Origin of the sequence: Aestuariivirga sp. (genome assembly GCF_046294715.1) — a bacterium.
GTDB lineage: Bacteria > Pseudomonadota > Alphaproteobacteria > Rhizobiales > Aestuariivirgaceae > Aestuariivirga.
In genome coordinates this window covers 1-50,369 of record NZ_JBKBKI010000031.1, presented here as the reverse complement: position 1 = coordinate 50,369, position 50,369 = coordinate 1, and the positions used below count along the sequence as shown (strand labels likewise).

At 66.3% G+C, this 50,369-nt stretch carries 52 protein-coding genes; 16 read left to right on the top strand and 36 right to left on the bottom strand.

Features of this window, described 5'->3' with window-relative positions:
- The 3 genes from ACK4HL_RS16840 to sseA all read left to right on the top strand — a co-directional run.
- Positions 1–850 (top strand): cysteine synthase A (locus ACK4HL_RS16840; RefSeq protein ID WP_409762650.1); only part of this gene is annotated, 850 nt, incomplete at its 5' end.
- Entirely contained in the window at positions 847–1,566 is a 720-nt protein-coding gene (locus ACK4HL_RS16835; protein ID WP_409762647.1) for an alanyl-tRNA editing protein, read from the top strand. The genes ACK4HL_RS16840 and ACK4HL_RS16835, both read left to right, overlap by 4 nt.
- Positions 1,563–2,408 (top strand): 3-mercaptopyruvate sulfurtransferase, encoded by an 846-nt coding sequence (sseA, locus tag ACK4HL_RS16830; RefSeq protein WP_409762644.1) that lies wholly within the window; start codon positions 1,563–1,565, stop codon positions 2,406–2,408. The genes ACK4HL_RS16835 and sseA overlap by 4 nt, the downstream gene beginning before the upstream one ends.
- 22 nt (positions 2,409–2,430) lie before the next feature.
- Here the strand turns inward: sseA and ggt are convergent, their stop codons facing one another.
- Positions 2,431–4,269 (bottom strand): gamma-glutamyltransferase, encoded by a 1,839-nt coding sequence (gene ggt / locus ACK4HL_RS16825; protein ID WP_409762641.1) that lies wholly within the window; start codon positions 4,267–4,269, stop codon positions 2,431–2,433.
- Between the two features lie 208 nt (positions 4,270–4,477).
- Between ggt and ACK4HL_RS16820 the strand changes: the two genes are divergently transcribed.
- Together ACK4HL_RS16820 and ACK4HL_RS16815 are read left to right on the top strand one after the other, a co-directional pair.
- Positions 4,478–4,735 carry a hypothetical protein gene (locus ACK4HL_RS16820; RefSeq protein ID WP_409762638.1) on the top strand — a complete coding sequence of 86 codons (258 nt, stop codon included), beginning with the start codon at positions 4,478–4,480 and terminating at the stop codon, positions 4,733–4,735.
- Between the two features lie 35 nt (positions 4,736–4,770).
- The gene (locus tag ACK4HL_RS16815) at positions 4,771–6,732 is read left to right on the top strand and encodes a BTAD domain-containing putative transcriptional regulator (protein WP_409762635.1); all 1,962 of its coding nucleotides are present in this window, start codon (positions 4,771–4,773) and stop codon (positions 6,730–6,732) included.
- A gap of 22 nt (positions 6,733–6,754) precedes the next feature.
- Here ACK4HL_RS16815 and ACK4HL_RS16810 read toward each other — a convergent pair whose 3' ends face one another.
- The 7 genes from ACK4HL_RS16810 to ACK4HL_RS16780 form a co-directional block, all read right to left on the bottom strand.
- Positions 6,755–7,765, bottom strand: a complete 1,011-nt coding sequence (locus ACK4HL_RS16810; protein ID WP_409762632.1) for an amino acid ABC transporter substrate-binding protein — start codon at positions 7,763–7,765, stop codon at positions 6,755–6,757.
- 28 nt (positions 7,766–7,793) lie between these two features.
- Positions 7,794–8,561 (bottom strand): amino acid ABC transporter ATP-binding protein, encoded by a 768-nt coding sequence (locus tag ACK4HL_RS16805; RefSeq protein WP_409762629.1) that lies wholly within the window; start codon positions 8,559–8,561, stop codon positions 7,794–7,796.
- Between the two features lie 3 nt (positions 8,562–8,564).
- Positions 8,565–10,130: an amino acid ABC transporter permease gene (locus ACK4HL_RS16800; protein WP_409762626.1), complete on the bottom strand. Its 1,566-nt coding sequence runs from the start codon at positions 10,128–10,130 to the stop codon at positions 8,565–8,567.
- Positions 10,131–10,134: 4 nt separating this feature from the next.
- Positions 10,135–11,316, bottom strand: coding sequence for an amino acid ABC transporter permease (locus ACK4HL_RS16795; protein WP_409762623.1), 1,182 nt, complete (start codon positions 11,314–11,316; stop codon positions 10,135–10,137).
- A 93-nt stretch (positions 11,317–11,409) separates the two neighbouring features.
- Entirely contained in the window at positions 11,410–12,453 is a 1,044-nt protein-coding gene (locus ACK4HL_RS16790) for an amino acid ABC transporter substrate-binding protein (RefSeq protein ID WP_409762620.1), read from the bottom strand.
- Positions 12,454–12,587: 134 nt separating this feature from the next.
- Positions 12,588–13,334: a cobalt-precorrin-6A reductase gene (locus tag ACK4HL_RS16785; protein WP_409762617.1), complete on the bottom strand. Its 747-nt coding sequence runs from the start codon at positions 13,332–13,334 to the stop codon at positions 12,588–12,590.
- Positions 13,324–14,394, bottom strand: a complete 1,071-nt coding sequence (locus ACK4HL_RS16780; protein WP_409762614.1) for a cobalt-precorrin-5B (C(1))-methyltransferase — start codon at positions 14,392–14,394, stop codon at positions 13,324–13,326. The genes ACK4HL_RS16785 and ACK4HL_RS16780 overlap by 11 nt, the downstream gene beginning before the upstream one ends.
- Before the next feature lie 34 nt (positions 14,395–14,428).
- Between ACK4HL_RS16780 and cobA the strand changes: the two genes are divergently transcribed.
- From cobA to cbiB, 4 genes are read left to right on the top strand one after another with little or no spacing between them, the layout of a single operon-like run.
- Positions 14,429–15,262 (top strand): uroporphyrinogen-III C-methyltransferase, encoded by an 834-nt coding sequence (cobA, locus tag ACK4HL_RS16775; RefSeq protein ID WP_409762611.1) that lies wholly within the window; start codon positions 14,429–14,431, stop codon positions 15,260–15,262.
- Positions 15,255–16,529, top strand: coding sequence for a cobyrinate a,c-diamide synthase (locus ACK4HL_RS16770; RefSeq protein ID WP_409762608.1), 1,275 nt, complete (start codon positions 15,255–15,257; stop codon positions 16,527–16,529). Before cobA ends, ACK4HL_RS16770 begins: the two co-directional genes overlap by 8 nt.
- Complete coding sequence (locus ACK4HL_RS16765; RefSeq protein WP_409762605.1) at positions 16,526–17,986, top strand: cobyric acid synthase; 1,461 nt, start codon at positions 16,526–16,528, stop codon at positions 17,984–17,986. The genes ACK4HL_RS16770 and ACK4HL_RS16765 overlap by 4 nt, the downstream gene beginning before the upstream one ends.
- Positions 17,986–18,942 carry an adenosylcobinamide-phosphate synthase CbiB gene (gene cbiB, locus ACK4HL_RS16760; RefSeq protein WP_409762602.1) on the top strand — a complete coding sequence of 319 codons (957 nt, stop codon included), beginning with the start codon at positions 17,986–17,988 and terminating at the stop codon, positions 18,940–18,942. Before ACK4HL_RS16765 ends, cbiB begins: the two co-directional genes overlap by 1 nt.
- On the opposite strand, the gene cobU is transcribed toward cbiB, so the two are convergent.
- On the bottom strand, positions 18,935–19,438 hold the full coding sequence (gene cobU, locus ACK4HL_RS16755) for a bifunctional adenosylcobinamide kinase/adenosylcobinamide-phosphate guanylyltransferase (RefSeq protein ID WP_409762598.1): 504 nt from the start codon (positions 19,436–19,438) through the stop codon (positions 18,935–18,937). The genes cbiB and cobU overlap by 8 nt on opposite strands.
- Positions 19,435–19,806 carry a DUF1636 family protein gene (locus ACK4HL_RS16750; protein WP_409762595.1) on the bottom strand — a complete coding sequence of 124 codons (372 nt, stop codon included), beginning with the start codon at positions 19,804–19,806 and terminating at the stop codon, positions 19,435–19,437. Before ACK4HL_RS16750 ends, cobU begins: the two co-directional genes overlap by 4 nt.
- An 88-nt stretch (positions 19,807–19,894) precedes the next feature.
- On the opposite strand from ACK4HL_RS16750, the gene ACK4HL_RS16745 reads away from it, so the two are divergent.
- Positions 19,895–20,662: an NAD kinase gene (locus tag ACK4HL_RS16745; protein WP_409762592.1), complete on the top strand. Its 768-nt coding sequence runs from the start codon at positions 19,895–19,897 to the stop codon at positions 20,660–20,662.
- A gap of 47 nt (positions 20,663–20,709) precedes the next feature.
- Here the strand turns inward: ACK4HL_RS16745 and ACK4HL_RS16740 are convergent, their stop codons facing one another.
- From ACK4HL_RS16740 to ACK4HL_RS16710, 7 genes are all read right to left on the bottom strand, one after another.
- Positions 20,710–21,567, bottom strand: a complete 858-nt coding sequence (locus tag ACK4HL_RS16740; protein ID WP_409762589.1) for a hypothetical protein — start codon at positions 21,565–21,567, stop codon at positions 20,710–20,712.
- A 324-nt stretch (positions 21,568–21,891) separates the two neighbouring features.
- Positions 21,892–23,055 (bottom strand): DUF2336 domain-containing protein, encoded by a 1,164-nt coding sequence (locus tag ACK4HL_RS16735; RefSeq protein ID WP_409762586.1) that lies wholly within the window; start codon positions 23,053–23,055, stop codon positions 21,892–21,894.
- 95 nt (positions 23,056–23,150) lie between these two features.
- Entirely contained in the window at positions 23,151–24,368 is a 1,218-nt protein-coding gene (locus ACK4HL_RS16730) for an MFS transporter (protein WP_409762583.1), read from the bottom strand.
- A 59-nt stretch (positions 24,369–24,427) separates the two neighbouring features.
- Positions 24,428–24,796, bottom strand: a complete 369-nt coding sequence (locus ACK4HL_RS16725) for a response regulator (protein WP_409762580.1) — start codon at positions 24,794–24,796, stop codon at positions 24,428–24,430.
- Between the two features lie 228 nt (positions 24,797–25,024).
- On the bottom strand, positions 25,025–25,615 hold the full coding sequence (locus ACK4HL_RS16720) for a flavin reductase family protein (protein WP_409762577.1): 591 nt from the start codon (positions 25,613–25,615) through the stop codon (positions 25,025–25,027).
- Complete coding sequence (locus ACK4HL_RS16715; RefSeq protein ID WP_409762574.1) at positions 25,615–26,319, bottom strand: HAD family hydrolase; 705 nt, start codon at positions 26,317–26,319, stop codon at positions 25,615–25,617. Before ACK4HL_RS16715 ends, ACK4HL_RS16720 begins: the two co-directional genes overlap by 1 nt.
- Entirely contained in the window at positions 26,316–26,906 is a 591-nt protein-coding gene (locus tag ACK4HL_RS16710) for a nitroreductase (RefSeq protein ID WP_409762571.1), read from the bottom strand. The genes ACK4HL_RS16715 and ACK4HL_RS16710 overlap by 4 nt, the downstream gene beginning before the upstream one ends.
- Before the next feature lie 231 nt (positions 26,907–27,137).
- Here ACK4HL_RS16710 and ACK4HL_RS16705 point away from each other — a divergent pair, with 231 nt between their 5' ends.
- A complete protein-coding gene (locus ACK4HL_RS16705) occupies positions 27,138–28,010 on the top strand; it encodes a hypothetical protein (protein WP_409762569.1) in 873 nt (290 codons plus the stop codon).
- Positions 28,011–28,063: 53 nt separating this feature from the next.
- On the opposite strand, the gene ACK4HL_RS16700 is transcribed toward ACK4HL_RS16705, so the two are convergent.
- From ACK4HL_RS16700 to thrS, 6 genes are all read right to left on the bottom strand, one after another.
- Positions 28,064–28,984: a pirin family protein gene (locus ACK4HL_RS16700; protein WP_409762566.1), complete on the bottom strand. Its 921-nt coding sequence runs from the start codon at positions 28,982–28,984 to the stop codon at positions 28,064–28,066.
- A complete protein-coding gene (locus ACK4HL_RS16695) occupies positions 28,981–29,994 on the bottom strand; it encodes an LLM class flavin-dependent oxidoreductase (RefSeq protein ID WP_409762563.1) in 1,014 nt (337 codons plus the stop codon). Before ACK4HL_RS16695 ends, ACK4HL_RS16700 begins: the two co-directional genes overlap by 4 nt.
- Before the next feature lie 87 nt (positions 29,995–30,081).
- Positions 30,082–31,581 (bottom strand): cryptochrome/photolyase family protein, encoded by a 1,500-nt coding sequence (locus ACK4HL_RS16690; protein WP_409762560.1) that lies wholly within the window; start codon positions 31,579–31,581, stop codon positions 30,082–30,084.
- Positions 31,578–31,733 carry a DUF2256 domain-containing protein gene (locus ACK4HL_RS16685; protein WP_409762557.1) on the bottom strand — a complete coding sequence of 52 codons (156 nt, stop codon included), beginning with the start codon at positions 31,731–31,733 and terminating at the stop codon, positions 31,578–31,580. The genes ACK4HL_RS16690 and ACK4HL_RS16685 overlap by 4 nt, the downstream gene beginning before the upstream one ends.
- 3 nt (positions 31,734–31,736) lie before the next feature.
- A complete protein-coding gene (locus ACK4HL_RS16680) occupies positions 31,737–32,465 on the bottom strand; it encodes an SDR family NAD(P)-dependent oxidoreductase (RefSeq protein WP_409762554.1) in 729 nt (242 codons plus the stop codon).
- A gap of 120 nt (positions 32,466–32,585) precedes the next feature.
- Positions 32,586–34,544 (bottom strand): threonine--tRNA ligase, encoded by a 1,959-nt coding sequence (thrS, locus tag ACK4HL_RS16675; RefSeq protein WP_409762551.1) that lies wholly within the window; start codon positions 34,542–34,544, stop codon positions 32,586–32,588.
- Positions 34,545–34,720: 176 nt separating this feature from the next.
- Here thrS and ACK4HL_RS16670 point away from each other — a divergent pair, with 176 nt between their 5' ends.
- Positions 34,721–36,010 carry an outer membrane protein gene (locus ACK4HL_RS16670; protein WP_409762548.1) on the top strand — a complete coding sequence of 430 codons (1,290 nt, stop codon included), beginning with the start codon at positions 34,721–34,723 and terminating at the stop codon, positions 36,008–36,010.
- Between the two features lie 109 nt (positions 36,011–36,119).
- Positions 36,120–36,821: an outer membrane protein gene (locus ACK4HL_RS16665; protein ID WP_409762545.1), complete on the top strand. Its 702-nt coding sequence runs from the start codon at positions 36,120–36,122 to the stop codon at positions 36,819–36,821.
- Here the strand turns inward: ACK4HL_RS16665 and yidD are convergent.
- Complete coding sequence (gene yidD / locus ACK4HL_RS16660; protein WP_409762542.1) at positions 36,811–37,080, bottom strand: membrane protein insertion efficiency factor YidD; 270 nt, start codon at positions 37,078–37,080, stop codon at positions 36,811–36,813. The two genes, ACK4HL_RS16665 and yidD, sit on opposite strands and share 11 nt — an antisense overlap.
- A gap of 29 nt (positions 37,081–37,109) precedes the next feature.
- Between yidD and betC the strand changes: the two genes are divergently transcribed.
- Together betC and ACK4HL_RS16650 are read left to right on the top strand one after the other, a co-directional pair.
- Positions 37,110–38,654, top strand: coding sequence for a choline-sulfatase (gene betC, locus ACK4HL_RS16655; protein WP_409762539.1), 1,545 nt, complete (start codon positions 37,110–37,112; stop codon positions 38,652–38,654).
- Positions 38,655–38,722: 68 nt separating this feature from the next.
- Positions 38,723–39,349, top strand: a complete 627-nt coding sequence (locus ACK4HL_RS16650) for a sulfotransferase family protein (protein WP_409762536.1) — start codon at positions 38,723–38,725, stop codon at positions 39,347–39,349.
- 182 nt (positions 39,350–39,531) lie between these two features.
- On the opposite strand, the gene ACK4HL_RS16645 is transcribed toward ACK4HL_RS16650, so the two are convergent.
- Genes ACK4HL_RS16645 through ACK4HL_RS16635 form a run of 3 tightly spaced genes read right to left on the bottom strand, consistent with a single transcriptional unit; the run spans position 39,532 to position 42,718 of the window.
- Complete coding sequence (locus tag ACK4HL_RS16645; protein ID WP_409762533.1) at positions 39,532–40,848, bottom strand: replication-associated recombination protein A; 1,317 nt, start codon at positions 40,846–40,848, stop codon at positions 39,532–39,534.
- Positions 40,848–42,251 (bottom strand): DegQ family serine endoprotease, encoded by a 1,404-nt coding sequence (locus tag ACK4HL_RS16640; protein ID WP_409762530.1) that lies wholly within the window; start codon positions 42,249–42,251, stop codon positions 40,848–40,850. Before ACK4HL_RS16640 ends, ACK4HL_RS16645 begins: the two co-directional genes overlap by 1 nt.
- A 29-nt stretch (positions 42,252–42,280) precedes the next feature.
- On the bottom strand, positions 42,281–42,718 hold the full coding sequence (locus ACK4HL_RS16635) for an Lrp/AsnC family transcriptional regulator (protein WP_409762527.1): 438 nt from the start codon (positions 42,716–42,718) through the stop codon (positions 42,281–42,283).
- Between the two features lie 135 nt (positions 42,719–42,853).
- Here ACK4HL_RS16635 and ACK4HL_RS16630 point away from each other — a divergent pair, with 135 nt between their 5' ends.
- Entirely contained in the window at positions 42,854–44,038 is a 1,185-nt protein-coding gene (locus tag ACK4HL_RS16630) for a hypothetical protein (protein ID WP_409762525.1), read from the top strand.
- On the opposite strand, the gene ACK4HL_RS16625 is transcribed toward ACK4HL_RS16630, so the two are convergent.
- The 9 genes from ACK4HL_RS16625 to rpmD all read right to left on the bottom strand — a co-directional run bounded on the left by ACK4HL_RS16625 (position 44,039) and on the right by rpmD (position 50,245).
- Positions 44,039–44,761: a helix-turn-helix transcriptional regulator gene (locus tag ACK4HL_RS16625; RefSeq protein ID WP_409762522.1), complete on the bottom strand. Its 723-nt coding sequence runs from the start codon at positions 44,759–44,761 to the stop codon at positions 44,039–44,041.
- A 172-nt stretch (positions 44,762–44,933) separates the two neighbouring features.
- Positions 44,934–45,359, bottom strand: a complete 426-nt coding sequence (rplQ, locus tag ACK4HL_RS16620; protein WP_409762519.1) for a 50S ribosomal protein L17 — start codon at positions 45,357–45,359, stop codon at positions 44,934–44,936.
- Positions 45,360–45,411: 52 nt separating this feature from the next.
- Complete coding sequence (locus ACK4HL_RS16615) at positions 45,412–46,434, bottom strand: DNA-directed RNA polymerase subunit alpha (protein WP_409762516.1); 1,023 nt, start codon at positions 46,432–46,434, stop codon at positions 45,412–45,414.
- Positions 46,435–46,542: 108 nt separating this feature from the next.
- On the bottom strand, positions 46,543–46,932 hold the full coding sequence (gene rpsK / locus ACK4HL_RS16610; protein WP_395660345.1) for a 30S ribosomal protein S11: 390 nt from the start codon (positions 46,930–46,932) through the stop codon (positions 46,543–46,545).
- Between the two features lie 13 nt (positions 46,933–46,945).
- On the bottom strand, positions 46,946–47,314 hold the full coding sequence (gene rpsM / locus ACK4HL_RS16605) for a 30S ribosomal protein S13 (protein ID WP_409762511.1): 369 nt from the start codon (positions 47,312–47,314) through the stop codon (positions 46,946–46,948).
- Between the two features lie 204 nt (positions 47,315–47,518).
- Positions 47,519–48,169 (bottom strand): adenylate kinase, encoded by a 651-nt coding sequence (locus ACK4HL_RS16600; protein WP_409762508.1) that lies wholly within the window; start codon positions 48,167–48,169, stop codon positions 47,519–47,521.
- Positions 48,166–49,497 (bottom strand): preprotein translocase subunit SecY, encoded by a 1,332-nt coding sequence (gene secY / locus ACK4HL_RS16595; RefSeq protein WP_409762505.1) that lies wholly within the window; start codon positions 49,495–49,497, stop codon positions 48,166–48,168. Before secY ends, ACK4HL_RS16600 begins: the two co-directional genes overlap by 4 nt.
- Before the next feature lie 61 nt (positions 49,498–49,558).
- On the bottom strand, positions 49,559–50,044 hold the full coding sequence (gene rplO / locus ACK4HL_RS16590) for a 50S ribosomal protein L15 (RefSeq protein WP_409762502.1): 486 nt from the start codon (positions 50,042–50,044) through the stop codon (positions 49,559–49,561).
- A 12-nt stretch (positions 50,045–50,056) separates the two neighbouring features.
- Positions 50,057–50,245 (bottom strand): 50S ribosomal protein L30, encoded by a 189-nt coding sequence (gene rpmD / locus ACK4HL_RS16585; protein ID WP_409762499.1) that lies wholly within the window; start codon positions 50,243–50,245, stop codon positions 50,057–50,059.
- Positions 50,246–50,369: the final 124 nt, after the last annotated feature.

Sequence of the window (50,369 nt, the reverse complement as noted above, 5' to 3'; positions counted from 1 at the left end):
CCCGCTCCCGCCCGGCGGCACCATTGTGGAAGGCACCGCCGGCAACACCGGCATTGGCCTTGCGGTCGTCGCCAACGCCATGGGCTTCCGCACGGTGATCGTCATCCCCAACACCCAGAGCCAGGAGAAGAAGGACGCGCTCCGCCAGCTCGGTGCGGAACTCGTCGAGGTGCCCGCCGCGCCCTACAAGAATCCCAACAATTACGTGCGCTATTCGGGCCGCCTTGCGAAAGCCATGGGCGCTGTCTGGGCCAACCAGTTCGACAACGTGGCGAACCGCCAGGCCCACATCGAGGGCACCGGGCCCGAGATCTGGACCCAGACGGACGGCAAGGTCGATGCCTTCGTTGCCGCCGTCGGCTCAGGCGGAACGCTCGCCGGCGTCTCCATGGCGCTGAAGGAGAGGAACCGGCACGTGAAGATCGCGCTGGCCGATCCGATGGGCGCGGCGCTCTACAACTACTACAAGCACGGCGAGCTCAAGGCCGAGGGCTCCTCCATCACGGAAGGCATCGGCCAGGGCCGTATCACCGCCAATCTCGAAGGCACCATCGTCGACGAGGCCTTCCAGATTCCGGATTCCGAGGCGATCCCCATCGCCTTCGATCTTCTGCAGCATGAAGGCCTCTGCATGGGTGGCTCGACGGGCGTCAACGTCGCGGGCGCCATCCGCATGGCGAAGGCGCTGGGCCCCGGCCACACCATCGTGACGGTGCTCTGCGACTACGGCACGCGCTATGCCTCGAAGCTCTTCAACCCCGCCTTCTTGCGCGAGAAAAACCTCCCCGTGCCGGAATGGCTGGAGAAGGTGCCGCAGGTGCCGGACGTGACCGAAGAGGTTCCCGCGTGAGCGCCACGCTGCTCTTTCGCGACGATGCCTATCTCCAGGAGTGCGAGGCGACCGTCACGGCGTTAAACGACAAGGGCGGCATCCTGCTGGACCGCACGGTGTTCTACGCCACTGCCGGCGGGCAGCCCGGCGACAGGGGCCGCATTCTATGGGACGGCGGCGAGGCGATGATCACCACCACCGTTTATGACGAAGCGAAGGACGTCGTGCATGTGCCCGCGGCAGGGCAGCCGCTGCCGCCTGCCGGCGCCCGCGTGAACGTCGAACTCGACTGGGCCAACCGCTACCGCAACATGCGGGCCCATACGCTGATGCACCTCCTCTGCGCCTCGGTGCCCTTCCCCGTCACCGGCGGCGCCATCGGGGAGGACGGCGGCCGCATCGACTTCGACATTCCCGAAGGCCAGATCCCGGAGAAGGCTGCGTTGACGGCAACGCTCAACCGCCTGGTCGCGGAGGATCATCCCGTTTCCTTCCGCTGGATCACGGACGAGGAGATGCAGCAGAACCAGCACCTGATCCGCACCATGTCGGTGAAGCCGCCCATGGGAACGGGCCGCGTGCGCCTGGTGATGATCGGCGAGGACGGCAAGATCGATCTCCAGCCCTGCGGCGGCACGCATCTGAAGTCCACCGCCGCCATCGGCCCCGTCGCGGTGGCGAAGATCGAGAACAAGGGCAAGATCAACCGTCGCATCAGGGTGGTGTTTCAATGACCGACGACATCGTCTCGACCGAGTGGCTGGAAGCCCATCTCGGCTCGCCCGACATTGCCATCCTCGACGCCTCGTGGCACATGCCCGCGACCGGCAGGGACGCGAAAAGGGAATTTCTGGAAGGCCACATCCCCGGCGCCCAGTTCTTCGACATCGACGAATTGTCGGACACGTCCTCCCCCCTCCCCCACATGCTGCCTTCGCCTGAGAAGTTCTCCTCGCGCATGCGCAAGATGGGCATCGGCGACGGCAAGCGCATCATCGCCTATGACTCCGCGGGTCTCTTCTCCGCCGCCCGCGCCTGGTGGATGTTCAAGGTCTTCGGCCACGAGGACGTGGCGGTGCTCGATGGTGGCCTGAAGAAATGGAGCGCCGAGGGCCGCCCGCTGGAGGATGGTCCCGCCCGCAAGCCGCAGGAGCGCCATTTCACCGCCCGCTTCCGCCCCTCCATGCTGCGCGACATGAAGGAAGTTGCGGCGGCGCTGAAATCGGGTTCCGCCCAGGTGGCCGATGCCCGCTCCGCGCCCCGCTTCCGGGGCGAGGAAGTCGAACCGCGCAGCGGCGTGCGCGCCGGCCACATGCCCGGCGCGAGAAACGTGCACTACGCGTCGCTGCTCAATCCGGATGGAACGCTGAAACCGGCCGAGGAAATCCGCGCCGCCTTCGAGGCTGCCGGCGTCGATCCCACAAGGCCCGTCATCACCTCTTGCGGCTCAGGCGTCACCGCGGCGATCCTGTCCCTCGCCCTTGCCCTGCTCGGAACGCGGGACCACGCCCTCTATGATGGCTCCTGGACTGAATGGGGAAGCACCGAGGGCGCCCCCGTCGCCACGGGCGATTGATCGCCTGCCGAAGACGATCCCGTCAGTAACCCGCGACACCGCCGGACGGGCGGCGGTCGTCACGCCCCCCGTAACGGAGTCCCGGAACGGTCGCGCGCTGCGCCATTGCATCGTTGCCCGAATCCGCCGGCGCCGCCGCAGCGTCCTTTTCGGGGCCGATCAGAATGGCCTCGGCGGCCCCCCACTCCGTCTGGACTGCAATCCGGTGTCCCATCGCTTCTAGCAGGGCCCTCGTGTCGGGGGAGAGGGCGAAGGGCTCGGTCGTGATCTGGTCGGGAAGCCACTGGTGATGGATACGGGGCGCATTAACGGCCTCCTGTATCGTCATGCCATGGTCGATGACATTGAGAAGCACCTGGACGACGATCGAAATGATGCGTGAGCCGCCGGGCGAGCCGAGCACCATGAACGGCTTGCCGCCGCGGAGGACGATGGTGGGGCTCATGGAACTCAGCGGGCGCTTGCCGGGCGCGATCGCATTTGGCTTTCCCTGCACGAGGCCGAAGAGATTCGGCGTGCCGGGTTTGATTGTGAAGTCATCCATTTCATCGTTGAGGAAGAATCCCGTGTCTCCGGCGATGACCTTGGCGCCGAAGAGCGCATTGACCGTATAGGTCACCGCAACGGCGTTGCCTTTCGCATCGACGACCGAGAAGTGGGTCGTCTCCGTTCCGCCGTGCGGGGGCGTACCCGGTTGGATGTCCGCCGAGCGCGCGGCCTTCCCCAGGTCGATCGCCGCGCGGATCTTGGCCGCGTAATCCTCGGAAAGAAGCTCGCCCAGCGGGTTCGTCACGAAGGCAGGGTCGCCCAGGCGGAAGTTCCGGTCGACGAAGGCATGACGCATGGCTTCCGCCATCACATGCACGGACTTGGCCGACTGCCAGCCGAATTCGGCCATGGGATAGCCTTCGAGAACATTCATGATCTGGCAGATCGCCGTTCCACCCGAACTGGGCGGCGGCGCTGATATGATGACATGGTCGCGGTAGCTGCAGCGGATCGGCGTTTCCTCGGTCACCGTGTAGGACGCGAAGTCCTCCTGCGAGAGTATTCCTCCATGTGCGGTGCTCTCCGCCACGATCCTGGCGGCGATCGGACCGCGATAGAAGGCGTCCGGCCCCGCCAATGCGATGGCAGCGAGACTCGCGGCAAGGTCCTTCTGGACGAGGCGGTCACCCGCTCCGAGCGGCTCGCCCTTCCTGAGGAAGATTGCGGCGGCGGTGTCATCCTCTGCAAGGGCCTCGCGCGAACGCGCCAGGATGTCGGCGTCGCCCTGGTCAAGGACGAAGCCCTCGGCCGCAAGCCGGATCGCGGGCGCCATCACCGCGTTCCGCGGCATGGTTCCATAGCGCGCCAGCAGTGTGTCGAGGCCGAGCACAGTGCCCGGCACGGCAACCGCCTTGTAGCCCTTGAGGCTCAGGCCCTCGACAACCTCTCCCTTGGCATCGAGATACATGGTCTCCGACGAGGCAAGGGGAGCGCGCTCCCGGAAATTGAGGAAGATGTCGCGCCCATCGGCGAGATGCACCGTGGCAAATCCTCCTCCACCGATGTTTCCGCAGCACGGGTTGACGACGGCGAGCGCATATCCCACCGCAACGGCGGCATCGACGGCGTTCCCGCCGCCGCGAAGGATCTCCGCGCCGATTTCCGAGGCGAGCCGTTGCGACGTTACCACCATGGCGTTCTGATAGGTCACGGGTGGCCGGCTGGCGGCCTCCGCAGGGTTCACGGGCCGGATATCTGCGTGCCACCACGCCAGCGCAAGCAGTGCGAGCGCCAGGCCCCGTAACCGGCCCGCGCCTTCCCTCCGGCCGTGAACAATTGGCAGGACCAGGCTGCAGCGCGGTTCACGTGCCATGGCGGCGCTCCTCGTGGGATGCGGATCAATGCGGCAGAGATCCATACCTGTAGCACCTCGGACGACGGACTCCAATGCAGCGCAGCGAGGCCATGCCCCGGTGGAGATCGCAATTCACGATCTTTTCCCGTTCGGACCCGGGTTCGTTGCACAGCAGAATTGCGCCCCGAGGCGAAACTGCCCCTGTCAACATCACTGGAGAACGTCCATGCGCACACTGCAATCTCTGTTCTTCGCCCTGCTCCTGCTTCGGGCCGAAACGGCAACTGCGGAGCCGGTGGAAACGCAGGTGAAAGACAGCCTGTCCCGACAGGGTACCCTCGCCTACAGCGCCCTACTGGCGTCCGCCGTCAAGACAGGCCGCCTTTATTCTCGGGAGGCCACGGCCAGCGGCGCGAAGCGCCACGTCGAGGAATTCGTCGCCCGCCAGTTCGTCCCGCCCCGCTCGACGAGTTCGGCCCAGTAATGCGGTTTTCCGCAAGGGGTGTATATTGCTGGTGAATGATCAGGCTCAAGGTGCTCGGTCGCTTTCATCTCCAGCGGCTTGATGGTAGCCCCATCGAGTTGAGAGGGATGCGCGACCGGGCCCTGCTGGTGTTCCTGGCCCTGCAAACGGGCATGCAGCATCGAGACCGCGTTGCAGGCCTCCTGTGGGAGGACAGGCCCGAGGCCCAGGCGCGCCAGAGTCTGAGGCAGAGCCTGGCCGCGCTGCGCCGCACCGGTGTGCCGGTCGTTTCTGACGGCAAGGAGATGCTTGCACTTGGCCCCGGAATGACCTGCGACGCGCTGGACTTTGCCCGCAGCGTGTCCGGGCCGGGGCTGGAGCAGATCCGAGAAGCGGTGTCGCTCTGCGATGGCGTCCTTCTGGCGGACTGGCATGGCAATCTTCCTGCTTTTGAAAGCTGGCTGCAGGTCGAGCGCGAACGGCTGGCAAAGCGCGCCGTCGCCGCGTGTCTGACCCTCATCGGCTGGAAAGCGCCGGCGCTGCCGGCAGCAGAGCGCCTGTCTCTGTCACGCAAGGCGCTCGACATGGATCCCTATCTCGAGACGGCCCACCGCTCAGAACTGATGGCGCTCAGTGAAATGGGTCTGAGGAGCGAAGCAATACATCTTCATCTGGCCTTCGCACGGCGCCTGAAGGACGATCTCGGCATCCTGCCGGACAGGGAGACCGATCAGCTCGTTGCAGGTTTGCGCAACAGCCGGGCACCGATTGGCGGCGAGATGCAGCGGGCAAAGCCCCCACCCAAGCGGAGCCGCCTCTGCGTCTTCAGCCTAAAAAGCCCCGCCAGCCAGAACGATCATGCCTATCTCTGTTCCGGGATCATGAACGAGGTGGCAGCGGCGCTGTCGCGTTTCCATTCCTTCGACGTCCTTCCCCCGTCATCGTCACGGGGGCTTTCGGAACATGCGGGAGATCTCCACAAGGCTGCTCGGGAGAGCCTGCAGGCAGACTTCCTGCTCGACGGCACGCTCTCGATCGAGAGCGGTCACGTGACCATAGCCCTGTACCTGCATAACACGGAAACCGGACTCCTGATCTGGAACTGGAAAACGGAGCAGAGCAACCCCGACTACAGGGTGATCAGCCAGGAAATCGCGCATGTGGTGGCGCAGCGCATCGACTCCCGCATCGAGCAGGAACGCGTGACGGCACTTCACGAATCCTCACCTGAAGAGCTTGAAGGCTATGATCTGTGGCTCAGGGCACAGCATCTCCTGCTGGAATGGAAAAGCGGTACCGAGGAGCAGGCGGCACAACTGCTCCACCGGGCGCTTGTCGCGTCACCGCGGCTGGCTCGCGCGCATTCCTCCCTCGCCCTTCTCTACAATGCACAGCTGCTGACGCTGCCGGGATACCCGAACGACTTGGAGGACCGCCGCAAAGCCCTGCACCATGCGAAGCTCGCGGTCGAATGCGATCCGCAGGATCCGCGCAGTCACATTGCGATGATGTGGGTCGCGATCTGGATGTGCGACCGCACCCGTGCGGAACGTCACATGCAGATCGCCCATGATCTCAACCCCCACTCGGCGGACGTGCTGATGCATGTGGCCCTCGCCAAGGCCAATCTCGCCGATCCCCGTGCCGGCTTGGAATTCGTTGCCGAGGCCATGGCACTCAATCCTCTCTTTCCGGACTGGTACAGCTATTTTTACGCCGTCGCCCTGGTTCTTGCAGGGGAATATGCGCAGGCTCTCGCTGTTGGCAGCTCCTGTGCGGATCAGTTTCTCGAACTCCCCGGCTGGCTCGCCATCGCTGCCGCCCTGATGAGAGACGATGACACCGCAAGTCAGATGGCTGGCCTTCTGCGGGAAGGCACACGGGAGAACTGGGTCGGCGAAGAGCCATGGACGCCGGAAGTGGCGGCCGAATGGTTCATATCAGTGAACCGCTGGCTCACCGGGCATGAGCGCGAACTGGTCGATTCAGGGCTGCGAAAGGCAGGTCTGCTTCCGTGACGGTGACCGGACGGCGCGCCGCTCACCTCACCGGCGGTGCGTAGAGCAGCCCGCCCGCGTTCCACAGCGCGTTGATGCCGCGCCCGATGGCGAGCGGCGTCTCCGGCCCGAGGTTCCGCTCGAAGATCTCGCCGTAGTTTCCCGTGGCTTTGATGGCGCGCAGCGCCCAGTCCGCGTCGAGGCCCATGTCCACCCCGAAGCTTCCCTCCACGCCCAGCAGGCGGCGGATATCGGGCTTGTTCGACTTGGCTTTCAGCTCATCGGCGTTGGCCGCCGTCACGCCCAGCTCCTCCGCGTTGATGAGGGCGAAGAGCGTCCAGCGCACGATGTTGAACCACTGCTCGTCGCCCTGGCGCACCACCGGGCCCAGGGGCTCCTTCGAGATCACGTCCTGGAGTACGATCGCGTCGTCGGGGTTGGCGAGCCTCAGGCGCACGGCGTAGAGCGTCGAGACGTCGGTGGTGAAGGTGTCGCACTTTCCCTCGTCGAAGGCCTTCAGCGCGTCGTCCAGCCTGTCGAACCGGGTGGGGGAGAAGGTCATCTCCTTCTCGCGGAAGAAGTCCTCGACATTGGCCTCGTTGGTGGTGCCGGTCTGGAAGCAGATGGCCGCGCCCGAAAGATTGAGGGCCGAGGTGACACCCAACAACCTCTTCACGATGAAGCCCTGCCCGTCATGGTATGAAATGCCGGGAAAGCGCAGCGGCAGTTTTGTTTCGCGCTCCATCGTCCAGGTGGTGTTGCGCGCGAGCACGTCGACCTCGGCCTTGCTCAGGCCCTCGAAGCGCCGCTGGGCATCGAGTGGAACGAAATTGACCTTGGCGGGATCGCCCAGCACGGCGGCCGCCAGCGCCCGGCAGAAATCGGCGTCGAAGCCCGCCCAGGCGCCGTCCGGGCTCTTGGCCGCGAAGCCCTGGAGATTGGGATTGACGCCGCAGTTGATCTGGCCCCGCGCCTTCACCTCGTCCAGCGTGGCGGCGTGGAGGCCGCCCGCCATGCCGAGCAACAGGGCCGCTGCCACGAGAATGCGCTTCATGCTGTGATTCCTCCGTCCTCTCCGGAGGCTAATGCAGAATCTGGCTCAGGAACAGCTTCGTGCGTTCGTTGCGCGGGTTGGAGAAGAACTGTTCCGGCGTGTTCTGTTCCACGATCTGCCCCTGGTCCATGAAGATCACGCGGTCCGCCACCTGGCGCGCGAAGCCCATCTCGTGCGTGACGACGAGCATGGTCATGCCCTCCTCGGCGAGGCTCACCATGGTGTCGAGCACCTCCTTCACCATCTCGGGATCGAGCGCCGAGGTCGGCTCGTCGAACAGCATGATCTTGGGCGACATGCACAGCGCCCGGGCAATCGCCACGCGCTGCTGCTGCCCTCCCGAGAGCTGGCCGGGATACTTAAGGGCCTGCTCGGGGATCTTGACGCGGGTGAGCAGCCGCATGGCGGTCTCCTCCGCTTCCGCCTTCGGCATCTTCCTCACCCAGATCGGCGCCAGCGTGCAGTTCTCGAGTACGGTGAGGTGCGGGAACAGGTTGAAGTGCTGGAACACCATGCCCACCTCGCGGCGCACCTCGTCGATCTTGCGCAAGTCGTCGGTGAGCTCCGTCCCGTCCACCACGATTCGCCCGGACTGATGCTCCTCGAGCCGGTTGATGCAGCGGATGAGGGTGGACTTGCCCGATCCCGAAGGCCCGCATATCACGATGCGCTCGCCGCGTTGCACCGTGAGGTCGATGTCGCGCAGCACGTGGAACTCGCCGAACCACTTGTTCATCCCGGCGATCTCGATCGCGGGCCTCTCGTCCTGGGCGATGGTCCGTTGCGGAGCGCTCATGTCTTACCTCTTGTGCCCGGTGGAGAGGCGGCGCTCGGTGTAGATCGCATAGCGCGACATGCCGAAGCAGAACGCCCAATAGACGATGGCGGCGACGAAGTAGCCGGTGTTGCCGGTCTGCTCGGATGCCCATTTGGCGTCCTGCGTGCCTGCCGTGATGATGCCGAGGAAATCGTAGATGCCGATGATCAGCACCAGCGTGGTGTCCTTGAACAGGCCGATGAAGGTGCTGACGATGTTGGGGATCGAGATCTTCAGCGCCTGCGGCAGCACGATCTTGGCGGTCATCTGCCACCAGGAAAGCCCGAGCGCCATGGCGCCCTCGTACTGCCCCTTGCCGATGGCCTGGAGGCCGCCCCGCACCACCTCCGCCATGTAGGCGGAGGAGAACAGCGAAATTCCGATCAATGCGCGCAGCAGCTTGTCGAAGCTCGCCCCCTCCGGCAGGAACAGCGGCAGCATCACGCTCGCCATGAACAGAACGGTGATGAGCGGCACGCCCCGCCACAGCTCGATGAAGATCACGGAGAACAGCCGCACGACCGGCATGCTGGAGCGCCGCCCCAGGGCGAGCAGGATGCCGAGCGGCAGCGAGGCCGCGATCCCGGTGACGGAGACGACGAGCGTGACGAGAAGCCCGCCCCAGCTCGACGTCTCGACCCGCTGCAGCCCGAAGTCCATGTCGAGGAGCAGGAAGACCGCGATCACCGCCGCGGCCGCCACGAGCCAGCCCTTGACGAGGCCCCACGCCCGCCGCCCATCCATGCCGAACAGGCTCGCGAGCGTGAAGCCCGCTGCCAGCAGGAAGGCTCCAGCCTGTATGAAGGGCGTTGCCCAGTGGCCGTTCACCGCGTTGCGGAAGGAAAGAAGTGCCCGCACCGGCATGTCCAGAACCTCGAGGCCGGTGAGCGCCACGAGCCCGGCCAGGGCCGCCGCCGCTTCCGCCAGGATCCACAGCAGCACCGGCAGGAGCCCGATGAGCGCCAGCAGCACGCCCGTCGTGTTGCCCTTGATTCCCTCCTCGAGCCCCGTGGAGAACAGCGGCAGCAGCACGCTCGCCGCGAGCATCAGCAGCATCACCGCCGCATAGGTTTCCAGGCCGAAGTCGAAATTGCCGCCGGTGAGCAGGATGAGCGCGATCACCGGGAAGGCGAGGATCAGGAACAGCGCGTTCCACAGCTTTCCGGGTGCCGAAGGCATCAGCATCGGCACCAGCGCCACGGCGCCGATGAGGAAGACCAGTGCTGGCCGCCAGCGTTCTTCGATCGGATAGAAGCCGAACACCCATTGCGGGAATTTCGCCCATACGAAGGGCCAGCAGGCGCCAGCCCCGGCGATGGCGCAGGCCTCGCGGTCCTGCCCCGTCCACACGGCATCGAGGACGGCCCAGTCGAGGATTGTCCACGCGATCAGCGCCAGCAGCGCCGCCATGAGCACTGTCGTTATCGTGCTGCCGATGCCGCCAAACAGGTTCTGGCGCAGCCAGCCGGTGGCGCCGGCGGTGCCCGCGGGCGGCGGCAACAGCGGCGCATCCTTGCTCCGCACCCAGGCGACGTCGCGCGCTGTCATCGCCTCACCTCTCCACCAGCCTTACGCGCGTGTTGAACCAGTTCATGAATCCCGAGGTGAGCAGGCTGATCGTCAGGTACACCGCCATCCACACCAGCACGATCTCGACGGCCTGCCCCGTCTGGTTCAGCGTCGTGCCGCCGGTGGCCACGAGGTCCGGGTATCCGATTGCCACGGCGAGCGAGGAGTTCTTGATGAGGTTCAGGTACTGGCTGGTCATCGGCGGAATGATCACGCGCATCGCCTGCGGGATGATGACGAGCCGCATGGTGGGCCCCGGCCGGAGGCCGAGGGCGCGGGAAGCCTCCGTCTGGCCATGGCTGATCGCCTGGATACCGGCGCGGACGGCCTCCGCGATGAAGGCCGCCGTATAGATCGACAGCGCCAGCAGCAGCGCGATGAATTCGGGAACCAGCGTCGCCCCGCCGCGGAAGCTGAAGGATCCCATCACCGGATAGTCGAAGGTGACCGGCCAGCCCGCCAGCGCGAAGAACACGGGTGGCAGCAGCAGCAGCAGCGCCAGAGCCGTGAGGCCAGAGGGAAACCGCTGCCCCGTCTCGGTCTGCCGCTTCTTCGCCCAGCCATGGATCAGGACGGAAGCGATCACCGCGACGAGCAGCCCCAGCGGGGCCATCCATGCCCCTTCGGCGAAGATCGGCGCCGGCAGCGTCAGCCCCTTGTTGGAGAGCGCGCCGATCTCCCCGAACTTGATGGCGTTCCGCGCCTCCGGCAAGGGCTTCAGCACCAGCTTGTACCAGATGAAGATCTGAAGCAGCAGCGGCACGTTGCGCACGAACTCGATGTAGAGCGCGGCGGCGCGGGAGGCCAGCCAGTTGCGCGACAGCCGCATCACGCCGATCAGGAACCCGATCACCGTGGCGAAGACGATGCCCAGCGCCGAGACGAGGATCGTGTTGAGGAAACCCACCAGCAGGGCGCGGCCGTAGTTCGAATCGCTCGTGAACGGGACGAGCGAGAACACCACGTCGAAACCGGCGCTGCGCGAGAGGAAATCCCAGCCGGAAGCGATATTGCGGGAAGCGAGGTTTTTCGCCGTGTTGGCGGCGATGTCATAGAGGAACACCGCGACGAGAATGAGCAGGAGGATCTGAATCGCGCGCGAGCGCACGCGCGGATCGTTCAGAATGGAGTCGTGACGGCGGCCGCCCGCCTCTCCCAGGCTCATCCCCTCGTTTCCCCTTGAAGGTGGCGCCGCCGGTTTTCCGGTTCGGGGCTCAAGAACCGGGAGCCCGGCAAGCGCCAGGCTCCCGCATCACGTTCAGCGGATCGGCATGCCGTACTGCAGGCCGCCCTGCGCCCACAGCGCGTTCTTGCCGCGCGCGATCTTCAGCGGCGTGTTGAGGCCAACGTTGCGCTCGAAGATCTCGCCGTAATTGCCCACGGCCTTGATGATGTTCTCGGCCCAGTTCTCATCGAGGCCGATGCCGGTGCCGAAGCCCGCCGCGGAACCGTCGCTGTTGGCCACGCCGAGCAGGCGCTGCACCTCGGGATTCTTGGAGGACTTCATCTCCTCCACGTTCTTGGAGTCGACGCCAAGTTCCTCGGCGTTGATGAGCGCGAAGTACGTCCACTTCACCACGTTGAACCAGGCGTCGTCGCCCTGCCGCACCACCGGGCCCAGCGGCTCCTTGGAGATGAGCTCCGGCAGCACCACGTGTTCCTCGGGGTTCGGCAGCTTCAGCCGCTCGGCATAAAGGCCGGACTGGTCGGTGGTATAGACGTCGCAGCGGCCATCCTTGTAGGCGGCCAGCACCTCCTCGTTCTTCTCGAAGGCGACCAGCTTGTATTCCATGTTGTTGGCCTTGAAGAAGTCGGCCAGGTTGAGCTCCGTCGTCGTGCCGGTCTGGGTGCAGACCGTGGCGCCCGCCAGCTGCAGGGCGGATTTCACGTCCGGGTATTTCTTGGAGTTGATGAGGAAGCCCTGTCCGTCATAATACATCACGCCGGCGAACTTGAGGCCGAGCGAGGTGTCGCGGCTCATCGTCCAGGTGGTGTTGCGCGAGAGAATGTCGATCTCGCCGGATTGCAGCGCTGTGAAGCGCTCCTTGGCGGAAAGCGGCGTGAACTTCACCTTGGACGGATCGTTGAAGATCGCCGCGGCCACGGCCCGGCAGAAATCCACGTCCAGGCCAGTCCAGTTGTTCTGCTCGTCCGGGTTCGAGAACCCGATCAGACCCTGGCTCACGCCGCATTGCACGAAGCCCTTCTGCCGCACGTCGTCGAGCGTGCCGGCATTGGCCGCGGCAGCGGCGGTCAGGCTGACGGCGGCGCCGATCAGCATGGAAATGAACTTGTTCTTCATGAAAAAACCCTCTTTCTCGACCGCGCTGCACTTCCGCATCCAGCCGTGCATCGCAATCCGTTGTTGCTCCCTGGAGGCGAAACATTCGCGAAGTTTGCCTCTTGGGGAAAAACAATCGGAAAACCTGCAGGAGGTCAAGGCAAAAGCAAGCGGCGGACGGCCCCTGCCACCGCCTCGGCGGAGACGAGCGTCGCCGCTTGCGGTTTCCCCGGCCTTGCGATCATGATCACCGGAATGCCGAGCGCGGCCGCCGCCTCGATTTTTGGCGCCATCTCCCCGCCGCCCGAATTCTTGCTCACCAGGTGGCTGATGGCGTGTCCCCTCATCAGCGCCATTTCCGCCTCCCGCGAGAAGGGCGGCCGCTCGAGCAGCAGTGTCCAGCCGGAGGGTATCGCCTCCTCCCGGGGCATTTCGATCATGCGCACCACGCCCGAGATGTCGCTCCGCGCCAGGAACGGCGCGATGTCCTTCCGCCCGATCGTGACGAGCGCGCGCGCTCCTGCCGGCAAGACCGTCACCGCCTCCTCCGCCGAGCGGACGCTTCTCCAGGGCGCATCCCCGGCCGGCTCCCACGCCGGCCGCTCCAGCCTTAGCAGCGGCAGCCCCAGCCTGCGGCAGGCCTCGTGCGCATGAGCCGAGATTTGCGTCGCGAAAGGATGCGTCGCGTCGATCACCAGCGCGATCCCCTCGCCCGAGAGGTAAGTGAGAAGTCCTTCCACTCCGCCGAACCCGCCACGCCGCACGCTGCCCTCCGGCAGCCTGGGCGCCGTGGTCACGCCGGCGAGCGAACTGGTGACGTCGAAGCCCTCGGCGATCAGCCGCGCCGCGAGATCCCGCGCCTCCCGCGTGCCGCCGAGGATGAGGATGCGGCTAGCGCTCATGCGCGATGATCTCGCCCCGGCGCGACACGATCATCACCTCCGCCGCGACCGGCGCCTCCTTCAGCACGCCACGCACGGTTCGCAGCGCCGCCGCCGCAACGCGTCGGGAAAGGGCGTCGCCCTCCGCCATGTCCAGAACCTCCTGGGCGGTGTTGGCGGCAAGCACCCTGTCGCGCGGCAGTTCCGGTGCGAGGCCCGCAAGAAAATCGAGGTCCACCTGCGAGCGGCCGGAATGAAGGTCGAGCGCGCCCTGCGCCAGCTTGGCGATCTTGCCGAAACCGCCGCCGATCGTCACGCGCGCCACCGGGTGCGTGCGAAGATACTTGAGTAGGCCGCCGGCGAAATCGCCCATGTCGAGCATCGCTTCGAGCGGCAGCCCGTAATGCGCCCGCACTGCGTCTTCCGAGGTGGACCCCGTGCAGCCCGCCACGTGCGTGAGGCCCATCGCCCGCGCCACGTCCACCCCGCGGTGGATCGAGGCGATCCAGGCGGCGCAGGAGAAGGGGTGCACGATGCCAGTCGTGCCGAGGATCGACAGCCCGCCCACGATTCCGAGGCGCGGGTTCCACGTCCTCTCGGCCAGCGCCTCGCCGCCGGGAATGGAGATCTCGATCTCCGCCGCCGTGCCCCCCAGTTCCGCGATGGCCATTTCCATCATGCGCCGCGGCACCGGGTTGATGGCGGGTTCGCCGGGCGGAACGGGAAGCCCCGCCCTGGTCACCATCCCAACGCCCGGTCCTGCCCGGAAGCGGATCCCATCGCCCCCTTCCCTGACGGTGGCGATCACCATGCAGCCATGGGTCACGTCCGGGTCGTCGCCCGCGTCCTTGATGATCCCGGCGCGCGCCCAGCCATCGCCCTTCTCCTCCAGCGCCAGCGGAAACGCAGGCTGCTCCCCCTTGGGCAGCGTGATCGTCACCGGGTCAGGGAACTCCCCCGTCCGCAATGCCGCAAATGCCGCCTTCACTGCCGCCGTTGCGCATGCGCCCGTCGTCCAGCCGCGCCTTAACTCGCCTTCGGGCTTCTCTACTCGCATCGGCCCAATGTATAAGGCGGCCATGGGACTTGGACCAACGAAAAGGATCGGTGACTGGGTGAGCGCTCCCGAGCAGCAGACCGGTTTTGCACGGCTCGATGGCGAGAGCTTTCCGGCCTTCGAGGCGGGCTGGGTGTGGCTGGTCGGCGCCGGGCCGGGTGCGCCGGGCCTCATGTCGCTCCTCTGCTACCATGCGCTGCAATCCTGCGATGTCGTCGTCTATGATGCGCTGGTGAACCCCGACATTCTCCGCTGGGTGAAGGTCGGGGCCGAACTCGAATATGCCGGCAAGCGCGGCGGCAAACCGTCCCCCACCCAGAAGGACATCACCCTCCGCCTCATCGATCTCGCCCGCTCCGGCAAGCGCGTGCTGAGGCTCAAGGGGGGCGACCCCTTCATGTTCGGCCGCGGCGGCGAGGAATGCCAGCACCTGGCCGGGGCCGGCATCCCCTTCCGCATCGTGCCGGGGATCACCGCCGGAATCGGCGGCCTGGCCTATGCCGGCATGCCAGCCACCCACCGCGACACCAACCATTCGGTGATCTTCCTCACCGGGCATGACGCCACCGGCAACATGCCGGCCAACGTGAACTGGCCGGCCGTGGCCACCGCCTCCCCGGTCATCGTCATGTACATGGCGGTGAAGCACCTGGGCGAGATCGCGGCGGCGCTGGTGGCGGGCGGCCGTGCGGGCGATGACCCGGTCACCATCATCTCCAACGCCTCCATGCCGCACCAGGAGGTCGCCGCCACGACGCTGGGCGAAGCGGGGGATTTCGTGGCCCGGAACGAGCCGCCCACCCCCGCCATCGTGGTGGTGGGCCGCGCCGCCGACTGGCGCTCGCTTCTCGACTGGTACAAGGGGCCCCTCCGGGAGAACCCGGTTGGCTAAGGCTCTGGTCGTTGCTGCCCCGTCCTCGGGCAGCGGCAAGACGCTGGTGACGCTCGGCCTTCTCCGCGCGCTGCGTGACAGAGGCGTGCGCGTCGCCTCCGCCAAGGTGGGTCCGGACTACATCGATCCCCGCTTCCACGAGGCCGCGACCGGGCGGCCCTGCTACAATCTCGATCCCTGGGCGATGGGCGAGGCCCTGGTCCGCAGCCTCCTTGCAGAGCTCGCGCGCGGCGCGGATCTGGTGCTGGTCGAGGGCGTCATGGGCCTGTTCGACGGGCCGCGCGGGGCCAGGGGCTCCACCGCCGACCTCGCCGCCATGCTCGGCCTTCCCGTCCTCCTTGTGGTCGACTGCCGTCACCAGGCGCAGTCGGTCGCCGCCCTCGTCCACGGCTTTTCCAGCTTCAGGCCGGAGCTTCGCGTCGCGGGGGTCATGCTGAACCGGATCGCCAGCGACCGCCACGAGGCGCTGCTCCGCGAAGCGCTCGGCAGCCAGGTTATCGCCGCTCTCCGCAATGACGGAACGCTCGCCTGGCCCTCGCGCCACCTGGGCCTCATCCAGGCGCAGGAGAGTCCGGAGCTCGGGAGTTTCATCGCCGCGGCGGCCTCACGCGTGGCCGATCCCGTACTGCTCGCCCGGATTTCCGAACTGGCTCTTCCGGTGGCCGATGCCGCAGCGCCGAGGGGGCTCCCGCCCCTCGGCCAGTCGATCGCGGTGGCGCGGGATGATGCCTTCTCCTTCGCCTATCCGCACCTTCTCGACGCTTGGCGGAGGCATGGCGCCGCCCTCTCCTTCTTCTCCCCCCTGGCTGACGAACCGCCGGACGCGTCCGCGGATGCCGTCTTCCTTCCCGGCGGCTACCCCGAGCTCCATGCCGGCAAACTCGCCGCCGCATCCCGCTTTCTCGCCGGGCTCCGCGCCCATCCGGGCCTCGTCTATGGCGAGTGCGGCGGCTACATGGTGCTGGGTGACAGCCTCACCGATGCGGAAGGCGCCACCCATGCCATGGCTGGTCTCCTCCCCCTCGCCACCAGCTTCGCGGGGCGCAAGCTGCATCTCGGCTACCGCCGCCTGCAGCCTCTCGCTGGCGCCCCCTGGGCCAGGCCGCTCTCCGCCCACGAGTTCCACTATTCCACCCTCGTCTCGGAAGGCGCGGCGGACCGTCTCTTCACCGCGCGGGACGCGGCCGGGGAGCAACTCACCGCCATGGGCCTCCGCCGCGGCAAGGTCATGGGCTCCTACGCCCACGTGATCGCCGAGGCGCCATGACCCGCGCCATCATGTTCATGGGCACGGGCTCCGACGTGGGAAAGTCGCTGATCGTGGCGGGGCTCGCCCGGGCCTATGCCAATCGTGGCCTCCGGGTGCAGCCCTTCAAGCCGCAGAACATGTCGAACAACGCCGCCGTGACGGTGGACGGGGGCGAGATCGGACGGGCACAGGCGCTCCAGGCCAGAGCGGCGCGGGTGCAGCCTTCGGTCCACATGAACCCGGTCCTGCTCAAGCCGGAGACCACGACCGGGGCCCAGGTCATCGTCCAGGGCAAGCGGCAGGGCAGCATGTCGGCGCGCATGTTCTTCGACAACCGCATGCAATGGATGACAACGATTCTGACAAGTTTTGACAACATTTCGCGTGTTGCGGACGTCGTTCTCGTCGAAGGCGCGGGAAGCCCGGGAGAGATCAACCTGCGCCCGGGGGACCTCGCCAACATGGGTTTTGCCGCCGCTGCGGACCTGCCGGCGGTCCTGATCGGCGATATCCACCGCGGCGGTGTGATCGCTTCCATCGCGGGCACCTTCGACATCTTGCCCGAGGAAGATCGTGCGCGGCTAAAGGCCTTCATTATCAATAAGTTCCATGGCGATCCGGAGCTGTTCTCGGAGGGCCGGATGTTCCTGGAGAAGCGCACCGGCACGCCCTGCCTCGGCATCGTGCCCTATTTCGCCGAAGCCCGCGCGCTGCCCGCCGAAGATGCGGTAGCCCTCGAGGAAACCCTCGCAACCCCTTACGAGGGAACGAGAATTTCCGTTCTCCGGCTGCCTCGCATCGCCAATTTCGACGACCTCGATCCCCTGCGCCTCGAGCCCGGCGTGAGGCTGACCTTCGTCCACCCGGGCGAGCCGATCCCCGCCGACTCGCGCCTCGTCATCATCCCCGGGTCGAAGTCGACGATTGCAGACCTCGATGCACTGCGCCGGGAGGGCTGGGACATCGATCTCAAGGCCCATGTCCGGCGCGGCGGGCTGGTGCTCGGCCTGTGCGGGGGATACCAGATGCTGGGTCGCCGCATCGCCGACCCGCAAGGTCTTGAAGGTCCGCCCGGCGGTACCGAGGGCCTGGGCCTGCTCGACGTCGAGACCACCCTGCTCCCGGACAAGACGCTGACCCGCACCTCCGGCACCCATCTGGCCAGCGGCGCGGCCGTCGAAGGCTACGAGATCCACCTCGGGAGGACGGAGGGGCCGGACTGCGCCCGCCCCTTCGCCCTGCTTGGCGGCCACCCGGATGGCGCGGTGAGCAGCACCGGCCAGGTGATGGGCAGCTATCTCCACGGTTGCTTCGGTTCCGACGAATTCCGCGCCAAGTTCTTGAAAGAATTGGGCGTCAAGGCGAGCAGCCTGCGCTTCGAGGACACCGTCGAGCGCACGCTGGACGCCCTTGCCGAGCACTTGGAAGCCCATCTCGACCTCGACCGCCTGCTCGCCCTCGCCCGGGAACTGTGATGGACTGGCCCGTCCTCGTCTTCGGCCGCGCCGCCGTTGCCCTGCTGGTGGAGCGCTTCGTCGGCTACCCGGACCGGGTGTTCCAGTCGATCGGTCACCCCGTGGTATGGGCGGGAAAGCTGATTACCATTCTGGATCAACGTTTTAATGCGTCCGGTGCAAGCGCCGTGGAAGGACGGGTCCGGGGCACCCTGGCCCTCGCCCTGCTCGTCGCCGCCGCCTTCCTGCCGAGCTATTTCATCGCGAGACTGCTGGCGGACTGGCCCCTCGGATGGCTTGTCGAAGCCCTGCTGGCCACCACGCTCATCGCCCATAAATCCCTTAAGGATCATGTACTTGCCGTTTATAACGGGCTCGGCCGCTCCCTCCCCGAGGCCCGCCGTGCGGTGAGCATGATCGTGGGGCGGGACCCGTCCGAACTCGACGAGTCCGGCATCGCCAAGGCCGCACTCGAAAGCCTGGCCGAGAACGCCTCCGACGGCATCGTCGCCCCGGCCCTGTGGTACGCCCTGCTCGGCCTTCCCGGCATCGCCGTCTACAAGGCGATCAACACGGCGGATTCGATGATCGGGCATAAAAACGAGCGTTATCAGTGGTTTGGATGGGCCGCCGCGAAGCTCGACGACCTCGTGAACCTGCCCGCCTCGCGCCTCACCGGCTATCTCATCGCCGCGACCGAACCCTCGCGCTTTCGCGAAATCGTTACCACGATGCGCCGCGACGCGCCGAAGCATCAATCCCCGAATGCCGGCTGGCCGGAGGCTGCCATGGCTGCCGCCTTGGGCCTCCGCTTCGGCGGCCCCCGGAGCTACCAGGGCGAGCGCGTGGACCTTCCATACATGGGCGATGGACGCGATGTCATGACACGCAAGGACATCGCGGAAGCGTTGCAGAAGTTGTCAAAAACGTTGTGGTTGTTGTTGTTCTTGTTGTCGTCGTTGTCGCTCGTCACTTGAGCCTGAGCGGCAGCCCGGCAGCGACGAAGAAGACCTCGCCCGCAACCTCCGCGAGCTTCTGGTTCGCGAAGCCCTGCTCGTCCCGGAAGCGGCGGGCCATGGCATTCTCCGGCACGATCGAGAGGCCGACCTCGTTCGAGACCAGGACTACCCGCGCCGGAGTTTCGGCGAGGGCGGCGCAGAGCCCTGCGACCTCCTCCCGGACCTCCCGGCCGTGATGCATCAGGTTTCCGAGCCAGACCGTGACACAGTCGAGGAGCACGAAGCCGGTAGCCGAGCGCAGGACGGCGGCCGGATCAAGCGGGGCCTCGACCGTCTCCCAGCCGGCGCCGGCGCGCTGCGCCCGGTGCAGGGCGATGCGCTGGCGCATCTCGTCGTCGAAGGCTTCGGCGGTGGCGATGTAGGTCCTGGGACCCGGAATGCCCGAGGCCAGCCCCTCGGCGAAGCGGCTCTTGCCGGAGCGGGCGCCGCCGAGCACGAGGGTGAGCCGGCTCACGGCTTCACCGGAGGGATGCGGGCGATGAAATGGCCGCGCATCCGGTCCGGCCAGTGGCGGAAGGAGACCTCGCCCGTCTCACTCTCGCCATGGAGGAAGAACCAATCGAGGATTGCCTCGGCCTGGGCCCGGGTGGGCTCATGGTCGCCGGTGAAATAAGTGAAGCGCTCATCGTCGCGCAGCACCACGCTGCAGTGCCGCTTGCAGTTCCACAGGCAGGCCTGGGTGGCGAGCGGAAGCGCCAGGCGGCGGTCCGCGATGGCCTCGCGCATGTGGGCGATCAGCGTCTCGCCGCCGGTGCGTCCATCCGGCCCGGCCTTCTCGCCGGCGGAAAAGCGGCAGGTGCTGCACATCACGATCTCGCGCATGGATCTCCGGGAACTTTCCTGAGGTGTTGCCAAAAGGCCTGCCTTCAATGTAGGCAATCACGAGGCCTGTCAACGCGATGAAACCGGCATGAAATTCAGCTCGATCGCCTTCCTCGCGTCGGACTCGCCCGAAGCCCGCGAGGCCGCCGAGCGGCTGGCGGGCCTCTACGGCAACGCCGACCCGGAGCAGGCCGACTGCGTGGTGGCGCTCGGCGGCGACGGGCTGATGCTGCAGGCGCTGCACCGCTTCGTCTCGACCGGCATCCCGATCTACGGGATGAACCGCGGCACGGTAGGCTTCCTCATGAACGATTATGCGGCGGACGGCCTGACGGAGAGGCTGCGCGCCGCCGAACTCACCACCATCCACCCCTTGAGCATGACGGCGGTGGACGAGACGGGGAAGACCCACCGCGCCATCGCCTTCAACGAGGTCTCGCTGCTGCGCCAGCGCCACCAGGCGGCGAAGCTGATGATCGCCATCGACGGCAAGCCGCGCCTCGACGAGCTGATCTGCGACGGCATTCTGGTGGCGACCCCGGCCGGAAGCACGGCCTACAATCTCTCGGCCCATGGGCCGATCCTGCCGATCAACTCCGAACTCCTGGCGCTGACCCCGATCAGCGCCTTCAGGCCGCGCGGCTGGCGCGGCGCCATCCTGCCGCACCAGGCGAAGGTGACGATCACCATCCTCGAAGGGGACAAGCGCCCGGTGGCCGCCGTGGCCGACCACGTGGAAGTGCGCCACGTGCGCGAGGTGGAGGTGGCGCAGGACCAGGGGAAGGCGGCGAAGATCCTCTTCGACCCCGGGCACAGCCTGGCCGAGCGGGTGCTTCGGGAGCAATTCCGGTTCTGAGGCCGCTCGGGGAAGTCGATTGGGGAGATCAGAATCCCTGCAGCCGGCTAGGGTGCAGGTGTCACCGACCATTCGACAAGCTCTGCAGGCTTGTCCGACTCATTCGAGAGAACGACCTGCTGTGGCCTTGTCCATTCAATCCAATTGAACGGACCCAGCTTGAACACGCTCTTCGGGCTCAGGGACGGCTCCGACTGGACGGGTATGGTGCCCCATCTCAGTTCGCCACTGGTGAGCATCCGCAATGTCGGATAACGATCTGTGGCCACGCTCCTGCCTCCCGGCGGTATGGTGACGATGCGCGTCGTCGCAGTCATCATTCCTGTGGTCCGCAGTTCCTTCTCCACTTGGCGAAATGCATACGGATCGACCCTCAGAGCCCGAGACTCGCCTTCCGCGAGGCGGTGCGCGTGGGTGATATCGAACATCCCCGGGGTCCAGGGCCCACCAACATTCAGCTGCACTCTGGAATAGAGCTCGCTGCCCCGGTTTTCCTGCCAATAGGGAGCACCTGATGTGAAATTGCATGCAAGGGCATCACCCGGACGGGTGCTGCTTTCCTTCGCGGTGAAGGTCCTTTGCCCGCCGGCGTCAAACAGCACGCACTCCATCTCGAGTGCCTCTCCCGACAAAGACTCAGCGACCGTGGATCCGGTCAAATCAACTTCCAAGCTCATCCATGTGCCCGGGACCTTCGGCTCTTCCACTTCGACTTTCTTGCCGACAGGCAAGGACAGCCATGCTGCCCACATTTCGCTTCCGGCGGGCATCCCCGCAGTCGGAATCGTTGCGGACCGACTGATCGACGTGACGATGCCAGGCGATTTCGCCGCCTCCGCCATAGCGAATACCGGGAAAGACACCGCACTCGCAATCGCAATGGTACCAAGGAAAGTGTGTGACATGCTCGTGAACCCTCCACGTCCCCCATAGGCGGTTCCACACCTGATGATGGCCCCCTTCTCCCGTCATCGTGCAGATGAATCGTCAGCGATGTGTGTCATTGGCCGAGCGGCGCGCCGGCCGCCGAAGTGGCTCAGGATACAAGAAAGAGACCCTCGCGAGGATGACCAACAGCCCGAATTTCTTGACTGTTCGTCCTGTTCGACCGGACTGGCTATGGAGCGGACCAGGCGCAATCCGATGACGCCCGAAGCCGCGTCGGCGCGCTCACCTTCCCGCCCTTTGCGGGATGGCGGGGTGCGGGTGATTGCGATGCCGCAGTGGACTTAAGCGGCGCGGGTCAGGTCGGCCTTCAGGCGCCTTGCGATGAGGCGGGCCTTTTCGGCGGCGAAGCGGCCGACATAGTCGAGGTGGCGCGGGCGTTCGCGCTCCGGCATGGTCTCGTAGCGCGTCATCAGCGCCTCGATGACGCGGCGGCCAAACTCGTCGGCGGTGAGCGGCACGGGCTCCTCCAGCTCGTCGCGGGCGACATCGCAGGCGGCCTGCAACACCCAGAAACAGCTCTGCGGCAGGCCTGCCTTGGCATGGAGGCTCCGGAAACCGCCGAGGGCACGGCCGGACATCAGCGCACGCGCACGGCGCAGCGAGGTTCCCGCGAGATGCGCGAGCGCATGCGCCACCACCTCCATCTCGCCCAGGCAGGCGGCGCGCAGGATGATGGACGGCGTCAGCATGGCCTTCTCGACGAGGAAGGGGATGACGGCTGCAAGCTCGTCCTCGCCCGCATCGACGAGGATGCGCAGCACCGCATTGTCCTCGGCATCGGCGATGAGCTCGGAAGCGTCGTTGGCGGGAAGCCAGCCGCGTTCGGCCATGAGCTGGTGCATGCGGTTCGCGGCGCGCTTGGCCTGGGTGAGGCGGATGTCGAGCGGCAGGTCCGCCCGCGACAGCAGGCACTCGATCATCGAGGGCGCGTGGCCGAAGCGCTCGTAAAGCCTCCCGTACTGCTCCGTTCCGAACTGGACGGCGGGGTTGTCGAACAGGAGGACGTTGACGCTGAGCGGCAGCGCCTCGACGCAATAGGCGACCGCTTCGGGCGAAATGTCGGGGCGTAGCGCCACCGCGGCCTGGCGGGCCTCGTCGCCCACGCGCATCACGGCGAGCATGTGCCAGTGGCTCAGGGCGGGCGTCAGCGAGAGGAAGGGAAGTGCGATCTCGTCATCGTCGGAGATGATGGAGAACATGACGTCGGGATCGGTATCGGGGAGCCCGGCGAGCCCGGCGGCGAGCGTTCGCCGCACCTCCGCATCCTCATCGACGGCGAGCTTCAGGACGATGGGCCAGAGCTGACCCTTTTCCCTGGGCGGCGTATCGGCACGGCCGAGGAATGCCGCAAGCTGGCCGGCGAGAACGCAACGCTGCTCGGCATCGCCCTCGGCGATGACGGCAAGGAATACGCTGGTATCGAGGCCCGGAGCCGAATCCTTCAAGTGCTCTTGCTGCATCTAAGATCAATTCCCTTCCTGCAGGCTGGCACCCAAGCTTTAAGATTTGGTTCACCGTGTTTGCAGGGAGCGGGCGGGGCTCACTCCTGGAGGGCCGGCGGCCCTGCCGGGGTGCTGACGGGGCTCACCGTCATCACCTCCTTGCCCTGGGCCTTGAGGTGCTCCGGCCGCTGGCGCATGCGCAGAAAGGCGAAGAGCGCCAGCGCCAGGTGGACCACGATCATGTAGATGAGGAAACCGTCGCCGCCGATGCGCCGCATGATGTCGCCGACCAGAATGGGGCCCACCAGCGAGCCCACGCCATAGAGCAGGATGAGCTTCGCCGAGGCGCCGAGCACCTGGTCCTTCTCGAGGTGGTCGTTGGCGTGGGCCACCACGAGCGAATAGATCGGCAGCGAGATGACGCCGAAGGCGGTGACGAGCGAGATCAGCACGAAGCGCGAGATGTAGTTGCCGCCAGCCAGCGTGAGCGCGGCGATCACCGCCGCGACGACGCTCAGAAGCAGGATGATGGTGCGGCGATCGAAGCGGTCCGAGATCCAGCCGATCGGGTATTGCGAGAGAATGACGCCCAGGGGCGGCAGCGCCATCATGATCGACACCGAGACGAGCGGCAGCCCCTTGGCGAGGCCGAAGACCACGCCCAACGCGAAGAAGGCGCTCTGGCCGAGCCCGCAGGCCAGGACGCCGAACACCGCGAGCGGCGAGGCCCGCCAGATCTGCTCCACCGAGACGGGCTGCGCGCCTTCGACGCTCGGGGCTTCCGAGGGCAGCAGGATGAGCGGCACGAGCGACAGCGAGAGCAGGCACGAGACGAGGATGAAGCGCACGAAGCCCGATTCGTCCGAGACGTTGAGCAGCAGCTGGCCGAGCCCCAGCATGCCGTAGGTGACGATCATGTAGAGCGACAGCATCTGGCCGCGGTTGCGGTTGGACGAGGTGGTGTTGAGCCAGCTCTCGCACACGATGAACATGCCGGAGACGCAGAGCCCCGTGACGACGCGGAGCAGGAACCAGAACACCGGCTCGTGCCAGAGCGGGAACAGCAGCACCGCCGTCGAGACGGTGGAGGCGAGGCCGGCGAAGGTGCGCACATGCCCGACGTTGCGCACGAGGCGCGGCGTGATGAAGGTGGAGACCAGGAGGCCCGCCGAATAGCCCGCCATGACGAAACCGGTGACGTCGGTGCCGAACTCCGCCTGGTTGGCGGCGAGGCTGACGAGCGAGCCGCTGAGGCCGTGACCGAGGCACAGCAGGCCGACGCTGAGAAGGAGGATCCAGAGGGACGGCTTGATCATGCGGGTTCGCGGGACGGCCTCCTCCGGTGGAACCGCGGCGTGACGCTCGCTGCCCCGGTCTAGACGGGGATTCCTGCCTGCCTCAGCTTGAAATGCAAGAGGTCACGGTCGAACGGCATCATCAGGACGTCGGCGGCGCCATCGAGGATCGACTGGCCGAACATTTCCGTGTCGGGGATGTCGGCATAGAGGAACACCACGGGCGGCTTTCCGGGGGAGCTGTGGCGCAGGCGCCTGACGAGTTCGCGCGGCAGGACGCCGCCCGCCCGCGTCGAGACCATCACCACGTCCGGGGAATTGTCGTTGCAGAAACGCAGAGCATCGTCGGTGCCGCTGGTGAGGGTGGTCTCGAGGCCGAGGCCGGACAGCATCTGGGCGAGATGCTGCCGGCCCTTGCCATCTTCATCAACGAGCAGACACTTCGTCATGTCTACAAACCTCTCCCGCTTCATCGGCCAGCCGTCCTTCAGCCTTGCGTGTTTCGACTCCTGCGCGTGGCTGGTTAATGAGCCGTTAACGAGGTTGTCCACAGCTTATCCACATGGTGTAAACAGTTGTTCCACCGGGAAAAAGCGACTTGTGAACACATTTTTGCACAATGGCGGAATTGCGGCGGGGCAGGCACCCTGCGGCGGCTCTGCGTGCGACTCACCCGCTCAATCCGGGCGGCGCATGCGCCACACCTCGCTGACCGTGGCGTACTCGCTGTAGCCGAGCCGCGCAATGGGTTTCATGGCGGCTGTGTCAACGCGTCCGTCGTGGATGAACCGGTCGTCGATGTGGATGCCGAGAACGCGGCCGATGACGAGGAAGTCATCCGCATTGCCATCATCGTCCGGCAGCGGCACGATCAGGTGCAGGCGGCACTCGAGGCAGGCGGGGCTTTCGGCCACGCGCGGCGGGGCGATGAGGCGGCACGGCGCCTTGGTGAGCTTGGCGAGCTCGAACTCGTCGGCCTCGACATGGGCCGAGGTGGCGTTCATCTGCTCGCGCAGCTCCCAGGTGGCGAGGTTCACGGCGAAGGCGCCGGTCTCCTCGATGTTGCGCATCGAATCCTTGCGCGGGCCGCTGCCGAAGGCCACGTAATGCGGGGCCTGCGCGAAGGCGTTGAAATAACTGTAGGGCGCCAGGTTCACCCGGCCCTGGGCAGAGACCGACGAGATCCAGCCGATGGGCCGCGGTGCGACGATGGCCTTGAACGGATCGTACTGGAAGCCGTGGTCGTTCTTGCGCGCGTCGTAGAACATCAGAGGTTCCTGAGGAGTGCCGGCAGATCGGCGATGCTGTCGATCGTGTGATCAGCCAGGTGGGCGATGTCGTCATGGGCGGCGTTGCCGGAGAGCACGGCTATGGCGAGCCCTGCCCCGCCGTTCCGCGCCTCTTCCATGTCGTGGTGGTTGTCGCCCACCATCGCGATCTCGCGCGCCGGAAGCCCGGTGAGCTCGGCGAACTTCCGCACCATGTTGCCGGAGGGCTTCGGCACCGGCACGGTGTCCGCGGCGATGATATCCTCGAAATGCTCGATCACGCCGACATGCGCCATGTGGGCGCGCGCCGAGACGTGGCTGTCGTTGGTGGCGACCCCGAGCTTCAGCCCCATGGCGCGGAGCTCGGAGAGAATGGGCTCGAGCGGCATCAGGGGCGCGAGCTTCTCGCGCACCAGGTGGGTGTAGCCGTTGTCGAGGAGATGGGCCTTCTCCGCGGCGGAAGCCTCCTCGAGGCCCGGCCACCAGAGTTCGACGAGCTGGCGCGTGGTGCCGCCCGCCAGGATCGAGCCGGCCCGGAACTTCTTCGCGGCGCGGTCATAGCCGGCCTTCGCCATCAGCTCCTCCGCGCCGTCGAGATCGGTTGCGAACAGGTCCATCAGCACCTGGCGGTAGATCGGCACCCAGGTCGCGTTGACGTCGATCAGCGTGCCGTCCTTGTCGAAGAGTACGCCCCTGATCGTCATGTGGCGGACCAGCGGGTGAGGAGCGCCGCGGGATCAGGCCGCGGCCTTTCCTCGTAGGGTGCGGTGGGCGTGCCAAGATAGATGATCCCCGCCACCTTCTCGGCGGGCTTCAGGCCCATCGCGGCGGCGATCCCGGCGTCATAGACCACCCAGTCGGTGTTCCACTGGCAGCCGATGCCGAGCGCGGTGGCGGCGTAGAGGATGTTCATGCAGACGGCCCCCGCGGAGAGCTGCTGCTCCCACACCGGGATCTTGGGATGCTCGGCGGCGGTGGAGACGACCGCCAGCACCATCGGCGCGCGCAGGAAAAGGCCGTGGACGAAGCCGAGCGTCGCCTCGCCGTGCTCCGGGTGGAGGCTCTGCCAGCGGGCCTTCATCGTCTCGCCGAAGGCGGCGCGCGCTTCACCCTCCCACACGATGAAGCGCCAGGGCGCGAGCTTGCCATGGTCCGGCACGCGGACGGCGATCTCGAGGATCTGGGCCAGCTGTCCCGTCGTGGGGCCGGGCGCCGTCATCGCCTTGGCGGAGGCGGATTTGCGGGTCTTCAGGAGGGAGAGCACGGAGGAGGTGTCGTTGAACTGGGGCATGGTGGCCCGCAATCTGGCGGCGGCACGGCCAAAAGGCAATGGCGAGAATTGGCGCGTTCCCGTTAACCACCCGTTAAGCCTGCGCTTGCGCCGGAGGCCTTCCGCATGGTTCTCTTCCCGGGCCGGCCGCGAGGCTGGGGGTTTGAGTAGAGGGGAACTTCGGCTTTGCACGATTACAGCACCCGTGCATTGCAGCACCGCCACCACAGTTCCGGCATGGCCGGGAGTGTCGTGGCGGTGATTTTTTTCGCACTCGCAGGCGCCCTTCCCGCGGCTGCGGCGCCTTCCGGCGAACTCCACGTGTCGAGCGCGCCCGAGGCCGACGTCGGCATCGACGTGCCGCGCCCCAGCCACCGCCTGGCGATCGAGGTGGTCGAGCCCGGCCGCGAGGGGCTCGAACTCACCGCCCGGTTGACTGAGGATGGCGGCACGATCGAACGCAACCTGTCCTGGACGATCCGTAGCGCCGAGGGCGAAACCGTATTCTCCGGCGAAGCCGGCATGGCCGACGCCTCGGTGCCGCCCGGCGACTATGCGGTGCAGCTCCGCTATGGCGCGGCACGGCTCTCGAGCACGGTGAGCCTTCTTCCCGCGAACCGCGTGAAGGTCAGCTTCGTCCTCAACGCGGGAGCCCTCCGCATTCTGCCGCGGGTGAGCGACATGGGGCTTCCGCCCTCGGGTGCGCGCGTGCGCGTCTTTTCACTCGGCGGCCGCGAGGATGGCCGGCTGGTGGCGGTGAGCGCCACGCCGGGCGAGATCATCCGCGTGCCGGAGGGACAGTACCGGGTCGAGAGCCGCTTCGCCGCCGGCAACGCCCGCGCGGTGACCGACGTCCGCGTGACGGCGGGCCGCATGAGCGCCGTCGACATCGACCACAAGGCAGGCATCGCCCGGCTCGCCTTCGTCGGCTCGCCCGCGGCGCAGGTGAGCTGGCAGGTGAAGGACTCGCGCGGCGCCCCTGTGGCGCGGCTCACCGGCCTCAACGCAGATCTCGTGCTGGTGCCCGGCACCTACACGGCGAGCGCCGAAGTGGATAAGGAAACGCTCACGGCCACCTTCGAGATCGGTGCGGGCGACGAACGCGACATCCTGCTCGGCAACTGAAGCCTGTCTGCAACGGATCGGGAGACGCAGGTTTCGGGCTTTTCAGCCCCGGCTCACCTCTCCGGCAGCGGGATGAAATCCGTCTCGTCTCCCCGCACGATCGCGAAGCGGGCGTGCTTCCAGTCGTCCTTGGCGGCCTCGATCCTGTCCTTCGAGGAGGAGACGAAGTTCCACCAGATGTGGCGCGGCCCGTCCATCGGCTCGCCGCCGAGCAGCATGACGCGGGCATTGCTCCGCGCCCGCAGCGTGATGGCATCGCCTGGGCGGAAGACGAGGAGGCGCCCCGCCTCGAAACCCTGGCCCGCCACCTCGATCTCGCCCTCGGCCACGTAGACGCCGCGCTCCTCGTGCTCGACGGGAAGCGGCAGCGCCGTTCCGGCAGCCATCTGCACGTCGGCATAGAAGAGATCGGAATGGGTCTTCACAGGCGAGGCGGCGCCATAGAGCGAACCCGCTACGACGCGAGCCGAGATGCCGCGGTCCTCGAGAAGGGGAAGCCGCTCCATGGCCACGTGCTCGAAGGCGGGGGTGGTCTCCTCATGATCCTTCGGCAGCGCCACCCAGCTCTGGATGCCGAACACCTTCCTTTCGCGGGCGAGATCCGGCGCGGCGGTGCGCTCGGAATGGACGATGCCCCTGCCGGCCGTCATCCAGTTCAGCTCTCCCGGCGCGATGGGCTGCTCGGAGCCCAGGCTGTCGCGATGAAAGATCGAGCCGTCGAAGAGCCAGGTGACGGTGGAAAGCCCGATGTGAGGGTGCGGCCGCACGTCGATTCCCTGCCCCGCCTTCATCAGGACGGGCCCGAACTGATCGAAGAAGATGAAGGGGCCGATCATCTGCTTCCGCGCGGCGGGAAGCGCGCGGCGTACCTCGAAGCCGCCGAGGTCGCGCGCGCGGGGCACGATCACCATCTCGATGGCGTCCGCCGCGGCGGCATCGCCGGGCATGGGATCGGGAACATGGGGCAGGCTCATTGTGTTGCCTCCTTCACGCGGGGTGCGACCTTGGTGCCGAGAAGCTCGATGGCGCGCATCAGTTCCCCGTGCGGCATGGCGCCGATGGCCATCTGCACGAGAATGCGGTCGAACTTGAAGATGCGGTGGAGTTCGATGATGCGGTCCGCGACAAGGTCCGGATCGCCGACGAGGAGATGGCCGTTCGGCCCACAGGCCGCCTCGAACTCGCGCCGGCCCGAAGGCGGCCAGCCGCGCTCGGCGCCGATGCGGTTCATCACGGCGTTGTGGGGTTCGTGGAAGATGTCCTTGGCGGCCTCGGTGGTATCGGCCACGAAACCGTGCATGTTCAGGCTCAGCCGCGCTTCCTCCGGATTGCGTCCGGCCCTGGACCATGACTGGCGATAAAGGTCGAAATAGGGTGCGAAGCGCTTCGGGTCGCCGCCGATGATGGCGAGCGCCATGGGAAGCCCCAGCGAGGCCGCGCGCACCACCGACTGCGGCGTGCCGCCGACCGCGATCCACACGGGAAGTTTCTGCTGCTCGGGACGCGGATAGAGCGTGACGCGGTCGAGCGGCGGGCGGAGCTCGCCCTGCCAGCTCACCGTCTCGCCGTCGCGGAGCTTGAGGAGGAGGTCGAGCTTCTCGGCGAACAGCGCGTCGTAGTCCGCAAGGTCGTAGCCGAAGAGCGGGAAGCTCTCGATGAAGGAGCCGCGCCCCGCCATGATCTCCGCACGGCCGCCGGAGAGGCCGTCCAGCGTCGCATATTGCTGGAAGACGCGGACCGGATCGTCCGAGCTCAACACCGTGACGGCGCTGGTGAGGCGGATGCTCCTGGTGCGTGCCGCACCGGCCGCGAGCGCCACGGCGGGAGCCGACACGGCATAATCCGGCCGGTGATGCTCGCCCAGGCCGAACACGTCGAGGCCCACCTGGTCGGCGAGCTCCATTTCGGCCACGAGTTCCTTCAGGCGCTGCGGGTGAGAGCCGCCGGGCGCCACGTCCGCGAATGTGTAGATGCCGATGTCCATGGCGGCATATATGTATCCGATTGAATTACAATTCAAGGACCGTGTCGCGGAGAGAACCCGCCAAGCCGGAAGTGACGCCGGTACAGGTCAGAGCGCGTTGAGGAATGCCTCTGCCTGCCGCGTGACCTCCGCCTTGCGCGCCCCATCCATCTTCGTGAGCGTGCGGTAGGGCATCGCCATGCGCGGGTTGGCCTTCAGCTTCGTTTCGTTGCGAATGAGAAAATCCCAGTAGAGGTAGTTGAAGGGGCAGGCCTTCGCGCCGAGCTTCACGTCCGGCCGGAAGCGGCAGGAGGCGCAATAGTCGGACATGCGGTCGATATAGGCGCCGGAAGCCGCATAGGGCTTCGATGCCATCACGCCACCATCGGCGAACAGGGCCATGCCGTGGGTGTTGGGAAGTTCCACCCATTCGAAGGCATCGGCATAGACGAGGAGATACCATTCCTCCACCTCGCGCGGATCCAGCCCCGCGAGCAGCGCGAAATTGCCGGTCACCATGAGGCGCTGGATATGGTGGGCATAGGCGTGGCGCCTGGTTTCTCCGATCACCTGCGCGAGGCAGTTCATTTCCGTTTCCCCGGTCCAGTAGAACTCCGGCAGCTTGCGGCGCGCGCCGAGCGCGTTCGTCTCCGCATAGGCCGGCATCTTCAGCCAGTAGAGGCCGCGCACGTATTCGCGCCACCCGAGGACCTGGCGGATGAAGCCTTCCGCGGCGTTGAGCGGCGCGTGGCCGCTCCTCCAGGCTTCCTCGGCGCGGGCGCACACTTCGCGCGCCGTGAGGAGGCCGATGTTGAGATAGGGCGAGATGACGGAATGCCAGAGGAAGCCGCTGCCCTGCTTCATCGCATCCTGATAGTCGCCGAAGCGCGGCAGGCAGGCGGTGATGAAGTGATCGAGCGCCTCCAGCGCATCCTCGCGCGTGACCGCCCAGCCGAAGGGCTCGAGATCGCCGAAATGATCGGAAAAGCGGGCCTCGACCATCGCCATCACTTCGCGGGTGATCGCATCGGGGGCGAAGCGGCGGCGCGGCGGCGGAACGACATCCCCGGGAAGGGCCTTGCGGTTGTCGTGGTCGAAATTCCACTGCCCACCCGCGGGCTCTTCGCCCTCCATGAGGAGGCCCGAGGCGCGGCGCATGTCGCGGTAGAACCATTCCATGCGGAGCTGGCGGCGGCCCCCCGCCCAGGCGGCGAAGGAGGCGGGCGAGGCGAAGAAGCGGCCATCGTCCAGGATCTCGGCACCCCAGCCCTTCATCATCTCCATGACGCGCCATTCGCCCGGTTCGGTGGCCACGATGCGCGTGGGCGCGTGGCGGGCGATGGCCCGCCGCACTTCCGAGGTGAAGGACCCCGTGTTCGCGGGATCGTCGAAGCGCACGTAGTCCACGGCGAGCCCCTCGCGGCGGAGCTCTTCCGCGAAGTGGCGCATGGCGGAGAGGACGAGGACGAGCTTTTGCTTGTGGTGCTTCACATAGGCGGCTTCTTCCGCCACCTCCATCATCAGCACGGTGTCACCCGCCGCGCAGCCCCGCAGGCTGGAGAGGCCGCGCGTGAGCTGGTCGCCCAGCACGATGCGGAGCGTGGTCATCTCGGCTTCCGCTTCAGCGCGGCGCGGCAGCGGTCCGAGCACACCTTCACGTTCTCCCAGTCGCGCTCCCACGTCTTGCGCCAGGCGAAGGTCCTGCCGCAGGCGGCGCATGTCTTCGAAGCAAGCTCGCCCTTCCGGCGCATGCGCGCCATGGCTCAGCCCTTGCTGCGCAACATGGAGCGCCCGCCATCGACGCCGACCACCTGCCCGGTGATCCACGAGGCATCGGACGAGAGCAGAAACTGGGCGGCGGCGGCCACGTCATCCGCCTCGCCCAGCCGCTGCAGCGGGTGGAGCCCGGCAATGGCGGTGGCCATCTGCTCGTTCGAGGTAAGCGCGGCGGCGAGCGGCGTCTTCGTCAGCGAGGGCGCCACGCAATTGACGCGCACCTTGGGCGCGAGCTCGGCGGCGAGCGACAGCATGAGGCCTTCGACCGCACCCTTCGCCATGCCGATCGAGGCGTGGGAAGCGAAACCTTGCGCGACGGCGACGGTGGAGAAGAGGACGACGCTGGACGTGCCTTGATTGGACTTGAGCGCCGGGAGAGCCGCCTGCACCGAGCGGAGCGCACCGAGCGCGTTCAGCCGGAAGTCGCGCTCGACCTCCTCGTCGGTGACGCGCGCGACGGGCCGCAAGGTGATGGAGCCGACGCAATAGGCCAGGCCCGCCACGGCGGGGCCTGCCGCCTTCACGGCCTGTTCGAGAGCAGCGCGGTCCATGACGTCGGCCACCGCGCCGGAGCCGCCGGTTTCCGCGGCAAGGGCCTCGAGCTTCGCTGCGTCGCGGGCGATGGCATGGACGGTGTGGCCTGCCGCTGCAAGCCTGCGGGACAGCGCCGAACCGATGCCGCCCGTTGCGCCGATGACGATCATGATGCTGGACATGCGCGTTGTACGGCGGCGGGTGAAGGATGGTTCAGCGGACGTGGGACACGCGGAGAGACCTCCTCAGCCCGCCCCCTCCCCCTCTGGGGGAGAGGATAAAAGCGAGGGGGTGGCGGCTGGCTACTCCCGTTGCAAATCCGGCGGCGTCGCCTCGTCCTTGAGCGCGCCGATCGCTGCGTCGAGGCTCATGGGCGTCTGGTTCTGCGAGCCGAGACGGCGGATGTTCACCGCCCGCTCATCCATCTCGCGCTTGCCCACCACGAGGATCACCGGCACCTTCTGCACGGAGTGTTCGCGGACCTTGTAGTTGATCTTCTCGTTGCGGAGATCGGCTTCGGCGCGAAGGCCGGCCTTGCGCAGCATGTCGCGCACCTCGAGGGCGTAGGAGTCGCTCTCGGAGGTGATCGTCGCCACCACCACCTGCGTGGGCGCGAGCCAGAGCGGGAAGTGGCCGGCGAAATGCTCGATCAGAATGCCGAGGAAGCGCTCCATCGAACCGCAGATGGCGCGGTGGATCATCACCGGCACCTTCTTCTCGCCGTCCGCACCGATGTAGAAGGCGCCGAAGCGTTCAGGCAGGTTGAAGTCGACCTGCGTCGTGCCGCACTGCCAGTCGCGCCCGATCGCGTCACGCAGCACGTATTCGAACTTGGGGCCGTAGAAGGCGCCCTCGCCCGGGTTCACCGCCGTCTTGATCTTGCCGCCGGAGTCCGCGGCGATCTGCTCCAGCACCTTCGACATGATGCTCTCGGCGCGGTCCCAAGCCTCGTCCGAGCCGACGCGCTTCTCGGGGCGCGTCGAGAGCTTCACCACGATCTGCTCGAAGCCGAAGTCCTTGTAGGTGGAAAGAATCAGATCGTTGATCTTGAGGCACTCCTCCGCCATCTGGTCTTCGGTACAGAAGACGTGCGCGTCGTCCTGGGTGAAGCCGCGCACGCGCATGAGGCCATGCAGCGCGCCTGACGGCTCGTAGCGGTGGACGTTGCCGAACTCGGCCAGCCTGAGCGGCAGCTCACGGTAGGAGCGCAGCCCGTGCTTGAAGATCTGCACGTGGCCGGGGCAGTTCATCGGCTTGATGGCGAAGACCTGGTCATCATCCGTCGTCTCGCCCGCCGAGGTGGCGGCGAACATCGCCTCCTTGTACCAGCCCCAGTGGCCCGAGGTTTCCCACAGCGACTTGTCGAGAAGCTGCGGCGCGTTCACCTCGTCATAGCCGAGCTTCGAGAGGCGGCGGCGCATGTAGGCGATGAGCTGCTGGAACATCGTCCAGCCCTTGGCGTGCCAGAACACGACGCCCGGCCCCTCCTCCTGGAAATGGAAGAGATCCATCTCGCGGCCGAGCTTGCGGTGGTCGCGCTTCTCGGCTTCCTCCAGCGCGTGGAGGTAGGCCTTGAGATCGGCCTCGCTGGCCCAGGCGGTGCCGTAGATGCGCGTCAGCATCGGGTTCTTCGAGTCGCCCCGCCAATAGGCGCCCGCCACCTTCATGAGCTTGAAGGCGTTGCCGATCTTGCCGGTCGAGGTCATGTGGGGGCCGCGGCACAGGTCGGACCAGCCGCCCTGGTCGTAGAACTTGATCTCCTGGCCTTCGGGAATGGCGTCGACCAGCTCGACCTTGAACAGCTCGCCCTTCTGACGGAAGAAGGCCTTGGCCTCCTCGCGCGTCTTCGTGGTCTTGGTGAAGGGCTTGTCGCGCTGGATGATCTCCCGCATCTTCTTCTCGATCGCGGCGAAATCCTCGGTGGTGAAAGGCTCGTTGCGGAAGAAGTCGTAATAGAAGCCGTTCTCGATCACGGGGCCGATCGTCACCTGCGTGCCGGGGAAGAGCTCCTGCACGGCCTCGGCCAGCACATGCGCGCAATCGTGGCGGATGAGCTCGAGCGATTCCGGATCATCCCGCGTCAGAATGCGGAGTGTGGCATCGGCGGTGATGGGGTCGGCGAGGTCCACCATCCGGCCGTTCACGACGGCGGCGACGGCCTTCTTCTCGAGAGACTTGGAGATTGATGCCGCCACGTCGCGGGCGGAAACCCCTGGATTGGCCTGGCGCTTGGCGCCATCGGGGAAGGTCAAGGTGATCATGTGTGCCTCCTGCTCACTCCCGCCAACGCGTGCGGGTAAGCGAAATCAATAGTTTAGATTAGCAGGCGGGCTTTAAAGACTGGCTCGCCGCCGGTCAAGTGCAAGGTCAGCTTCCCGCAATGCCGGCATGCGACAGGAAGAGGGGCGGCCGATCCCCGCTTGCGAACGAATTCATGATGAACAGGGCCAAACTTCTCGCTTTCCTCGTCATCCTGGCCTGCCCAACGCCTGCCCGCGCGGAGGAGATCGTCATTCCCGTGCCGCGCGACTGGTCCGGTTTCCACGTCGGCTTGAATGCGGGCTACGCGCTGGGGGAGCATGCACAGGAGAGCAGTGCCGGCAATTCCGACGGGCACCGGCTCGACGGCGGGCTGGCCGGGCTCCAGCTCGGCCATGACTGGTATGCAGGCGACATTCTGATCGGCGCGGAGGCCGACTTCCAGTTCGCCGACATCGCCGGGGAATTCGCCACGGAGGAAGGCGGCTGGAGCTGCATGCCCGGGAACGAAGGAATCGGCTGCGCCAGCCAGGTGGACTGGTTCGGAACGGCGCGGCTCAGGGCCGGCTACCCCGCCGGCAGCGTCCTTGCCTATCTTACCGGCGGCCTCGCCTACGGCAGTCTTGCCAGCGAGTTCAAGGATGAGGGTCCGGACTGGCAGGTCGAAGACGTCGTGCTGGGCTGGTCGGCGGGTGCGGGCCTCGAGATCGCCCACTCGGCCACCATGTCGACCAGGATCGAATATCTCTACACGGACCTCGGCGCCACCCTGCGCAAGGGAGACTATGATTTCGGCGCCTCCGCGGGCTTCAGCAGCCTGCGGGTGGGGCTGAACTATGCCTTCGGCGCCGCGGCGGCGGGGCGTCTGATCGCCGAGGATGCAGCGGCGGCAGAGCCGCGCGGCTGGGGCGGGTTCCGCGCCGGGATCACGGGCGGCTATGCCCGCGGCGACCAGGTCATGAGCGACGAATTCGGCGGCTCATCCGGGGAGCAGCGCCTCGCCGGGGCGGCGACCGGCGTGCTGGCCGGCTACGACTTGCAGTTCGGCCCGCTGGTGATCGGCGCGGCGGCGGATTTCCAGTTCGCCAATCTCGAAGGACTCTTCAACAGCGGGGAAAAGTGGAGCTGCCTCGACTCTGGCTGCCGGACGACGGTCGACTGGTTTGCCACCGCGCGGCTTCGCGCCGGCCTCGCCTCGGACAGGCTGCTCGCCTATGTGACGGGCGGCGGTGCCACGGCGGCCATCGCGAGCGACATCATCGAGCTCGGCGCGGATTGGCGGATCAGGGACCGGCAGCTCGGCTGGGCCGCCGGCGCCGGCATCGAATATGCACTGAGCGAAAGAGTGTCTGCCGAGGCGCAGTATCTCTGGATCGACCTCGGCACCACGCCTGCGTCCGGCATCGACGATTCCGAAGTCTCGGCCGAATTCGGCCTCACCCGGCTGGGCCTCAACTATGCATTCTGATGCGAATGGAACGGGTCGGTAACCACCGGCTAACCCTTTCATAAGAGGGAGTTAACTCGAAAGTTGCAGAATTCACCAGGATTTGCATCAAACTATCGAGGTCTCTCCCATGAAAGCCGCTCTCATCCCCCTCGCCCTTCTGGCCTTCGCGGCCGCGCCGTCATCTTCCTCGCTTGCGGCCGACCTCGAGCCGCCTCCGGAACTGAGGCCGTCCACCTATGACCTGAACGTGGGCGTCTTCGCTGCTGGGAGCGCGCTCGACAGCAACTATGTGAACGTCTGCCCCTGCAGCCACGAGCACGATCTCCACGGCACCGGCTTTGGCATCGGCGCGCGCGCCGGCATCGACTATGTGGCGGACGGCTGGGTGGTGGGCCTCGTCGGCGACTGGACCTTCGGCGGCGACATCGCCGAGAACGATCATGACGGCGACGACGCCTCGCTGAACATGAACCATCTCGCCACGCTGCGCGCCCGCGCGGGCGTGAGCAATGGAGGCGCGCTGCTCTATGTCACGGGCGGCTTCGCCGCGGCCCAGATGGAACTCGGCCTCGACGTGCCGGTAAGCGCCCATGCCATCGAATCCGACGAGGATGCCCAGTGGACCTATGGCTGGACCGTCGGCGCGGGCATCGACTATTTCGTCACCGAGAGCGTCTCGCTCGGCCTCGAATATCTCTACCTGCGCCTCGATGATGTCGAATACGGCATGGTGGAGGGGGCAGCGGCCGCGTATGATGGGGAGGTTAGCCTCGAACTCGACGGCATGCACACGTTGCGCCTGGGCCTGAACTACGCGTTCAGCCTTTAGCCTCCTCCGCTTTCTTCTCCTTCATGCGCCAGACCGGGCCGGCATAGACCTCGGGAACGGGGTCGAAGCCGGACTGGCCCCAGGGATGGCAGCGGCAGACGCGCGCGAAGCCGAGCGCCACGCCGCGCGCCGCCCCATGCCGGCGGATCGCCTCCGCCGCATAGTCCGAGCAGGTCGGGAGGTAACGGCAGCGGCGGCCGATGAAGGCCGAGAGCGTCAGCTGATAGGTGCGGATCAAGGCGAGAAGGACGGTTTTCATGGCGCGCGCGACAGCATATAGGACGCCCCATGAAGAATGCACAGCCCGATATCCTCTTCGTCATGGCCGACCAGCTGGCGGCCCAGTTCCTCCCGTTCCACGGCCATCCGCTGGTGCAGGCGCCCAACCTCTCGCGGCTGGCGCGGGAAGGTGTCGTATTCGAAAACTGCTATACGACGAGCCCGCTCTGCGCGCCCGCCCGCGCTACCGTGATGAACGGCCTCCTGCCCTCGCGCACCGGCGTCTACGACAATGCGGCGGAGTTTCCCTCCTCGATTCCGACCTGGGCGCACTACCTGCGGCTCGCCGGCTACAAGACGTGCCTTTCCGGCAAGATGCATTTCGTCGGGCCAGACCAGCTGCACGGCCTCGAGGAGCGGCTGACGACAGACATCTATCCCGCCGATTTCGGCTGGACGCCAGACTGGCGTCTCCGCCAGGAGCGCATCGACTGGTGGTACCACAACATGACCTCGGTGCTGCAGCCCGGCATTGCCGAGATCACCAACCAGCTCGAATTCGACGACGAAGTGGCCTTCCTCGCCATCCGCAAGATCTACGACTACGTGCGCTTCGAGCCGGAGAAACCCTTCTGCCTGATGGCTTCCTTCACCCACCCGCATGACCCATACGCGGCGCGGAGGAAATTCTGGGACCTCTACCGCGGCGAGGACATCGACCTGCCAAAGGTGCCGCGCATGGAGAGAGCCGCGCTCGACCCGCACAGCCAGCGCCTCTACGACGTCTCCGCCATGGACGACTACACGGTGACCGAGGCGGACCTCCGCGCGGCGCGGCACGGCTATTACGCCAACATCTCCTATGTCGACGATCTCCTCGGCCAGATGATCCGCGCGCTCGAGGCGACGGGGCGGCTCGACAACACGGTGATCGTCTTCACCTCCGACCACGGGGATTTCCTGGGCGAGAGGGGCCTGTGGTACAAGATGTCCTATCTCGAACCTTCGGCCCATGTTCCGTTCCTCGTGTGGTCGCCGAAGCGCTTCGCCGCGCGGCGGGTGAAGGAGCCCGTCACCATCGCCGACATCCTGCCCACCCTCACGGCGATCGCCAATGACGGTGTCGCGACGCTGGCAAGGCCGGTGGACGGCCGCTCGCTCTACCCCCTGCTGATCGGCGGCATGGAGGACCCGGACGGCACCGCATGGGGCGAATACCTGGCCGAAGGCGCCATCGCCCCCCTCTACATGCTGAGGCGCGGGCCGTGGAAATTCATTCACTCGCCTGCCGACCCCGACCAGCTCTTCAACCTCGGTGACGACCCGCTGGAACTCGTCAATCTCGCACCCTCGCACCCCTTGGCTGCGAAGTTCCGCGCGGAGGTGGAGGCGAAGTTCGATATCCCGCGCATCCATTCGCAAGTGCTGGAAAGCCAGCAGTCGCGGCTGATGATGTTCGAGGCGCTGAAGCGCGGGCACCATTTCCCGTGGGACTTCCAGCCGCTCCGCGACGCCTCCGAGCAATACACGCGCAACCACATGAGCGTCACCGACCGCGATCTCAAGTCGCGCTTTCCCCATGCGCCGGACATTGAGGACAAAAGAAGGAGATAGTCGCCCGGCGGTACATGGTGCCCGCCCGCGCGCGGTGTTAGCCTCGAACCGTTGCCGGGGAGGAAACCATGCCGCTACAGGTCATCGGCGCCGGTGTCGGGCGCACCGGAACATACTCTCTCAAGCTCGCGCTGGAACGGCTGGGTCTTGGTCCAACCCACCACATGGAAGAGGTGATCAAGGACCCGCCCCGCCATGTGCCGGGCTGGCATGCGGCAGCCCTCGGCAAGGTGGATTGGGACGTTCTCTACGAAGGCTATGGTTCCGCCGTCGACTGGCCCACCGCCTCCTTCTGGAAGGAACTCTCCGAGGAATATCCGGAGGCCAAGGTCGTGCTCTCGACCCGCAGCCCTGAGAGCTGGCATGACAGCTTCTCCGAGACCATTCACAAGCTGATGGGCGGGGCGGATCAGGCGCCCCCGCACATGAAGCCCTTCCTGGAGATGGCGGCCGCCGTTTTGGGCAAGGCGGGCTTCTCGGGCAAGACCTCGCGCGAGGAGCTGATCGCGGCCTTCAACGCCCACAACGACGCGGTGAAGGAAGGGGTGCCATCCGGCCGGCTGCTGGTCTACGAGGTGCGGGACGGCTGGGAGCCGCTTTGCGACTTCCTCGGCTGCGACGTTCCAGACGAGCCTTTCCCGCGATCCAACAACCGCGAGGATTTCTGGGACAGGATCAAGAACGGCGGGCGCTAGAGTGGATGATGTGAGGCGAACTCACTTTTCCTTTTCTTCTTGCCGTCGCCCCGGCGCGGGGCGGGGGTCAGATTTTGGCTGCCTGACGGTTTGACACATGAGCTGGATTCCGGCGCTCGCCGGAATGACGGCATGGCGACGTCTCGGGAGCCGTCGTGATCATTCCGCTTTAGCGCTTTTTCCTATCGACCCTCGCCGCGCTCGCGCCGGAGCTTCGCCCAGTAGTCAAGCCGGCGCTTCACCTCGCGCTCGAAGCCGCGCTCGACGGGCTCGTAGTAGCTCTCGCGGCCCATTCCATCCGGGAAATAGTTCTGGCCGGAGAAGGCATCGGGCTGGTCATGGTCGTAGCGGTAGCCAGCGCCATAATCCTGCTGCTTCATGAGCTTCGTGGGCGCGTTGAGGATGATCTTGGGCGGCATCAGGGAGCCCGTCTGGCTTGCCCGCTCCATCGCCCCCTTGAACGCCTTGTAGACCGCGTTGGACTTGGGCGCCGTCGCCACATAGACCACGGCCTGGGCGATGGCGAGTTCGCCCTCCGGGCTGCCGAGAAAGTCATAGGTGTCCTTGGCGGCGAGCGCCTGGTGCACCGCTTCCGGATCGGCGAGCCCCACATCCTCGATCGCCATGCGGACGACGCGCCTGGCGATGAAGAGCGGGTCTTCTCCCGCCACGAACATGCGGGCGAGGTAATAGAGCGCTGCGTCGGGGTCCGACCCGCGCACCGACTTGTGGAGCGCGGAGATCAGGTTGTAATGGCCGTCCGCCGCCTTGTCGTAGAGCGGCAGTCGCTTCTGAACGGTGCGCGCGAGCGTCTCCGGCGTGAGCGGCTCGCCGCCCTCCGGCACCGCCGCGAACACCTCCTCCAGCATGTTGAGGAAATAGCGGCCGTCGCCGTCGGCCATGCCGATCATCGCCTCGCGCGCTTCGGGCTTGGCGGGAAGTGCGCGGCGCTCGAAGACCTCGGCGCGGCGCACCAGCGCCTGCATGGCGTCGGCGTCGAGCCGGTTCAGCACCAGCACCTGGGCGCGCGAAAGGAGCGCGCCGTTCAGCTCGAAGGACGGGTTTTCGGTGGTGGCACCCACCAGGATGATGGTGCCATCCTCCACGTAGGGCAGGAAGGAATCCTGCTGGGACTTGTTGAAGCGGTGGATCTCGTCGACGAAGAGCAGCGTGCCCCTGCCCTGCTCGCGCCGGATGCGCGCCTGTTCGAACACCTTCTTGAGGTCGGCCACGCCCGAGAAGATCGCCGAGATCTGCTCGAAGGCGAGCCCCGTCTCCCCCGCGAGCAGCCGCGCGATCGTCGTCTTGCCGGTGCCGGGCGGGCCCCAGAGGATGATCGAGGGGATGCGGCCGGCCGCCAGCATGCGCGTGATGACGCCCTCCGCCCCGACCAGATGGTCCTGGCCCACCACGTCCGAGAGCTTCTGCGGGCGAAGCCTGTCCGCCAGGGGGCGGGGCGCCTCCTTGCCGAAGCCCGCCGCCTCGAACAGGCTGGACATCAGCCGCCGATGGCGAGCTTGATCACCCGTCCCCCGCGGTTCACCGCGATACGCCAGAGGCCTTCGTTCGCCTCGAGCACGGTGGTGAGCGTTTCGACGCTGTCGATCTCCGTTCCGTTCACCTGGAGGATCACGTCGCCGCGCCTGAAAAAGCGCTGGGCGGGCCCGCGCTCCACCTTGGCGATGACCACGCCGGTCAGCTCGGAGGGAAGGCCCAGCTCATCCGAGACGGCGGGCGAGAGATTGGCGGCGGTGGCGCCGGCGAGCGGATTGGGCCCCTTGATCAGCGTGTCCTGCCGGTCCACCGTCTCGGGCGCCGCCACCATGGTGACCTTGGTTTCGCGGCGCTCGCCCTTGCGCTGGTATTCCACGATGGTGCTGGCGCCGATCGCCGTGGTGGCGGCGCGGTAGCCGAGTTCCTGGGCGTTCTCCACCGGCTTGCCCTCGATGGCGAGGATCACGTCGCCCCGTTTCACGCCGGCCTTGGCGAGCGGGCTTTCGGGATGAAGGCCGACGACGAGTGCCCCTTCCGGCCGCGCCATGCCGAGCGACTGGGCGATGTCCGGTGTCACGTCCTGAATCTCGACGCCGAGCCACGGCCGCCGGATTGCGTCGCTGCCGCTCTCTGCGGTGGCGACCACGGTGCGCACCATGTTGGTGGGGATGGCGAAGCCGATGCCGATCGAGCCGCCGCTCCGCGAGAAGATGGCGGTGTTGATGCCGATGAGCTCGCCCTTCATGTTGACGAGCGCCCCGCCGGAATTGCCGGGATTGATGGCAGCATCCGTCTGGATGAAGAACTGGTAGTCGCTGACGCCCACCTTGGTGCGGGCGAGTGCGGAGACGATGCCGCTCGTCACTGTCTGGCCGACGCCGAACGGGTTGCCGATGGCGAGCACGAGATCGCCCACCTCGAGCGCGTCGGAATCGCCAAGGCCCAAGGCGGGAAGCTCCTCGTCGGGCACGTCGATCTTCAGGACGGCCAGGTCGGTGCGCTCATCGGTCAGCAGCACCTTGGCCTCGAATTCCCGCCGGTCAGCCAGCACCACCTTGATGTCCGTTCCGTTCGCCACGACGTGGTTGTTGGTGACGATGAGGCCGGACGGATCGACCAGCACGCCGGAACCAAGCGAGTTCTGTACCCGCTCGCGCGGCCGGCCGAAGCTGCCGTCGTCTCCGAAGAAGCGGCGGAAGAACGGATCGTCGAAGAAGCGGTTGCCTTGCTGGGAGACGGCGATCCGCTGCGCGAAGACGTTGACGACGGCGGGCGCCGTGCGCTTGACGACGGGCGCGAAGGAGAGCTCGACCGCGGCGGCGGATTCCGGCACGGCTTTCTCCGCCCGGGCGAGCGGGCCCGCCATGAACAGAAGCAGGGCGGACAGGATGGTGGTGGCAAAACGCATGGGACTCCTTATCGGGGCGCTTGTGCGCCCTATCTGCGATCAAGCTTTGTCGACAAAATGACCGATGTCTCGATCCGCGTGACGCCGGGGATCTGGCCCATGTCGTCGATCAGCCGGTCCATGGCCTCGGAGGAGGCCGTCTTCACCTGGGCGATCAGGTCGAACTTGCCGCTCAGCGTGTGCAGCGTCTCGATCTGGGGGAAGCGCGCCAGGACGCGCCCCACCTCGATCTGGCGGCGCGGCTCGACGGACAGCGTTACGAAGGCGCGCATGCCGCCCTGGTCCATCTCGCGCGAGAGCTTGACGGAATAGCCGGCGATGACGCCCGTCTCCTCGAGCCGCCGCAACCGGTCCTGCACCGTGGTGCGCGACAGGCCGAGCTTGCGGGCAAGCGAGGCAACGGGCTCGCGCGAATCGGCCTTGAGCAGAGCGATGAGTTCCTCATCCTTGGCGGTGACCTGTATCATACGTCGATCTGCAGTCCAATTTCGTCAATCGGCCGACTCAGCCGTCACATTTCAGCACAATGCCGTGTGTAATCCAACAGGACCGAACGTTAAGTGACGCGGCACGTTATTCCACCCCGACCGGAGGTAATCCCCATGGCCCAGCCTGCCCTGAACATCGTCTCCGCCCCCTTCTACGCCGACGCGCTTGACGTGGCGAAGGTGATGCAGCCGGAAGAGGCGGTGTTCTGCTTCAGCGCCGACAGGCTGAAGGAGCGGCTGGTCCGCTTCACGGCGGGCTTTCCCGGCAAGGTGAGCTTCGCGGTGAAATCCAATCCCTCGCGGGAGGTGGTGACGGCACTCGCCGAGGCGGGCCTCACCCACTGGGATGTCGCCTCCGTGCAGGAGATGGCGCTCGTGCATTCGGTGCAGCCAAACGCCCATTTCCACTACCACAACCCGGTGAAGTCGCGCCGCGAGATACACAACGCCTATCACAAGTTCGGCTGCCGCCGCTTCGCGGTGGACGCCCGCGAGGAAGTGGCGAAGGTTGCCGAGATCGTCGGCGAGGACCGCTCGGTGGAACTCGCCGTGCGCTTCGTGCTGCCGCGCGAGCGCGCCTCCTCGGCGCATGACTTCTCCACCAAGTTCGGGGCGCCCGAGCACATCGCCATCGAGCTCCTGCAGGACATCGCCCGCCGCGGCTTCGTTCCGGTGCTGACCTTCCACCCCGGCTCGCAGTCGCGCGATCCGCAGGTCTATGTACGCCACATCGAGGCGGCGCACCGCATCGCGCGTGCGGCGGGCGTGCATGTCGGCAAGCTCAACGTGGGCGGCGGCTTCCCCGCGAGCTATCCCCTGAGCCGTCCCGCCCCGCTCGAGGTGTTCTTTGCCAGCATCGCCGAGGCGGTGACACGAAGCTTCGGCAAGGGTACCGAGCCGGAGCTCGAGTGCGAGCCGGGGCGCGGCCTCGTCGCCAACTCCATGTCGCTGCTGACGCGCATCAAGCTCGTCTGCTCGGACGGCGACGACCTCTTCCTCAACGACGGCATCTATGGCGGGCTCATGGAGTTCATGCAGGTGCCGGAGCTGCAGCCGCCGTTCCGCGTGATCCGCGACGGCCGCCTGGTGGAAGGTCCCAGAAAGCCCTGGAAGGTCTTCGGCCCCACCTGCGACCCGCTCGACGTGCTGCCCGCCAAGCTCGACCTGCCTGTCGGCATCAGGGACGAGGATTACATCGAATTCGGCACGCTGGGCGCCTATGGCATCGCCACCGCCACCATGTTCAACGGCTATGGCGACCACGCGGTGATCCCGGTGGGCGAGGTGTTCAACGGCTGATCAGTTGAGGATGGCGTTCTTGACGGCGATGGCCACGGCCTGGGTCTTGGTCTTGGCGCGCAGCTTGCTCATCGCCTTGCTGGAATAGAGATTGACGGCACTCTCGCTCAGCCCGAGGAGCTGCGCCGTCTCCCACGCCGTCTTGCCTTCCGCCGCCCATTGCAGCACCTCGCGCTCGCGCGGGCTCAGGTCGAATTCGGCGCTCACCGGGCGCGCCGCCAGCACGTTCTTCATGCGCAGGTGATAGTAATGCGCGAAGAGGTGGATGCTGTTGACGAGCTCCTGGCGGAGCTTCTCCCACAGCCGGTCGTCGCATTCGAAGTTGATCGAGAACATCGCATCCCCCACCCCGGGATCACGGATCGGGATCGAGATGCCGTGGCGCCCCACGCCGAACTGTTCGGCCGTCTCGTGGATGTGCTGCACCGACTCGTCGCTGTTGCGCAGCTGCGCCCAGTCGAGCGGCAGCAGGGTGCGGAAGCAGATCTGGAAGGCGCGGTCCTTCAGCGGCGAATATTCACGCATGTAGATGGCCATGTAGCTCTCGTCATAGGTCGAGAGCCACGTCATCCGGTCCGGCAGGTCGTTCGAGGCGCCGAGAAACCAGTAGGAGAGATTGAGCACGCCGAACCGGTCACGCGCCATGCGCAGGAAATCCGCCGACTCGCGGGAGTCGGCGAAAGGCTCCTGGGTTGCGCTGAAGATGTCGAACCGGTTCATCATCGAATGCGGGAATCATTAACCACTTTGAAGAAGCCATGCTAGCGGCCAGAAATGAAACCCGGTTCAAGCAAGCCCCTCGATTTTTAGCCACCTTCCCTAAGGGCAGCAACGGCAAAATAAAAGAGGCAGCATCGCTGCTGCCTCTTGAAAACGTTGGCGGAAGCAGGTGCCGTCAGGCGGCCTGCTCGGTCTCCTCAGCCGCTTGCTGGGTGGGGCCGGAATCCTGGCCGCGGGCATTCACGTCGCGGTCGACGAACTCGATCACCGCCATCGGCGCCTGGTCGCCATAGCGGAAGCCCGCCTTCATGATGCGGAGATAGCCGCCGTTGCGGCCCTCGTAGCGTTTGGCCAGCACGTCGAACAGCTTCTTCAGCTGCGTCTCGTCCCTGAGCTGGGCCATGGCCATGCGGCGGGAGTGAAGACTGCCCTTCTTGGCCAGCGTCACCAGCTTCTCGACGACGGGGCGAAGGTCCTTCGCCTTGGGCAGCGTCGTGACGATCTGCTCATGCTTGATCAACGCCGCGGACATGTTGGCGAACATCGCCTCGCGATGCTCCGCCGTGCGGTTGAACCGGCGGCCCCTGAAACCATGACGCATAACCGTTCTCCTTCAATGCCGGCGCGGGACTTAGCGCGCGCCGCTCCTGTTCTCAATAGTGTTGTTCGTATTTCTTGGCGAGCTCTTCGATGTTCTCGGGGGGCCAGTTCGGCACTTCCATGCCGAGATGGAGGCCCATCTGGGCGAGAACTTCCTTGATCTCGTTGAGCGACTTGCGGCCGAAGTTCGGCGTGCGCAGCATCTCGGCTTCCGTCTTCTGGATCAGGTCGCCGATGTAGACGATGTTGTCGTTCTTCAGGCAGTTGGCCGAGCGCACCGAAAGCTCCAGTTCGTCCACCTTCTTGAGAAGCGCGGCGTTGAACTCGAGCTCGGGGCGGGCCTCCTCGATCACGGCCTTGGAGGGCTCAGAGAAGTTGATGAACACCGAGAGCTGGTCCTGCAGGATGCGCGCCGCATAGGCCACCGCGTCCTCAGGGCTCACCGAACCGTCGGTCTCGACGGTCATGATGAGCTTGTCATAGTCGAGGATCTGGCCCTCGCGGGTGTTCTCGATCTTGAAGGAGACGCGCTTCACCGGGCTGTAGATCGAATCGACCGGGATCAGGCCGATGGGCGCATCCTCGGGGCGGTTGCGTTCGGCCGAGACATAGCCCTTGCCGGTCGCCACGGTGAACTCGATGCGGATCTCCGCACCCTCGTCGAGCGTGCAGATGACGTGCTCGGGGTTCAGGATCTGGATGTCGCCGGTGGTCTGGATGTCGCCGGCGCGGACGACGCCCGGGCCTTCCTTGCGCAGCATCAGGCGCTTCGGACCCTCGCCCTGCATGCCGAGAGCGATTTCCTTGATGTTGAGGATCATGTCCGTCACGTCCTCGCGCACGCCGGCAATCGAGGAGAATTCGTGCAGCACGCCGTCGATGTGGACGGAGGTCACGGCCGCGCCCTGGAGCGAGGACAGCAGCACACGGCGAAGCGCGTTGCCGAGCGTGGTGCCGAATCCGCGCTCGAGCGGTTCGGCGACGAAGGTCGCCACCCGGCGGCGGTCACGGCCCGGCTGGACGTCGAGCTTCGACGGACGGATCAATTCCTGCCAGTTCTTCTGGTTCACTTGCATCTCGTGTGCTTCCTGTCGAAAATCCGGCTCCCCCGGTCAGGGGAGCCACTTTTCACAAAGATATCGATGAACCGCACGGAAAAATGCGGGCGGCGGCGGCCACGCCGGTCAGACGCGGCGGCGCTTCGGCGGACGGCAGCCGTTGTGCGGAATGGGCGTCACGTCGCGGATCGACGTCACCTGCAGGCCACAGGCCTGCAGCGCGCGGAGAGCGGACTCGCGGCCGGCACCCGGGCCCGAAACCTCGACCTCGACCGTGCGCATGCCATGTTCCATGGCGGCGCGGCCCACCTGCTCGGCGGCGACCTGCGCAGCATAGGGGGTCGACTTGCGCGAACCCTTGAAACCGAGCTTGCCGGCCGAGGCCCAGACGATGGCGTTGCCCTGGACGTCGGTGATGGTGATCATCGTGTTATTGAACGACGAGTTCACGTGGACGACGCCGGAGGAGATGTTCTTGCGCTCTTTGCGGCGCGGACGTTGAGCTTCCTTAGCCATGTTCTTTCAGCCTTTACTTCTTCTTGCCGGCGATCGCCTTGGCGGGACCCTTGCGGGTGCGGGCGTTGGTGTGGGTGCGCTGGCCGCGCACGGGCAGGCCCTTGCGGTGGCGAAGGCCGCGGTAGCAGCCGAGGTCGACGAGGCGCTTGATGTTGATCGACACCTCGCGGCGCAGGTCGCCCTCCACCACGTAATCACGGTCGATCACCTCGCGGATCGCCAGCACCTCGGCGTCCGACAGCTCGTTGACGCGCTTGGTAGGGTCGATCTTGGTCTTGTCGCAGATCTCGACCGCGTTGACCGGACCGATGCCGAAGATGTAGCGCAGCGAGATCGCCACGGGCTTGTTGGTCGGAATGTTGACGCCTGCAATACGGGCCACGCCTGTTCTCCTAATCACCTCAGTGGCTTGCGCCACCGGCTTCGTAATTTTGTTTCCGTGCTTCGACCGGCCGCCTGCAAAGGCATGAGGCCGTACCTCAAGGGGGCCACCCCCTGAAGCCAGCCTGTCTTCGACCGTGTTTTGCGGTCTATCTAGAGGGGAATCGCTTCCGCGTCAACCTCAAGAAGCCGCAAATCCAAGGCGTCAGACGCCGTTCAGCACGCCCTCGATCTGGCGGGTCACCTCAGAGATGTCCGCCATGCCGTCGATCGACCTCAGCGTTCCGCGCCCGCCATAATACTGCACCAGCGGCGCGGTCTGCTTGTTGTAGACAGCGAGGCGGTCACGGACCGTCTTCTCGTTGTCGTCGGCGCGGCGCGTGAACTGGGTTCCCCCGCACACATCGCACACGCCTGAAACCTTCGGTTGCTCGAACCGGTCGTGGTAGCCCTTGCCGCAGGTGGCGCAGGTGTACCGCCCGGTGATGCGCTCGACGAGCGCCTCGTCGTCGACCTTCATCTCGATCACGGCGTCGAGCTTCAGGCCCTTGCCGGCGAGCATCGCGTCCAGCGCCTCGGCCTGGGCCGTGTTGCGCGGGAAGCCGTCGAGGATGAAACCCTTCTTGACGTCCGGCTGGTCCAGCCGGTCGGCGATGATGCCGACCACGACCGCGTCCGGAACCAGCTCCCCCCGGTCCATGATCTCCTTGGCCCTTCGGCCGGTCTCGGTGCCTGCGGCGACGGCCGCCCGCAGCATGTCGCCCGTCGAGAGCTGCTTCATGCCGTGGCGGTCCTCGATGAGCTTGGCCTGGGTGCCCTTGCCGGCCCCCGGCGGCCCGAGCAGGATGATGTTCACCGCTTGCTCCCCCTGAGCTTCGACTTCTTGATGAGCCCCTCATACTGCTGGGCCAGCAGATGGCCCTGCACCTGGGCCACCGTATCCATGGTGACGCTGACCACGATCAGCAGCGAAGTGCCGCCGAAATAGAAGGGAACGCCCGTGTAGCCGATCAGGAATTCCGGCAGGAGGCAGACCAGCGTCAGGTACAGCGCGCCGATGAGCGTGATGCGGGTGAGCACGTAGTCGATGTATTCCGCCGTCCGCTCGCCCGGCCGGATGCCGGGGATGAAGCCGCCATACTTCTTGAGATTGTCCGCCGTCTCCTTCGGGTTGAACATGATGGACGTGTAGAAGAAGGCGAAGAAGATGATGAGGGCGGCGTAGAGCACCAGGAACAGCGGCTGCCCGTGGCCCAGCATGGCGGTGAGGGTGTTGAGCCAGTCCGGACCCTGCCCCTGGCTGAAATTGGCGACCGTGATCGGCAGCAGCAGCAGCGAGGAGGCGAAGATCGGCGGAATGACGCCCGAGGTGTTGAGCTTCAGGGGCATGTGCGAGCTTTCGCCCTGGAACATCTTGTTCCCCACCTGCCGCTTCGGATACTGGATCAGCAGCCGGCGCTGGGCACGCTCCATGAGCACGATGAAGGCGATCACGGCCACGGCCATGATGATGATGCCGAGGATGACGAAGGTCGAAACCTGGCCGGTGCGGCCGAGCTCGAGGAGGCCCGCGATGCCCGAAGGCAGCCCCGCCACGATGCCGGCGAAGATGATGAGCGAGATCCCGTTGCCGATGCCCCGCGAGGTGATCTGCTCGCCGAGCCACATCAGGAACACCGTGCCGCCCGTCAGCGTGATCACGGTCGAGAGGCGGAAGAACATGCCGGGGTCAGTGACGAGGCCGGCCTGCCCCTCGAGTCCCACGGCGATGCCGTAGGATTGGAGTGCGGCCAGCAGCACCGTTCCGTAGCGCGTGTACTGGTTGATCTTCTTGCGGCCCTGCTCGCCTTCCTTCTTGAGCTGCTCGAGATGCGGCGAGACCGACGTCATCAGCTGGATGATGATCGAGGCCGAGATGTAGGGCATGATGTTGAGGGCGAAGATCGCCATGCGGCCCAGGGCGCCGCCGGCGAGGTTGTTCACCCAGCCCAGGATGCCGCTCGAGTTCTGCGCGGCGAACTTGGCGAGTTCCACGGCATCGATGCCGGGGATCGGGATATAGCTTCCGAGGCGGTAGACGATGAGGGCGCCGAGCGTGAACCAGATTCGCTTCTTCAGGTCTTCCGACTTGGCGAGCGCGCCGAAGTTCAGGTTTGCAGCAAGTTGTTCTGCGGCTGATGCCATTCTCTCGTCCTCGCGCTGAGACAGTGCCCCTATGTGGGGCCCCTGCCCAGTGCCTGCAAGCTTACTTCGCTTCCGGAGCCTTCTCGGCCGGCTTCAGCATCTTCACCGAGCCGCCCGCCTTCTCGACGGCGGCGACGGCGCCGGCCGTCGCATGGTAGACCTCGAAGGTCAGCTTGGACTTCAGTTCGCCCTTGCCGAGCAGCCGCACACCGCCGAGCGGTGCGGAGACGACGCCCGCCGCCACCAGGGCCGCGACCGTCACCGGCTGCGACGCATCGAGCTTCTTGGCATCGACGGCGGCCTGCACGCGCGACAGGTTCACCTCGTTGTATTCCACCGCGTTGGGCTTGTTGAAGCCGCGCTTCGGCAGGCGGCGGTAGATCGGCATCTGACCGCCTTCGAACCCGGCCTTGGCGCCGCCCTTGCGGGCTGTCTGGCCCTTGCCGCCGCGACCCGCGGTCTTGCCGAGTCCCGAGCCGATGCCGCGGCCCACGCGCTTCCTGGCGTGGCGGGCGCCGGGGTTGTCGGCGATCTCATTGAGTTTCATGGCAGGTCTTCCTTATTCCACGACGCGCACGAGGTGCGCGACCTTGGCGATCATGCCGCGCACCGCAGGGGTGTCCTCGAGGGTGGCGGTCTTGTTCATCTTGTTCAGGCCGAGGCCGATCAGCGTGGCGCGCTGGGCGCCGGGGCGGCGCTGCGGGCTCGAGATCTGCTGGACCGTGACGGTCTTCTTGTCATTCGCCATGATCGGTTTCCTTCACTTACTCGGCCACGGCCGCTTCGCCGCCGCTACGGCGGAGCACCTCAGACACCCTCTTTCCGCGGCGCGAGGCGGCGGCGCGCGGGCTCGTCTGCTTCTTCCGCGCGTC

Bases quoted from the DNA above. Each gene is read 5' to 3' on its own strand.
- sseA (WP_409762644.1), top strand. From the start codon at position 1,563: ATGACCGACGACATCGTCTCGACCGAGTGGCTGGAAGCCCATCTCGGC.
- ggt (WP_409762641.1), bottom strand. From the start codon at position 4,269: ATGGCACGTGAACCGCGCTGCAGCCTGGTCCTGCCAATTGTTCACGGC.
- ACK4HL_RS16820 (WP_409762638.1), top strand. From the start codon at position 4,478: ATGCGCACACTGCAATCTCTGTTCTTCGCCCTGCTCCTGCTTCGGGCC.
- ACK4HL_RS16815 (WP_409762635.1), top strand. From the start codon at position 4,771: ATGATCAGGCTCAAGGTGCTCGGTCGCTTTCATCTCCAGCGGCTTGAT.
- ACK4HL_RS16810 (WP_409762632.1), bottom strand. From the start codon at position 7,765: ATGAAGCGCATTCTCGTGGCAGCGGCCCTGTTGCTCGGCATGGCGGGC.
- ACK4HL_RS16805 (WP_409762629.1), bottom strand. From the start codon at position 8,561: ATGAGCGCTCCGCAACGGACCATCGCCCAGGACGAGAGGCCCGCGATC.
- ACK4HL_RS16800 (WP_409762626.1), bottom strand. From the start codon at position 10,130: ATGACAGCGCGCGACGTCGCCTGGGTGCGGAGCAAGGATGCGCCGCTG.
- ACK4HL_RS16795 (WP_409762623.1), bottom strand. From the start codon at position 11,316: ATGAGCCTGGGAGAGGCGGGCGGCCGCCGTCACGACTCCATTCTGAAC.
- ACK4HL_RS16790 (WP_409762620.1), bottom strand. From the start codon at position 12,453: ATGAAGAACAAGTTCATTTCCATGCTGATCGGCGCCGCCGTCAGCCTG.
- ACK4HL_RS16785 (WP_409762617.1), bottom strand. From the start codon at position 13,334: ATGAGCGCTAGCCGCATCCTCATCCTCGGCGGCACGCGGGAGGCGCGG.
- ACK4HL_RS16780 (WP_409762614.1), bottom strand. From the start codon at position 14,394: ATGGCCGCCTTATACATTGGGCCGATGCGAGTAGAGAAGCCCGAAGGC.
- ACK4HL_RS16765 (WP_409762605.1), top strand. From the start codon at position 16,526: ATGACCCGCGCCATCATGTTCATGGGCACGGGCTCCGACGTGGGAAAG.
- cbiB (WP_409762602.1), top strand. From the start codon at position 17,986: ATGGACTGGCCCGTCCTCGTCTTCGGCCGCGCCGCCGTTGCCCTGCTG.
- ACK4HL_RS16750 (WP_409762595.1), bottom strand. From the start codon at position 19,806: ATGCGCGAGATCGTGATGTGCAGCACCTGCCGCTTTTCCGCCGGCGAG.
- ACK4HL_RS16745 (WP_409762592.1), top strand. From the start codon at position 19,895: ATGAAATTCAGCTCGATCGCCTTCCTCGCGTCGGACTCGCCCGAAGCC.
- ACK4HL_RS16740 (WP_409762589.1), bottom strand. From the start codon at position 21,567: ATGTCACACACTTTCCTTGGTACCATTGCGATTGCGAGTGCGGTGTCT.
- ACK4HL_RS16730 (WP_409762583.1), bottom strand. From the start codon at position 24,368: ATGATCAAGCCGTCCCTCTGGATCCTCCTTCTCAGCGTCGGCCTGCTG.
- ACK4HL_RS16725 (WP_409762580.1), bottom strand. From the start codon at position 24,796: ATGACGAAGTGTCTGCTCGTTGATGAAGATGGCAAGGGCCGGCAGCAT.
- ACK4HL_RS16720 (WP_409762577.1), bottom strand. From the start codon at position 25,615: ATGTTCTACGACGCGCGCAAGAACGACCACGGCTTCCAGTACGATCCG.
- ACK4HL_RS16715 (WP_409762574.1), bottom strand. From the start codon at position 26,319: ATGACGATCAGGGGCGTACTCTTCGACAAGGACGGCACGCTGATCGAC.
- ACK4HL_RS16710 (WP_409762571.1), bottom strand. From the start codon at position 26,906: ATGCCCCAGTTCAACGACACCTCCTCCGTGCTCTCCCTCCTGAAGACC.
- ACK4HL_RS16700 (WP_409762566.1), bottom strand. From the start codon at position 28,984: ATGAGCCTGCCCCATGTTCCCGATCCCATGCCCGGCGATGCCGCCGCG.
- ACK4HL_RS16695 (WP_409762563.1), bottom strand. From the start codon at position 29,994: ATGGACATCGGCATCTACACATTCGCGGACGTGGCGCCCGGCGGCTCT.
- ACK4HL_RS16690 (WP_409762560.1), bottom strand. From the start codon at position 31,581: ATGACCACGCTCCGCATCGTGCTGGGCGACCAGCTCACGCGCGGCCTC.
- ACK4HL_RS16685 (WP_409762557.1), bottom strand. From the start codon at position 31,733: ATGGCGCGCATGCGCCGGAAGGGCGAGCTTGCTTCGAAGACATGCGCC.
- ACK4HL_RS16680 (WP_409762554.1), bottom strand. From the start codon at position 32,465: ATGTCCAGCATCATGATCGTCATCGGCGCAACGGGCGGCATCGGTTCG.
- thrS (WP_409762551.1), bottom strand. From the start codon at position 34,544: ATGATCACCTTGACCTTCCCCGATGGCGCCAAGCGCCAGGCCAATCCA.
- ACK4HL_RS16670 (WP_409762548.1), top strand. From the start codon at position 34,721: ATGAACAGGGCCAAACTTCTCGCTTTCCTCGTCATCCTGGCCTGCCCA.
- ACK4HL_RS16665 (WP_409762545.1), top strand. From the start codon at position 36,120: ATGAAAGCCGCTCTCATCCCCCTCGCCCTTCTGGCCTTCGCGGCCGCG.
- yidD (WP_409762542.1), bottom strand. From the start codon at position 37,080: ATGAAAACCGTCCTTCTCGCCTTGATCCGCACCTATCAGCTGACGCTC.
- betC (WP_409762539.1), top strand. From the start codon at position 37,110: ATGAAGAATGCACAGCCCGATATCCTCTTCGTCATGGCCGACCAGCTG.
- ACK4HL_RS16650 (WP_409762536.1), top strand. From the start codon at position 38,723: ATGCCGCTACAGGTCATCGGCGCCGGTGTCGGGCGCACCGGAACATAC.
- ACK4HL_RS16645 (WP_409762533.1), bottom strand. From the start codon at position 40,848: ATGTCCAGCCTGTTCGAGGCGGCGGGCTTCGGCAAGGAGGCGCCCCGC.
- ACK4HL_RS16640 (WP_409762530.1), bottom strand. From the start codon at position 42,251: ATGCGTTTTGCCACCACCATCCTGTCCGCCCTGCTTCTGTTCATGGCG.
- ACK4HL_RS16635 (WP_409762527.1), bottom strand. From the start codon at position 42,718: ATGATACAGGTCACCGCCAAGGATGAGGAACTCATCGCTCTGCTCAAG.
- ACK4HL_RS16630 (WP_409762525.1), top strand. From the start codon at position 42,854: ATGGCCCAGCCTGCCCTGAACATCGTCTCCGCCCCCTTCTACGCCGAC.
- ACK4HL_RS16625 (WP_409762522.1), bottom strand. From the start codon at position 44,761: ATGATGAACCGGTTCGACATCTTCAGCGCAACCCAGGAGCCTTTCGCC.
- rplQ (WP_409762519.1), bottom strand. From the start codon at position 45,359: ATGCGTCATGGTTTCAGGGGCCGCCGGTTCAACCGCACGGCGGAGCAT.
- ACK4HL_RS16615 (WP_409762516.1), bottom strand. From the start codon at position 46,434: ATGCAAGTGAACCAGAAGAACTGGCAGGAATTGATCCGTCCGTCGAAG.
- rpsK (WP_395660345.1), bottom strand. From the start codon at position 46,932: ATGGCTAAGGAAGCTCAACGTCCGCGCCGCAAAGAGCGCAAGAACATC.
- secY (WP_409762505.1), bottom strand. From the start codon at position 49,497: ATGGCATCAGCCGCAGAACAACTTGCTGCAAACCTGAACTTCGGCGCG.
- rplO (WP_409762502.1), bottom strand. From the start codon at position 50,044: ATGAAACTCAATGAGATCGCCGACAACCCCGGCGCCCGCCACGCCAGG.
- rpmD (WP_409762499.1), bottom strand. From the start codon at position 50,245: ATGGCGAATGACAAGAAGACCGTCACGGTCCAGCAGATCTCGAGCCCG.